A 56,748-nucleotide genomic window follows, 5' to 3' on the forward strand; every position below is an offset into this window, starting at 1 on the left:
GCATCTCGTCGGCGTACCGTTTCGGCGCCCGGCGCGTCGACGACACGTAACCGGTGGCGATGCCGTCGTACTCGAAGAAGGTGTTGCCGCCGACCACCTCGTCGCCCTCCAGCGCCACCGCCAGGTGCATCCGGTCGCCGACCGCGTCGTGCAGGGCCGCCAGGTGCTCCCGGGTGAAGAAGTAGTAGTCGCCCGCACCGACCCGGCGCATGTTGTCGTGGTAGACCTCGACCCATTCGCCGAGCCGGTCCCAGTCGTCGAAGATCACCCGGGTGCCGGCGCGGCGGGCCCGGTTGATGTGGTTGCGGTGGTCGCTGCGGGTCTGGCCCCACATCTCCTCCAGGCTCACCGTCAGGTCCATCGACACGGTCTCGCCGTGGTGGACCACCGTGCCGGCCTGCCGCATCGCCGGCACCGGCGCACCGAGCAGCGGGTGCATCCGGACGAAGGCCGAGACGATGCCCTCGGCGTGCAGCGTCGCCACGAAAGCGGCGCACGCCCGCTCCCAGAACGCGGTGTCCTCCGGCGCCGCGTCACTGACCGGCCCCGGGTAGCCGTACGGCGAGATCGCGTCGCGCAGCTCCGAACCCGGCACGGACCGCACGATCAACGGGATCAGCAGCCGGTGCCCGTCCTGCTCGAAGCAGAACGCGGCCGGCGCGCCACCGTAGAGCCGGGCGTCGAGGACGACGTACTCCGGCACGTGGTACATGTCGTGGCCGACGTGCTGCAACGTCTCCTTCCACTCGCGGGCCGATGGCTCCAGCAAGGATGCCGTCATGGGTGTCTCCTTCCGCGCTCACGCCCGCAGCACGCGGGCGTTGAGCGCCATGTTCGCGACGAACTGGTCGTTGACGACCCGGTGTTTCTCCAGTCGCAGCTGCACCGCCGGGTCGTAGCGGCCGAGTTTGACGAAGCCGTCGGCGAACCAGCCGTTGTCGGTGCCGGTGCCGTCCACATAGGCGCGGTAGGTGGTGCCGCCCGGCCAGGCGACCTTGGTGAGCAGGGCGGCGAACGCGGCCATGTCCGCGTCGGTCCAGGCGCTGCCGCGATCACGAGCCTCCACGACGTACGCGATGACGCCGTTGCCGTGCCCGACGTCCTGCCCCGGCCGTTTCGCCGAGTCCCACACGTCGCTCCAGAAGTAGGCCGTCGGCTCGGCCGGGTTGCGGCGGAGCTGGGCCCGCAGCCGGTTCGCGATGGTGTCGTGGACGGTCGAGTACCGCGACTTGCGCCCGGCGTCACCGGTGAGCCGGGACAGGTTGAGCGCGATCAGGGCCCAGTGCGCGGCCATGTGCGTGCGCTCCCGGTAGATGTTGTCGTCGGCGCCCCGGGTGAACCACTTCTCGAAGATGTCGGTCTCGGCGAAACCCAGCAGCCGGTCGTACCGGGCCCGGTAGCCGGCGTCACCCCAGACGCCCGGGCTGTCCCGGATCGCCGTCAGCAGCGTCGTGCCGTACCGCCAGAAGTAGCTCTCGTAGAGCGGGACCTCGTCGCCGCCCTCACCGGACTTGCTCGACGCCCAGCCCTGGTAGCGGTCCCCGAACCCGCTTCTCGGCAGCGACGCCGACGGTTTGGCGACGGCCACCACGTTCTCGGTGAACGTCAGTGCCCGGTCCAGGTAGCGGCGCTGGTCGGTGGCGCGGAACATCGCCACCAGGGAGTCGATGTCGTAGGCCAGGTCGTAGTGGTCGCGGCTGTCCGCCGAACGGCTCAGCGGCAGGCCCTCCCGGTACTGGAAGTCCCAGCTCTTCTGGTACAGAGCGGTCCAGTGCGACACCGGTTTCACCTTCAGCCGGTCCTGCCGGGAGGGTGCCGCCCCGGGCATCGGGTCCAGCACCTCCGGCACGTCGGAGTCGCGGACGGCGGTGTGCGCGGCCGCGGTGCCGGCCACGGCCAGCGCGCCCGCGCCGAGCAGCAGCAGCGAACGCCGGCTCAGGCGTTTCGGCGGGTTCATCGGGGCACCGGCTCTCGCCGGCCGGCGAGCGGTTCGACCTCGTGACCCGGTTGCGGGACGCGGGGCAGGGCGGCCGCCGCGGCGAGGGCCGCGAAGATCCAGGCGAGCCGGGAGTCGTAGTAGTCGCCGGAGAAGAGGCTGCTCAGCGCGACGAAGACGGCCGAGGCCACGGCCAGGCCGGTGAGCTGGGGGCGGGCGCCGCCGCCGTGGACCAGGCGGGTCCAGAGCACGATCGAGGTGGCGAGCAGGCCGAGACCGATCAGGCCCCCCTCGGCTGCCACCCCGAGGACGTAGTTGTGCGGGTACTCCACCATCTGGTTCACCCCGATCACGCCGTAGAAGCCGTCCAGCCCGGCGCCGGCGATCGGGCGCGCCAGGAAGAGGTTCCAGGCGGCCGCCCAGATCGAGGTGCGGTCGGACAGGTACTGCTCCTGGACGGTCTGCTCGACGAACCGTTCCTGGAAGAGACTGGTGAACTCGGGTGGCGCGAACGCCCACAGTCCGGCGATCACCCCGGCGAGCAGCACCACTGCCGCCACGACCGGACCGGCCCGCAGCCGGTGACGCAGCTTGAGCAGGGCGTACGCGCCGACCGCGGCACCGGCCAGCAGACCGGCCCGGGAACCGGAGAGCACCGCGGCGAGCAGGAACAACGGCGTCACCAGCAGCGGCAGCAACCGGCCGGTGATCAGGAAGAGCGCCACCGCGCTGATCACGCCGAGGATCTGGATCCGGACGAAGACGTTCGGGCCGCCGCCGAACGCGGAGTACCGGCCCTGCTCGCCCGGCCCGCTGATCAGCAGGGCCTGGAGGGCGAAGACGATCGCGGCCGCGAACATCAGCCCGAACGTGGCCTTGATGACGGGTTCCGGGTCGCCCACCGCGTACACGTAGAAGGCCAGCACCAGGACGCCCAGCAGGACCAGGTCGAGGGTCTGCGGCCCGACCCGGGAAGCGGGCGGCGCCCACAGCGCCGAGCCGATCTGGAAGAGGAAGAACAGGACCGCGGCCACCAGCCAACCCTCCCGCCTGCCCGGACCGGACGTGGCGGACAGGCGGTGCGGGCGGCGTGCCAGATCGACGGCGAGCAGCACCAGCGCGATGATCAGGCCGATCACCCGCAGGTCCACCCAGGCCAGTTCGAGCAGACCGGCACGGTCCAGCGTGTACCGGCCGCCGATCGTCACCAGGACCAGCACGAGTCCCGGGGCGAAGAAGGCATGCCTGGTCATGCCCGGTCCGTCGCCGGCGGGCGGTCCCGGACCACCCGGGAGGCGATCAGGGCGAAGAGCAGGCAGCAGCCGTAGCCGAGCAGCGAGCCGTAGGCCGCGCCGAGGATACCGATCTTCGGGATGAGCAGCAGGTACGTCGCGAAGCTGACCACGAAACCGGTGATCTCCGCGGCCGACACCAGACCGCCGTGCCCCTTGGCGATCAGCAGGCCCAGGCTGACCCGGGACACCGCGTAGAGGCCGGCGGCGACCACCAGCGGCAGCACGATCGACTTGGCCGGCGCGTAGTGGTGGCCGAACAGCGGCTCGATCAGCAGGTAGAGGCCACCGGCCACCAGCGGCACCACCACCAGCACATAGAGGGACACGGCCACCACGATCGGCTTCGACCGCAGATCACCCTTGAGGTCAGCGGCCCGCCAGCGCCCGAGGCGCGAGTCCGCGTACGCCCGCACCGGCCACGCCAGCAGCTCGGTCATCGTGGCGACCGAGGCGTAGAGACCCAGCGCTGCGGTCGACGCCAGCGCCGGGATGACCAGGCGGTCCACCCGCAGCATCGCCATGTTCGACAGGGCGGCCGGGAAGAGGGCCAGCCCCTCCCGCCGGACCAGGCGGTTCTGCCCCGGCGTGATCGGGGTGTCCGTCTCGGACACCGGCAGCCGCAGCCAGATCAGCACGTAGATCACGGTCGGCGCGGCACCGGCCAGCAGGTAGGCCAGGAACCAGGTGGCCGGGCTGGCCGCACCCACCAGGTAGAGGCCGACCAGCGCGCCGAGCAACAGCAACGCCTCGATCACCCGGCACAGCAGGAAGTCGCGGACCCGGCCCACCGCGATCGCGATCGAGCGGGTGGCCAGGCCGGCCGCCTCGATCAGCGCGTACCACGCGAGCATGCCGACGACCATCGGGCCGGGGCTGAGCCGGTGCGGCGCGACAAGCGCGTACAGCACCGCGCCGCCGAGGAACAGCAGTGCCGGCACCAGCAGCAGACGGCCGTAGGCCCGGACCGCGGGCGCCGGCGACACGTTGTGGTACCCCGCCACGAAGCTGCGCTCGGTGCCGAGCAGCAGCACCTGGGTGGCCAGGTAGACCACCTGGAGCATCAGCGCGACCTCGCCGCGGTGGGTGGGTGTCAGCGAGCGGACCATCAGGATGTTGGCGGCCATCGCGACGGCGCCGGTCAGCACCTGCGAGGCGAGCAACTGGACGTACGGCTCGCGCAGCATCCCGGCGAGCCAGACCAGCTGCCGGGCGCCCCGCGGCGGACCGGGCGACCCGGTCCGTGTCCGGTGGACCTGGACCTCACTCACCGGGACGTGGCTCCTCGTCCGGGTTGCGCTGGGCCGGCAGCTGCGGCTCGGTCGTGAAGACGGGCGCCCAGCCCCGAGGCGGGGCCGATTCGGCCGAATCGGCGGGTTTGGCCGGCTGGACCGGCTTGGCCGGTGCCGGCGGCTCCGCGGCCTCACCGATCGCGGGCTGCACCACCCGGGCCCGGCCGCGCGCCCGGCCGACCGGCGGCAGCGAGACGAACGTGTCGTCCATCCGGCTCGGCCGCGTCGTGGTCTCCGGCTCGGCGAGCAGGCCGATGCTGTCCAGGCCGGGCTGCACCTCGGCCACCACCTCGTGCCAGTCCTTGCCGGTGGGCAGCTTGCGCGGCAGCGCGTTGAGCACCGCGCCGGCCAGCCGGCCGCCGACCCGCTGCAGCAGATCCATCGACTTCTGCACGTCGGCGGCGCGGGTGCGGTTGGCCCGGACCACCAGCAGGGCGCTGTCGGTGACCTGGCTGAGCACCGCGGCGTCGGCCACACCGTGCAGGGCCGGCGAGTCGACGAGCACGATGTCGAAGCGTTCGGTGAGAGTGCGCACGGTGGCGCTCAGCCGCGGCGAGGCGAGGATCTCGCCGGGGTCGGGCGCGTGTTCCCCGGCCGGCAGCACGGTGACCCGGCCGCCGAGCGAGCTCTGCAGCACGTCGGGCATCCGGGCGTCGCCGGTGAGCACCTCGGCCAGCCCGCGGGAGGTCTCCAGGTCGAGGTAACGCCCCAGGCCGGGCGTGCGCAGGTTGGCGTCGACCACGGCGACCCGCGCCCCCGTCTCGGCCATCGCTATGGCCAGCCCGCAGGTCACCGCCGTGGTGCCCTCCTTCCGGCTGGAACCGGTGAGCAGCACCGACCGGCCGCGCCCGGCGCCGCGGTGCGGGTCGGTCAGGTCCGGCAGCAGGCTGCGCAGCCGGCGGAACGCCTCGGCCAGCGCCTGGTCCGGGTTGCCGGCCCGGCCCGGCCGGTTGCCGATCGAGATGGTGCCGACCGTGCCGAGGCCGAGCCGGCGCAGGTCGTCCTCCTCGGCGACCGTCTTCGCGGTCGCCTCCCGGACCGCCACCGCTGTCGCACCGATCAGCAGGCCCAGCACGGCGGCGAAGCCGATGTTGCGCAGCAGGTTGTCCGGGTCCTCGACGGTGACCGCGTCCTGCACGATCGAGATCGCCGGCGCCGGGCCGTCGTCGCTGCTCGTGCCGATCTCCCGGGCCAGGCTGACCAGCACCGCGGCGGCGGTGGTGACGACCTGCCGGCTGCGTTCGGCCTCCGGGCCGGTCGCCGAGATCTGGAGCAGGTCGGTGCCCTCCCGGACCTGCGCGGAAAGGCTCTTCTGCACCTCGTCGGCCGTCACCGCGGTGCCGAGCCGGTCGACCACGCCCTGCGCCACCCGGGGCCCGGTGAGCAGCGCGATGTAGGAGTTGAGGCGGCGGGCGTCGGCGTCCGGGTCGCCGTTGCCGCCGGTCACGAAGACGATCATCGAGGACCGGTACGCCGGCGGGCCGGCCAGTGTCGCACCGGCCGCGATGCCGGCGGCGGCCAGGACCGGCACCAGCAACCAGAGCCATCGACGCCGGCAGGCCCGCACATAGGCACGCAGTTCCACGTTTCCCCCGATCGTCAGGACTGCTGGGTGAGCGCCGGGCGTTTTCCGCCGGCCCGGTTCAGGACCGCCTCGAAGCGGTCGAAGAGCAGGTCCCGGGAGAACTGCTCCACCGCGAGCTGGTGCGCCGCCGCCCGGGCCTGCTCCAGCCACACCTCGTCACGCACGTGCTTGACCAGCAGCTCGGCCGCGGTGGCGATGTCCTCCGGGTCGAGCACCAGCCCGGCGCCGGTCGCGGTGAGCAGGTCGGCCTGCCACCCGCCGTAGTTGATCGCGATTGGCCGGGACGCGGCGAGCGCGTCGAAGAACTTGTTGGCCGAGTTGTCCCAGAGGCCGCGGATCGGCCGGACGAAGCTCGTCGACATGGTGGCCGCGCCGAGGATCACCGGCAGCTCGGATTTCGGCACCTTCTCCCACATGTGCACCACGCCGCCGAGCAGGCCGAGCTGTGCCGCGAGGGCCTTCGTCGGCTCCCACTCCTTGCCGTGCCCGACGATCAGCACCCGGACGTCGGGGTCGAGCTCGCGCATCCGGGCGGCGGCCCGCACGACGTATTCCACGCCGTTGACCGCGCCGAGCGCGCCGGTGTAGACGATCAGCGGCCGGTCGCCGAGCCAGTCGTGCCGGGCCCGGAACGCGGCCACCGCCGCCGGGTCGACGGCGAACAGGTCCAGGTCGGCGGCGTTCGGGATGACGGTGGTGCGGGTCGCCGGGCGCCGCGCGGTGACGCCGGCGGCCATCCCCGGTGAGAGCGCGACGACCTCGGCGGCGTTGCGGTAGGCGAAGCTCGCCAGCGCGCCGGCCAGCCGGCGGGCCACCGGGTTGCGCAGCGCGCCCATCTCGATCGGCACCTCGGGCCAGAGGTCACGGACCTCGAAGACGAACGGCACCCGGCGCAGCCGGGCCGCGATCACGCCGGGCACGGCGACGGTCAGCGGGGTGCTGGTGGCGAAGACCAGATCGGCCTTGAGCCGGGCCGCCCGGGCGGCGGCGAGGAGCATGAACTCGGCGAAGGCGCGCAGCCGCCGGGCATAGGACATGTTGTTCGAGTACGGCACGCGGAACCAGTGGACCCGGACACCCTCGTCCTCGGTGACCCGCCAGCCCAGGTCCCGGGAGCCGGGGGTGATGTCGGTGGTGATCACGTCCACGGTGTGGCCGCGCGCGACGAGCCTGCGGGCCTGCTCGTAGGAGCGGATGCCGCCGGCCATCCGTGGATTGCAGTAGTACTGGTGGATGTAGACGATGTGCATCGCGACCCTCAGCCCTTCGACAGTGCGGCTCGGACGGCGGTGACCACGCGTTCCCGGTCCCGCGCGGTCAGGGCGGAACCGCTGGGCAGGCAGAGCCCGCGGTGGAACAGGTCGCCGGCGACGTCGCCGCCACGCCTCTCGCAGTCCTGGTAGACCGGCTGCAGGTGCATCGGTTTCCAGGCGGGGCGGGCCTCGATGTCCTGCCCGGCGAGCCCGGCGATGATCCGGTCGCGGCCCTCGTCGACGAGCACGCAGGTGAGCCAGTGGTTGGGTGTGCCGTACCCGGCGATCGGCATGAAGGTCAGGCCGGGCAGGTCGCCGAGCGCGTCGCGGTAGTGGTGGAACGTCTCACGCCGGGCCGCGATCATCTGGCCGAGCCGTTGCAGCTGGCCACGGCCGACCGCGGCCAGCAGGTTGCTGAGCCGGTAGTTGTAGCCGACCGTGCGGTGCTCGTAGTGCGGCACCGGCTCGCGGGCCTGGGTGGCCAGGTGCCGGGCCTGCCGCGCGATCCGGTCGTCGTCGGTGACAAGCATCCCGCCGCCACCGGTAGTGATGATCTTGTTGCCGTTGAACGACAGCACGCCGGCCAGCCCGAACGAGCCCGCGGGCCGGCCCCGGTAGGTCGCGCCCAGGGCCTCCGCGGCATCCTCGATCAGCGGCACGCCATAGCGGTCGCAGGCGGTCAGCAGCGGGTCGTAGTCGGCACACTGCCCGTACATGTCCACGGCGATCACCGCGCGGGGCAGCCGGCCCTGCTCGGCCCGGACCCGCAGCTCCTCGGCCACCAGGGCGGGATCGACGTTCCAGCTGTCCGGCGTGGAGTCCACGAAGACCGGCCGGGCGCCCAGGTAGGTCACCGCGTTGGCGCTGGCGGCGAACGTGAACGAGGGCACCAGCACGGTGTCGCCGCGCCGCACCCCGGCGGCGATCAGGGCCAGGTGCAGGGCCGCGGTGCCGCTGCTCAGCGCCACCGCGTGCCGCACGCCGACCAACTCGGCGACCTGCTCCTCGAAGGCGTCCAGGTCGGGGCCGACCGGCGCCACCCAGTTCGAGTCGAACGCCTTGAGCAGCAGCTTGCGCTCCAGGTCGCTGACGTCCGGCGGGGAGAGGTAGATGCGCGTGTCAGTCATGGACCCGGGTCCTGACCGCCATGATCGGCCACGCCGGGTGCAGGCCCTGCCGCCGGATCCACATCGGCGACTCGCCCGGGTGCATCGCCGGGCGCAGCGTGGTGGCGAAGCTGCGGTAGCCCGCCCGCCGCGCCATGGCCACCTCGCGCTCGCCGCAGTCGACGGCCGAGCCGTAGGGCGCGGCGAAGTCGTGGACGGCCACCCCGAGCTCGTCCTCGATCTCCCGCTTGGAGTCGGTGAGCTCCCGCTCGGCGGTGTCGTCGTCCTGATCGGTGAGGCGCTGATGGGTGATCGTGTGCGAGCCGAACGCGAAGCCGGCCGCGGCCAGCTGCCGGCAGTCCGACCAGGTCAGGTTGCCGGGCCGGCCGACCAGGCCGGAGGTCACGAAGAACATCGCCGGCACCCGCATCTCCAGCAGGATCGGTGCGGCCACGTCGCGCCAGGTCAGGTGGGCGTCGTCGAAGGACAGGCAGAACATCGGGCCGGTCAGCTCGCGCTCGCCGGCCAGCACGGCCAGGGCCTCGTCCCAGGAGAGCATCGGGCCGATCCGCTGGAGGGTGCGCAGGTGGCGGCGCAGGTCGGCGCCGTACTCCGCAGCGACGTCGTGGTAGAAGGGGAAGTAGAGGCCCGGCGTGCTCGGGAGCCGGCGGAGCAGCCCCGCGGGTGCGAGGATCCGGCCCTGTGCCCGGGGACGCGCCCGGAGCCGGCTGCGCAGCCCCAGTTCGTTCAGGCGCTTCTTGATCGCCGTGGGCGGGTGCAATGGTCCCCCTTTGATCTCGACCACTCGTGGATCGCGATCAATCACCGACCTCGACCACGAAGGGCCACGGCGCCATGCGCCCCGCGGCTCTGCACCCACGATGGCAAATGCTCACCGGCCACGGCAGTAGCAATTGTCATAAGGAACGCGAGGATTATTCATGTGAAAGGGAATTGGTCCGAACGGGTCATTGTGGAATGCGCGCGCGGGTGGGCACCATCCGGGCGGGGAGCCTATTCGATCGGGGATACCGACCATGCTTCGACTGCGACGGGCCGAACCGGCCGCGGGGCTCTGGGCCGATCGTGCGACCTACCACGACCGGCTGATCTTCCACACTCCCGAGTGGCTCGCCTTCGTGGCCGAGAGCCAGCGCGCCGAGCCGGTGCTCGCCACCGTGCACGACGGCGACACCGTCGTCGGCCACTTCACCGGGCTGGTCACCCGGCGGTACGGGCTCCGCATCCTGGGCACGCCGATGGCCGGCTGGACCACGTCCTACATGGGCTTCAACCTGCGGCCGGAGGTGCCGCGGCGGGCTGCCCTCGAAGCGCTCGTGCCGTTCGCCTTCGACGAGCTCGGCTGCGCGCACCTGGAGGTCCGCGACCGCGGCCTGACCGAGACCGACCTGGCCGGCCTCGGCCTGCGCTGGGAGACCGCGCCCACCGCGGTGATCGATCTGAGCCCCGCCGAGGACGCGCTCCTCGGTGCGATGGCCAGTGCCTGCCGGCGCAACATCCGCAAGGCGGCGAAGAGTGGCGTCATCATCGAGGAGGTGCACGGCGATCCCGCATTCGCCGGTGAATTCCACGATCAATTGCGGGATGTTTTCGCCAAGCAAAATCTGGTGCCCACCTATTCGGTGGAAAGAGTCGAGTCGTTGATCCGTCACCTGGAGGGGCCGGGGCGGATCCTGTTGTTGCGCGCCCGTGACGCGGGTGGCCGGTGCATCGCGACGGCAGTGCTGCCGTGGTACCACCGGACGATGTACTTCTGGGGTGGCGCCAGCTATCGGGCCGATCAGCACCTGCGGCCCAACGAGAGCCTGATCTGGCACGCGATGCGGTGGGCGAAGGACCACGGGGTGACCGAGTTCGACTTCGTCGGGGGAAATGCGTACAAGGCGAAGTACGGCACCGTCGAGGTCCCGGTGCCGTGGGCGCGGCGGTCCCGGTCGCCGCTGGTGGCCCGGCTGCGTGACGCGGCCAAGCAGGGGTTCGCGCTGAAACAGCGGACGGCGGCGCGGCTGACGGGCGCCCGGCCCTCCTGACCGACACGGAACCGGACGCGGCGGAAATGCCGCCGCGCGCCCGGTCCGCCAACCGGGCGCGCGGCTCACTCGTGCCGAGCTGGTCGATCAGTTCGCCGCGCCCACCCAGGTGGCGGTCTCGTAGGGGGCGATCACCATGGCGCAGACCGGGTCGCTCTCGCAGACCACGCCGTGCACCACGAAGTCGGGGTCGGTGAAACCCTCCTCGTGGCCGCGGATCAGGTCACGCAGGCTGTTCTTGATCGCCTGGGTGACGTATCCCTCGCTGGTGCCCTCGTGCTCGACGAACAGGCCACCCTTGCCGTCGAGGCGCTGCACCCAGCCGATGCCGGCCCAGGCCTGCTCGCCGGGCAGGGTGGCGTACTGCTCGGCGTAGACGCAGTACAGCTTGTCGCCCCAGGCGCCCACCGGCACCGGCGCCTTACCGGTCGCGTCGACCGAGGTGCCGGGCGGGATGACGCTGGAGAGTCGTACCAGGTTGTAGACGGCGAGATCGGCGTTGACCAGCGCGTCGTGGAAGGCGGAGAGGGTCGTGGTGCCCTGGCCGGTCACCTTGACGACGGGGATCTGGTCGTACACCGCGGAGCTACGCACGTTTGGTTACCGGCCTCTCAGGTCGTTGCCACTGTCGTGCGTACTTGTCGGCCGCCGGTCCCGCGACTGAAGGATTCGGCCGAGGAGAGTTCGCTCAGCCCGGGGTGGCGATCACGACCGGTCCGGCGGGCAGGTCGAAGACGCGGCCCGCGGTGCCGGTCGCCGCGTCCACGCTGACCAGCGCCGACCGGTTCGCGTCGAGCCGGGTCAGGACGTACGCGGTGGAGCCGTCCGAGCGGTGCACGATCTCCCACGGCTGGGCACCGACCCGGATCGGCGGGCCGGCCCGGTCCGCGGCCGTGTCGATCCAGCCGATCACCGGGGTGTCGGCGCTGCCGTAGACGTACGCCCGCTGCCCGCCCGGCGCGGCGCTCAGCCGCCACGCGTTGCCCACGCCGGGCATCGGGATCTCGGCGCGGACCCGGCCGCCGGCCACGTCGACGGCGGCCACCACCATGCCGGTCGCCGTGGTGCAGAGCGCCAGGACCGAGCGCCCGTCCGGGGTGGCCGCCAGCGCGGTGATCTTTCCGGGCAGCTCCAGTGGTGGGAGCAACCGGCCGGTCCCGGTGTCGTAGGGGCCGAGCCAGCGGTCCGCCGCCACGTAGAGGCGTTTGCCGTCCGGGGTCAGCACGATCTCCCGGGAGCTGCGGTGCAGCGCGATGGTTCGGCTCGTCCCGGCGGCGGTGTCGACGATGCCGAGCCGGGCCGCGGGCTCCAGGACATAGAGCACGCCGCCGGGTCCGGCGACCATCTGCCCGGCCTGCCGGCCCGCGGTGACCGGCTTGCCGGCGGCACCGGAGGCGACGTCGACCGGCACCACCGAGGCCGGGGAACCGGCCAGCACGTAGACGGTCCGGCTGTCGGCGGAGACCGCGGTCGCCGTCGCACCCGGCACGGCGACCCGGTGCCGTACCCGGCGCGCCGCGGTGTCCACCAGCAGAATCCCCTCGGCGTTGCCGATCACCGCGGTCCGGCCGTCCGGGACGGTGTGGAACCAGTCGGCCTCGCCGGGCGCCAGGGTCGCGGCCGGGCTGGTCAGGCCGGTGCCGGTGTTCAGCGTGGACAGGCGCCCGGCGTCGGCGTCCAGCACGTGCACCAGCGGTGCCGGGGCGGCGGTGGCCGCCACGAACCGGGCGTCGGCCGGATCGGCGCCGCCACCCCAGCGCACGCCGCCCAGGTGCACGCCGGCCAGCTGGGTGCCGGCCAGCTGGGTGCCGCCGCTGGCGGCGAGGATCAGCGCGGTCGCCGCGGCTGCCGCGACCCGGGTGCGGCGGCGCAGGCCGTGCGTCTTGCGGGGGTACGCGGTGAGCGCCCCGTCGACCGCGGCGGTCTCCAGTTCGCGCCGGGCGGACGTCGGCACCCCGAGGGTCCGCTGGATCTCCGCGGCCAGCGGGGCGCCGGGCTCGGTGTCACCGACCACGTAGACGCCGGCGAGCCGTTCGGCGGTCAGACCGGCCGTGGCGATCGTGGTGAGCAGTTCCCCGACGACGCGGCGGCGGCCCTCCGGGGTGTGCGGCACCAGGACGCCGGAGGCCTCGCCGAGCTGGGTGAACCCGGTGCGCGTACGAATCAGGACCGCCACCTCCGCGAGCGGCCCGCCGAGCGTGACCACCGCCGCGGCCCGCCGCCGCCGCAGGCCGGTGGCGACCGCGTGCGCGACCGCGACCGGGCCGATCAGGAACGCCGGCCGGCCGACACCGGCGGCGGCCGCGGCCCGGCTCAGAGCGGTCCGGTGCTGCTCGTCCCACCCCACCGGGTGGACCACCGTGAGCGCGCGGGGCACCGGGCGCACCGCGTCCCGCAGCACCTCGCTCAGCAGGCCGGACAACTCGGCGGGCGCGGTGTCGCGGTCGGCCGTGGTGTCCCGGTGCGAGATCACCGGCAGCCCGCTCGCCGTGTCGTCGTCGAGCGCCAGCGTGATCCGTCCGGCACCGAACCGGATCACCAGGCTCGGTCCAGCCACGATGTGAGCACCTCCTGCGTTGAGTCCCCGGTGTAGAACTCAACGCGGCAGAGCCGGATAGATGACGACTGGCGTTCGTGGGTAAGCATGAACACATGTTTCTGTTGTTCGGGCTCAGCACGAAGGACCACCTGGCCGGCACCCACTTGATGACCTGCGAGATCTGTGGCTGGCAGGCGCCGCAGCAGCTCCTCAAGAGGTCCACCAGGTTCACCCTCTTCTTCATCCCCCTCTTCCCGGTGAAGGCCGCGAAGTACTACCTGATCTGCGGGCACTGCCAGGGCTTCCGCCCGGCCGATCCGAGCCGCCTCGGCATCGCCGCCCACTGAACGCGCATAACCGGGGCGCGTCCGGGTAGCCGGGGGAGCGTCCGCGCACGGTGCGCGGCGCGAACCTCCTGGAGGAACCGTGACGAGCCCTCAGCACTCCGGCGACGTGATCGACATCCTGATCGCTGACCACCGGGACGTCACCGCCCTGATCGGCAACATCCGGACGGTGACGGACCCGATGGTGCGCCGGGACCTGACCGACACCGCGATCAGCGAACTGGTCCGGCACGCGGTGGCCGAGGAGATGTACATCTACCCGGCGATGCGCGACCACCTGCCGGACGGCGACAAGGCCGTCGAGCACGACGTCGAGGAGCACAAGGAACTCGAGCAGACCATGAAGCGGCTCGAGGACGTGGACGTCTCCAGCCCCGAGTTCGACGAGGCGCTGCGCAAGCTGGAGGAGATCCTCGCCGACCACGTGCAGGACGAGGAGACCGAGCAGTTCCCGCAGCTGCGCCAGCACATCCCGGCGGAGAAGCTCGTCGAGCTGGCCGGCAAGGTGGAGACCGCGAAGAAGCTGGCGCCGACCCGCCCGCACCCGGGCGCGCCGAACGCCGAGCTGTTCCACAAGCTGGTCGGACCCGGTGTGGGCCTGGTCGACCGGCTGCGCGACAAGCTGACGGGGCGCGCCACGAAGTGAGCTATCCAGCCGGCTGGATCCAGTCGAAGGTGCGCTCCACCGCGCGACGCCAGTTCGCGTACTCGTGGTCGCGCACCGCGGCGTCCATGGCCGGCATCCACTGCCCCGCGATGTGCCAGTTCTGGCGCAACCCGTCCAGGTCGGGCCAGTACCCGACGGCGAGTCCGGCCGCGTACGCCGCTCCCAGCGACACCGTCTCCACGGCGAGCGGCCGGACCAGCGGGACGTCGAGCACGTTGGCGATCATCTGCATCAGCAGGTTGTCGGCGGTCATCCCGCCGTCCACCTTGAGCGTGCGCAGGGCCAGCCCCGAGTTCGTGTTCATCGCGTCCACCACCTCGCGGGTCTGCCAGGCGGTCGCCTCCAGCACCGCGCGGGCCAGATGACCCTTGGTGATGTAGGAGGTCAGGCCCACTATCACGCCGCGCGCCTCGCTGCGCCAGTGCGGCGCGTAGAGGCCGGAGAAGGCCGGCACGATGTAGCAGCCGCCGTTGTCGGCGACGGTCCGTGCCAAGGTCTCGATCTCCGGGGCGCTGGAGATCAGTTCGAGCTGGTCGCGGAACCACTGCACCAGGGAGCCGGTGATCGCGATCGAGCCTTCCAGGGCGTACGCCGCCGGCTCACCCGCGATCCGATAGGCGACAGTGGTGAGCAGCCCGTTGTCCGAGCGGATCAGCTCGGTACCGGTGTTGAGCAGCAGGAAGCTACCGGTGCCGTACGTGCACTTGGCCTCGCCCGGCGTGAAACAGGTCTGCCCGAACAGGGCCGCCTGCTGATCGCCGAGCGCGGCCCCGATGCGTACGCCCGGGAAAGCCGCCGTGGCGGTGCCGAAGACGCCGATCGACGGCCGCACCTCGGGCAGCATCGCGGCCGGGATGCCGAAGAAGTCCAGCGACTCCCGGGACCACTCCAGGGTGCGCACGTCGAGCAGCATGGTCCGGCTCGCGTTCGTCACGTCGGTGACGTGCAGGCCGCCGGTGAGGTTCCAGATCAGCCAGGTCTCCATGGTCCCGCAGAGCACCTCGCCCCGCTCGGCGCGCTCGCGCAGACCCGGCGTGTGGTCCAGGACCCACTTCAGGCGAGGCCCGGAGAAGTACGTCGCCAGCGGCAGTCCCGACCGTTCCTCCACCTCCTTCGCCCCGGGCCGGGCGGCGAGTTCGTGGACCAGGCCGTCGGTCCGGGTGTCCTGCCAGATGATCGCCCGCCCGACCGGGATGCCGGTGCCGCGGTCCCACAGCACGGTGGTCTCCCGCTGGTTCGCGATGCCGAGCGCGACCACCTGGTCCAGGGTGATCCCGGCCCGGCGCAGCACCCGGGGCGCCAGCCGTTCCACATTGCGCCAGATCTCCATGGCGTCGTGCTCGACCCAGCCGGGCCGCGGGAAGTGCTGTTTGTGCTCCTGCTGGGTGAGCGAGACCAACTGGCCCCGGCGGTCGAAGACGATGCAGCGGGTGGAGGTGGTGCCCTGATCGATCGCGACCACGTATCGCTCGGTCATCGTGCGGCTCCCAGGTCCCGGGAGACCGCGCGAGCGGCATCCCGGACGTAGGTGATCAGCTTCGGGTACGGGTGGTACCGGCTGTCGCAGAGCCGTTCGACCGGCCCCGAGATGCCGATCGCGCCGACCACGAGGCCCCCGTACCCCCGGATCGGTGCCGCGACCGCCGCCTGGCCGAGCGTCATCTCCTCGATCTCCGCCGCCCAGCCCGCCTCGCGCACCCCGTCCAGGGCGGCGGAGAGCGCCTTCGGCTCGGCAAGCGTCCGGCGCGTGAACCGTTCCAGGTCGCTGCCGGGTGCGACACCGCCCGCGCGGTACGCGAGCAGCACCTTCCCGAGGGCGGTGGCGTGCAGCGGCAGCAACGTGCCGACGTCGAGGGTCTGGAACGTGTCGTCGGGCCGGAACACGTGGTGCACGACCAGCACCCGGCCCTCCAGGACGGTGCCGATCCGCACCGACTCGCCGCTGCGGGCGGCCAGCGGATCGGCCCAGTTGATCGAACGGGACCGGAGGTCGTTGATGTCCAGGTAGCTGGTACCCAGGTGCAGCAGCGCGCCGCCGAGCTGGTACTGCCCGGAGTTGCGGTCCTGCTCGACGAAGCCGACCAGTTGCAGGGTGCGCAGGATGCCGTGGGTGGTGCCTTTCGCCAGGTCCAGGGTGCGGGCGATCTCGCTGAGCCCGAGCCGGCCCGGCCCGCCGGCGAGCGTCCGCAGGATCGCGGCCGCTCGTTCGATCGCCTGCACGGTACCGGGCATGTTTCGGACTCTATGCCACCGCGTGACGACTCGCCGTGATTGATGTTCGACAATGCCGACCGGTGTTCATTGCCCCGCCCCCGATGCGTTCCTAGCGTCCACTGCATCGGAAGCAGGGAGGGAGCATGGCAACACGACCCAAGATTCCCGGCCTCGTCGGTGAGTTCGCAGCCGAGTTCGCCGGCACGATGATCCTCATTCTGTTCGGTGTCGGCGTGGTCGCCCAGGTGGTGGCGGCCGGCATCGGAGACCACGACAGCATCGCCTGGGCCTGGGGGCTCGGCGTCACCTTCGGCGTCTACGTCGCCGGCCGGATCAGCGGCGCACACCTCAACCCCGCCGTCACCATCGCGCTCGCCGTCTTCAAAGGCTTCGAGTGGCGCAAGGTGGCGCCGTACATCGTCGCCCAGATGCTCGGCGCCTTCGTCGCGGCGCTGCTGGTGCGCTGGAACTACACCGAGGCCCTGCACGCGGCCGACCCCGGGCTGACCATCAAGACGCAGGGGGTCTTCTCCACCCTGCCCGGCAACGGGACCTTGCCGTTCGACGAATGGGGGGCGTTCCGCGACCAGGTCATCGGCACCGCGATCCTGCTGTTCCTGATCCTCGCGGTCACCGACCTGGCGAGCACACCGCCGCAGGCCAACCTGGCGCCGTTCATCATCGGCCTGATCGTCGTCGGGATCGGCATGGCGTGGGGGAGCGCCGCCGGCTACGCGATCAACCCGGCCCGTGACTTCGGTCCGCGACTCGCCAGCTTCCTCACCGGGTACGGCGGCGCGTTCCGCGACCAGACGGGGTATCTCTATTTCTGGGTGCCGATAGTCGCGCCGATCATCGGCGGTGTGGCGGGCGCCGGGCTGTACAAAGTTCTGGTCGGACGCTTCCTGCCGTCGGCGGAGCCGCCGGAACCGGGCAACATACCGACACCCCGTGGTGAGGACGACGAGAACGTGGAGGCGAACCGTGGCTGACTTCGTCGGCGCAGTGGACCAGGGCACCACCAGCACCCGATTCATGATCTTCGACCATGGCGGGAACGAGGTGGGCCGGCACCAGCTCGAACACGAACAGATCCTGCCGCAGGCCGGCTGGGTCGAGCACAACCCGATCGAGATCTGGGAACGGACCGTCGCCGTCGTGCGGACCGCCATGCAGAAGGCGAACCTGTCGGCGCGTGACCTGGCCGCCGTCGGGATCACGAACCAGCGGGAGACCACGGTGGTCTGGGACCGGCGGACCGGCCGGCCCTACTACAACGCGATCGTCTGGCAGGACACCCGCACCGACCGGATCGCGTCCGCGCTGGACCGCGACGGCCGCGGCGACGTCATCCGCCGCAAAGCGGGACTGCCCCCGGCCACGTACTTCTCCGGCGGCAAGATCCAATGGATCCTGGAGAACGTCGACGGCGTCCGGGAAGCCGCCGAACGCGGCGACGCGATCTTCGGCAACACCGACAGCTGGCTGCTGTGGAACATCACCGGCGGCGTCAGCGGCGGCAACCACGTCACCGACGTGACGAACGCCAGCCGGACCATGCTGATGAACCTGGAAACCCTCGACTGGGACGACGAACTGCTGTCGTTCTTCGGCATCCCCCGGCAGATGCTGCCCGAGATCCGGCCCTCGTCCGACCCCAACGGTTACGGCATCGCGCACGTCGACGGCCCGCTCGGCGGCGACGTGCCCCTCACCGGCGACCTCGGCGATCAACAGGCCGCAACCGTCGGCCAGGTCTGCTTCGCACCCGGCGAGGCCAAGAACACCTACGGTACGGGCAACTTCATGCTCCTGAACACCGGGACGAACCTGGTGCGCTCGGAGAACGGGCTGCTCACCACCGTCTGCTACAAGTTCGGTGACGCCGCGCCCGTCTACGCGCTCGAAGGCTCGATCGCGGTGACCGGGTCCGCCGTGCAATGGCTGCGCGACCAACTCCACATCATCAACTCGGCCGCGGAGAGCGAAGCCCTGGCCGCCTCCGTGCCGGACAACGGCGGCGTCTACTTCGTACCCGCCTTCTCCGGGCTGTTCGCGCCGTACTGGCGTTCCGACGCCCGCGGCGCCATCGTCGGCCTGTCCCGCTTCAACACCAGCGGGCACATCGCCCGCGCCACCCTGGAATCCATCTGCTACCAGACCCGTGACGTGGTCGACGCGATGGCGCAGGACTCCGGCGTCACCCTGGACGTCCTCAAGGTCGACGGCGGGATCACCGTGAACAACCTCTGCATGCAGATCCAGGCGGACGTGCTGGGCGTGCCGGTCAGCCGCCCCGTGGTGGCCGAGACGACCGCCCTCGGTGCCGCGTACGCGGCCGGCCTCGCGGTCGGCTTCTGGAAATCCACCGACGAGCTGCGGGAGAACTGGAACGAATCGCAGCGCTGGCAGCCGAGCTGGTCGCAGGAACAGCGCGAACAGGGCTTCGGGAAGTGGAAGAAGGCGGTGCAGCGAACCCTCGACTGGGTGGATGTGGACTGACATGACAAATCTTTCTCCTGCTCATCGGGACGCCGCCCTGAGCGCGCTCGCCGCGACCGAGGTCGACGTGCTGGTGATCGGCGGGGGAGTGGTCGGGGCGGGTTGCGCGCTCGACGCGGTCACACGGGGACTGACCGTGGGCCTCGTCGAGGCGCGTGACTTCGCCTCCGGCACCTCCAGCCGGTCCAGCAAACTGATCCACGGCGGGCTGCGGTACCTGGAGATGCTGGACTTCGGGCTGGTGCGGGAGGCGCTGCGCGAACGAGGACTCATCCTGCAGCGCCTCGCACCACACCTGGCCCGTCCCGTCCGGTTTCTCTACCCCCTCAAACACCGCGGCTGGGAACGCCTCTACGCCGGTGCGGGCGTCACCCTCTACGACGCGATGGCCGCCTCCCAGGCACTGCCCCGCCACCGGCACCTGAGCCGGCGCGGCGCGCTGCGGGCCTGCCCGGCACTGCGCAAGGACGCGCTGGTGGGCGCGTTGCAGTATTACGACGGGCAGCTCGACGACGCCCGGCACACCATGTTCCTGGCGCGGACCGCTGCCGCGTACGGCGCGCACGTGGCCTCGCGCACCGAAGTCGTCGGCATCCTGCGGGAAGGCGAACGGGTGACCGGCGTACGGGTGCACGACCTCGAACACGACCGGACCTTCGAGATCCGTGCCCAGCAGGTCATCAACGCGACGGGCGTCTGGACCGACGACACGCAGTCCCTGGTCGGCGAACGCGGCCAGTTCAACGTCCGGGCTTCCAAGGGCATTCACCTGGTCGTGCCGCGCGACCGGATCCAGTCGTCGACCGGTCTGATCCTGCGCACCACGAGCAGTGTGCTGTTCGTGATCCCCTGGGGCCGGCACTGGATCGTCGGCACCACCGACACCGACTGGAACCTGGACAAGGCGCACCCGGCCGCCTCCAGCAAGGACATCGACTACCTGCTGACCGAAGTCAACAAGGTGCTGTCCCGGCCCCTGGAACGGGCCGACGTGCAGGGCGTCTTCGCCGGGCTGCGCCCCCTGCTCTCCGGCGAGTCCGAATCCACCTCCCAGCTGTCCCGGGAACACTCGGTCGGCAGCCCCGTGCCGGGACTGGTCGTGGTCGGCGGCGGCAAGTACACGACGTACCGCGTGATGGCCCGCGACGCGGTCGACGCCGCCGTGCACGGCCTGGCCCGCACCGTGCCGCCCTGCGTCACCGACAGGGTGCCCTTGCTGGGCGCGGAGGGTTACCCGGCCCTCTGGAACCGGCGCGGCATCCTCGCCACGCAGTCCGGGCTGCACGTAGCCCGCATCGAGCACCTGCTGGGCCGTTACGGCACCCTCATCACCGAGGTCCTCGACCTCATCCGCGACGAACCGGACCTGGGCCGCCCCATCAAGGGCGCCGAGGACTACCTGCGAGCCGAGTTCGTCTACGCCGCCGCCGCCGAAGGCGCCCGCCACCTGGTGGACGTCCTCGCCCGTCGCACCCGGATCTCCATCGAGACCTTCGACCGGGGCGTGGTGGCGGCACCGGACGCCGCCGAACTGATGGGCCGGGTGCTGGGCTGGACACCCGAGCAACGCGACCGGGAGGTGGAGAACTACCGCCTGCGGGTGGAGGCCGAACGAGCCTCCCAGGAACAGCAGGACGACGAAACCGCGGACGCCGCCCGGCTGGGCGCCCCGGACGTCGTACCCCTGCGGTTGTAACCCACTCGAGAGCCGGCGGCAGCCTTCCCGGCTGCCGCCGCCTCGTGCCCGGCTGCCGTCGCGTCCCGGTCCCGCCCGGCTGCCGCCGCCTCGCGCCCGGCCGCCGCTGCCTCGCGCTCGGTTGCCGTCGCCTCCGGACCGGTTGTGGCTCGGCGGGCTTCCGCTGGTCAGACCAGGGCGGGCGCCTGCGCCACTTCCCCGGCGGCGCCCTTGCCCTCGAACGTCGCCAGCCGCCGGTTGAAGGTCTTCGTGGTGGTCCAGAGCTTGAAGACGAGCAGCGACTCGAAGGCGAGCAGCAGCACGCCGGAGATGAGTGTGGTCGCCACGATCTGGCCGATGAGCGGTCCCACGATGAAGACGAACATCATGAACTCGATACCGCTGAACAGGTGCGCGCGGATCCGCTGGCGCAGCAGCAGGTTCCGGATCCGCACGAACAGGCTGTACTTCGTCCGGAAATCGCCGTGCACGTCGACCGTGGCGCGGGCACTCTCGGCGTCGGCGAGCATCGCCTCGGTCGGCGCCTCCTCGTCGGTCTCCTCCACGTACTCCGGCGTCTTCGTCCCGGCCGCCAGCGCCGCCGTGATCAGCCGGTCCTTCATCGTCAGCTTGACCTTCGACATCTGCAGCGCGTTCAGATAACGGAACATGTCGAGGAAGATGACCAACGTCGCGAGCAGCGGATAGATCACCTCGTCGGTGCGCAGGTACTGCCCGCCGAATAGCCCGAACGCGCACGCCAGCACCCGGAGCCGGTCGAAGACGTAGTCCAGCCACGTCCCGAAGAGCGACCCCGACCCGGTCAGCCGCGCAATCTTCCCGTCCATGCAGTCCAGCACGAAGCTCAGGTGGTAGAGCACCGCACCGGCCAGCAGCCACATGTAGTCCTGCTGCCAGAAGCAGTACGCCGATCCGAGCCCGACCAGGAACGCCCCGAACGTCAGCCGGTTCGGAGTGACCCAGCGCCACGGCGCCACGAGCCAGACCAGCCGGGAAGCCAGCGGGTCGACCAGCCAGACGGTCCACCAGGCGTCCCGGCGTTTGTATGTGCGCTCGCGAATCGTCGCCAACGTCGGTCGTTGTGCCATGCCGTGTCTCCACCGATGGGCCGCAGGTATATGAACACGCGAAGGCGAACACCTTGCCTGCGCCCGACCGACACATGCACATAAGTGAGCCCCCGCGCTCGGCAGACATGATCTACGAAGTTGCTGAGAGTATCCAGAGTTGATCCTGAGAACGGCACGAGTTAGGTATCTAGGTAACGCAGCGTCATCGCGGCGCCGCCAAGGGCTACCAGAGCCCATGCCGCGGAGGCCGGATCGACATCCGCGATCCAGGCCGTCACTTCCCCACCAGCCGGCTGTCCGTTCTCACCGCCCGCACCGGTCACCGGGCCCGCGGGGAGCACTGCGGCGACATCCGGCAGGCGCGCCCGGACCAGCGGGACAACAATGAGGTACGCCGTGAGCACCACCCCCGCCGCGACCACCCCGTGCCGCAGGATCAGACCGGCACCGCACGCCGCCAGAGTGGCGAAGGTCAGATAGCCGGCCGCTCCGGGCGCCCCGGCCGTGGCCGCCGTGACAGCCGCGAACGGAACCGTCAGCGCCAGCAGCGCCAGAGCCTTCGCCATCGTCAGGGTCGCCCTCCGCGGCATGGCGAGCAGGGTGGCATGGATCTGCCGCCCGCGGTCGTGCTCCTGCGTCGCCGCGAGCACCCCGAGAACCAGGAAACCGGCCTGCGTGTGCACCAGCACCGACCCGGGCAGCTCGGCAAGGCGGAGCAGCAGGGTAACCGCCCAGGTCAGCGTCAGCGTGATCCAAACCGACGGCAGAGTGCCCAGCTTCGCCACCTCGGCCCTGATCGTGGCCACGACAGTGCCCACCGGAACCAGGCCCGCGCTCCACGTCGAGCCCGCCTTGACACTGCGAGGCGCATTCTCCGCCATGCCTCCCGTCCGTTGATTGCCGGAACTGCGCTCCACTGGGGGATGACCGCCGGTCAAGCGCCCCGCCGGATCATTTCCGGTCATGCGTCCCACCGGCGGATTCGCGGTCATGCGTCCCGCCGGTTGAAGAGTGCCGCAGCGACCGCCAGCAGGCCGGCCACCCAGGCGGACATCACCAGGCCCGCGGTCACGGGAGCTATCTCCACCGGGACCTCGATGCTCCGGAGGAACATGTGTGCCCCCACGACGTCCGGCAGGTAGGCCGCCCAGGGCGTCACCTTGGTCAGCAGATAGGGCAGGGAGACGACCGTGCTGTTGACGATCAACACGGTCAGCGTGACGATCCCGTTGCGTGCGAGAAGCGTGATCGCATAGGCGAGCAGGGCGATCAGAACCCAGTAGAGCACCGCGGCCGCCGCCCGGCCCGGCTGCGGCGCGGGTATCAGCGAACCGTGCACCCACCTGGTGATCACCAGTGTGGCGACGGTGGTGAGCAATCCCTGCACCGCGACCACGAGCGACAATGCCGTCCCCTTGGCGATGAGCAACCGCTCGCGTCGCGGCGTGGCCAGCAGTGTCGCGGTCAACTGCCGGGCACCTGGCACGTCGTCGCCGGTCGGCGTGAACTCACTGCTGACCACCACCACGCCGAGGATCATCGCGCCGAGCACCCCGATCCCCAGGTTCTGGAAGGCCAGGTCGGACGCGTCTCCGGTCAGACCCTCGGCGACCGCCCGGCGGGTGGCCGAGGCGTTGAGCCCCACCAGCACCGGCGCCGCGAGCAACCCCAGCACCAGGCCCACCCAGGCTGTCCGCAGGCCGAGAAGTTTGCGCAGCTCGGCATGGACAAGGCTCACCATCTGGACCCGGCCGCCGCTCACCACTTGCTCGTCCCTGCGGTGAGGGCGAAGAACGCGTCTTCCAGGGTCAGATGCCCGGCGGACACCTCATCGACCGTGCCGCTCGCCACCACCCGCCCTCGATCGATGATCACCACGTCGTCGGCTATCCCGGAGAGCTCGCCCATCAGATGGCTGGAGAGGAGCACGGTGCGTCCTTCGGCGGCGGCGTCGCGCAGGAATGCGCGCATCCACCTGATGCCCGCGGGATCGAGTCCGTTGACCGGCTCATCCAGCACCAGCACCGGCGGATCGCCGAGCAGGGCGGCCGCCAGCCCGAGCCGCCGGCTCATGCCCAGCGAGAACCCGCCGGCCCGCTTGCCCGCCTCGTCGGTGAGCCCGACCAGGTCGAGCACCTCCGCGACCCGGGATCGGGGCAGCCGGTTGCTCGTGGCCATCCAGCGCAGGTGGGCACGCGCGGAACGGGCCCGGTGCGCCCCACTGCCGTCGAGCAGGGCGCCCACCACGGTCAGTGGGCGGCTCCACTCGGCATAGCGGCGGCCGCTCACCAGGGCGGTGCCACCCCGGGCCCGGTCGAGGCCGAGCAGCACGCGCAGGGTGGAGGTCTTGCCGGCGCCGTTGGGGCCGAGAAAGCCGGTCACCCGGCCGGGCCGAGCCTCGAAGGAGACGTCGTGCAACCGGCCTGGGCGGCTCAGATGGTCGATGGCGATCATTGCTCCAGTCAACCGGGGCGAATGATCGTTCACATCGGACCGTGACCCCATCTTTGCGGCCGGGTCTAAGACCCTGGTCTGGGGTTTACAGTCGGCAGCGTGGTTCCTCGCACCCGGCCGACCTGGAGTAATCGGGCCGTGCCCATCCTCGCCGCCGTCGCCACCGTGCTGGTGCTCGGGCTCTGCACCGTGGGCGTCTCCGGTCCGCTCGCCCGGGTGATCCCGGCGCTGATCGGCGGTGCCGCGGTGGCCACCGTGGTCTGGGCGGTTCGCCGCTGGCGTGCCGACCGCGCCGACTACGAGCGGCGGCTCACCGAGTGGGCGGCCACCGAGGCGGTTCTGGCCGAGCGGCTGCACATCGCCCACGACCTGCACGATGTCGTGTCGCACGGGTTAGGCCTGATCACCGTGCGCGCGGCGGCAACGCAGCACCTTCCCGCTACCGAGGAGGTGCGCGAGGCACTCACCGACATCGAGGAGACGAGCCGCACCGCCACGGCCGAGCTGCGGCGCATGCTGATCGTCCTGCGCGAGCCGGATCAGGCCGGCCCGCGTGCCCCGCTGGAGAGCCTGGCCGACCTGCCCGGCATCGTCCGGTCCGCCGAGGCCGCCGGCCTGCGGCCCCGCCTCACCGCCGAACCACTGGGTGGCGTGACGGCCGGAGTGCAGGTGGCGGTCTGCCGCACGGTCCGTGAAGCACTGAGCAACGTCGCGCGCCACGCCGGCCCTACCGGGGTGGAGGTGCAGGTGCACCGAGACGGCTCGTTCGTGCAGGTCGTCGTCTCCGACGAAGGACCCGCCCACGGTTGGCATGCCGCGCCCGGTGCGGGGCACGGGCTGGCTGGCTTACGAGAACGCATCGGCAGTCTCGGCGGCACCCTCACCACCGCGCCTGCCGGAGGCGGCTTCCGGCTCGCCGCCAGGATCCCCGACGATCCGGCAGCCGACGATCCCCATCCCACCGCGCAGCATCCTGGAAACTCCGCAGACGGTGGGTTCGGAGGCGTCGCACGGGTGTCGGACGGGCGTGCGGGTGGTGGGCCTGGAGGCATCGCACGGGTGTCGGAGGGCCGTGCGGGTGGTGGGTTACCAGAGACCGCGCGGGTGCCTGACGGTTCTGCGTCGGGGTTTCGGGCATGACGCGGGTGCTGCTCGTTGATGACCAGAAGATGCTTCGGCGCAGCCTTGCGGCGATCATCGACAAGGAGCCGGACCTGACAGTGGTCGGTCAGGCCGGCGACGGTGTGGAGGCGCTGCTCCAGGCGCGGGCGACGCGGCCGGATGTGGTGCTGATGGACGTACGCATGCCGCACCTGGACGGTCTTGAGGCCACCCGGCGGATCTGCGCCGACCCGGTGCTGGCGGATTGCCGCGTGCTCGTGCTGAGCATGTTCGAGCTGGATGAGTACGTGTATGAGGCCCTGCACGCCGGTGCGTCCGGTTTCCTGCTCAAGGATGCTCGACCGGCGGAGCTGCTCGATGCGGTGCGGCGTACCCATCGAGGCGAATCCCTCTTCGCGCCTTCAATCCTGACTCGCCTGGTCGCTCACTATGTGGCGGCACCCCGACCGGACCGGCCCGCCGGTTCCCTGCCGCATCTCACCCGCCGCGAGGTCGACGTGCTGGCCCTCATCGGCGCCGGCCTCTCCAACGAGGAGACGGCCGCCGCCCTGGTGATAGCAGTCAAGACGGTGAAGTCGCACATCACGAACCTGATGGGCAAGCTGGCAGCACGTGACCGGGCGCAGTTGGTGATCGCCGCCTTCAACGCCGGGTTGGTCCGGCCCCGGCCTGCGGGCCGGCAGCCCGTCCTCGGTAAGGCCGATACGCCAGGTGAGAACGATGCCTCCGGTCCTGCCGCAGCGACCGGTGTGCTCGACGCGGGGGAGCTGTCCATGCCGCCGGTCATACCGATGCGCGCGGGTCCCTGAGCGAGGCGGGTCTCTCAGCCGCGCCGGGTTGCTGAGCGGGGCGATGCGGGGCCGGGTTGCTGAGCGGGGCGATGCGGGACCGGGTTGCTGAGCGGGGCGATGCGGGACCGGGTTGCTGAGCGGGGCGATGCGGGACCGGGTTACAGAGCGCGACGATGCGGGGCCGGGGTTGCTCAGCGTGGCGAAGCGGCGGGGACGGGCGGACGGGAAGGCCAGGACACTGCGGCGAGCCGGTACAGCGTCGGGAAGCTCGTTCGAAAGGGTTACGGGCGCGACTCCGGTCCCGGGGGCGGGCGGAAAGAATGGCGCCTCAAAACGTACGATCAGGGGGTCTTGAAGCGCCGCGAACAGCGGAACTGAAACGGTTGCCGGTATGTCCCGTGGCCGATGGGGCGCATCGCTCCCGGGCGTCCGGACAGATATTCCGGAAACGCCGGACATGGCCGGGCGATCGATGGCAGGCACATCGGGCCGTCGACAGGCCCGCTTGCCGATGTCAGGGTGGTGGCATGACTGACATCGATGTCGCGGAGATCAACAAGGCCCGGTTCCTGGACGCTTTCGGCCGGTTCGCGGCGGGGGACACCGCTGTGCTGTTCGAGATTCTGCGTGCGGATTTCTTCTCGCACACACCGGGCGCCCCGGCCGGGCGCGACGCCTGGATCGAGTTCATCAGGAACTCGCCGGTCGCCACCGCCGAGATCGAGATCCAGCACGTGGTGGCGGACGACCAGTTCGTGGTGGCGCACTACCGGCTGACGGCCGAGGACCTGCGGGAGGCGGTCGTCGACATCTGGCGATTCGAGAGCGGCCTGATCGTCGAACACTGGGACGTGACACAGACATTGCCGTGACCGGAAAGCGCCGGAATTGCCGAAAGCACCGGAAACCGGAAAGAACCGGAAAATGCCGGAACAGCGCCGGAACAGCGCCGGCCGAGGGAAGACGCCAGGTGAAAAGGAGCCGTCACACCTCGGAGGACAATCCCGACAGGTCAGGGCGGCCGCCGGGGTGACCGACCGTGGCGCCGGAGGCCCGTACCGCGAACCGGGCCGCCTCCTGCGGTGACCGCCCGCGCAGCAGGGCGACCGTCAGCGCCGCCGTCAAGGCGTCCCCGCCGCCGGTGGTGTCGACCACCTTGTCGTCGGTGAGTGGCACGAAGACCTCGCCGTCCGCCCAGGTGAGCACGTTGCCGTCGGATTTGGCGACCATCAGCATGACGCTGTCCGGCACGTCGCCGAGCATTTCCGCCTCCCGTTCGTCGGCGCGCACCACGTCGGCCAGCTGGAGGAGTTCGTCGCGTTCGGCGGAGTCCGGTGCGCCGTCGAGGACGACCATCGCGCCACCGGCCCGGCCGTGCCGGGCCGCGGCGAGGGCGGCGGGCCCGGGCTGCTGGAGCTGCACGAGGACGGCGTCGGCCGCGCGCAGGGCCTCCGCCGCCGCGTCCACGTCCGCCACCGTGAGCAGCACCTCGTCCGGCAGGTGCTGGAGGTAACGCCAGCCGCCGTCCGCGTCCAGGGCCTCGACGATCAGCCCGGTCGGCGTGCCGGGCCGGCAGACGACGTGGCTGACGTCGATCCCGTCGCGGCGGGCCTGTTCCAGCAGGTCCGCACCGACCTGGTCGTCGCCGCGCACCGCGAGCAGCGCCGGGCGGGCCCCGAGCTGGGCGAGGGCGACGGCCTGGTTGGCGCCTTTACCGCCGAGCATTTCGCGCCGCAGCCGGGCGTCGGCCGACGTGCCCTGCTCCGGCATCTCGTCCACCATCAGTACCAGGTCGCGGGCGAGTTGCCCGACCACCACCACGTCGAGGGAAGCCATGATCTACCGCTACCCCGAACACGCAGCGTGACACCTGAAATGTCCCGCTCGTCGGTGGGGAAGTGCCGCCGCTCACGAAAGGGGACCCCGCCGGAACCCGTACCCGATTAATCGTTGGCACTCGATTTCAGCGCGAGCTAATCTCCCAGCATGTTCCTCGCGCCCGGTCTGCAGCTGCCCCTCGTGGTGGCTCCCGTGTGCGCGAATGCCGGCGTCGATACGCGAAGCTGACCCTTCCCCACCAGCAGCAGAACCCAGGGGAAGGGTGTCCGCACGCTGCGCGGTTCTGGCGCGCCCCGGCTGGCATCGGGGCACGCAATACCGATATGCCTCGCATCCAGTGAGGAAAGAAGACAATGGCCAAGAGCCAGTTCGTACGTAACAAGCCGCACCTCAACATCGGCACGATTGGGCACGTCGACCACGGCAAGACGACGCTGACCGCCGCGATCACGAAGGTTCTCGCGGACCGCGACCCGGCATCCAACCGGTACGTCGCGTTCGAGGGGATCGACAAGGCGCCGGAGGAGGCCGCCCGGGGCATCACCATCACCATCGCGCACGTCGAGTACGAGACCGCCACCCGCCACTACGCCCACGTCGACATGCCGGGGCACGCCGACTACGTGAAGAACATGATCACGGGGGCGGCGCAGGTGGACGGCGCGATCCTGGTCGTGTCGGCGATGGACGGCGCGATGCCGCAGACCCGGGAGCACGTGCTGCTCGCCCAGCGGGTCGGCGTGCCCTACCTGGTGGTGGCGCTGAACAAGGCGGACGCCGTCGACGACCCGGAACTGCTCGACCTGGTCGAGCTGGAGGTGCGGGAACTGCTCGGGGAGTACGGGTTCCCCGGCGACGAGGTGCCCGTGGTGCGGGTCTCCGCGCTGAAGGCCCTCGAGGGCGACCCGCGCTGGGTGGCGTCGATCGACCGGCTGCTCGGCGCCGTCGACGAGTACGTGCCGATCCCGCCCCGCGAGCTCGGTGAGCCGTTCCTGATGCCGATCGAGAACGTGCTGTCGATCAGCGGTCGTGGGACGGTCGTGACCGGCAAGGTGGAGCGTGGCACGCTGACCGCCGGTTCGCCGGTCGAGGTCGTCGGCCTCGGACCCACGGTGAGCAGCGTCGCCATCGGGCTGGAGACGTTCGGCAAGGTGCTGGAGTCGGCGGAGGCCGGCGACAACGCCGCCGTCCTGCTGCGCGGGGTGAAGCGCGAGCAGGTGCAGCGGGGCCAGGTCGTGGTGGCGCCGGGTTCGGTGCGGCCGCACCGGGTCTTCCGGGCCCGGATGTACGCGCTGACCGCCGCCGAGGGTGGCCGGCACACGCCGTTCGAGGCGAACTACCGGCCGCAGTTCTACCTGCACACCACCGACGTGTCGGGCGGGCTGGACCTCGGCGACCGTGACCTGGTCATGCCGGGGGACACCCTGGACGACGTGACGGTGACGCTCGGCAAGGAGGTCGCGCTGGAGCCCGGCATGGGCTTCGCGGTCCGTGAGGGCAACCGCACGGTCGCCGCCGGCACGATCACCGCCGTGCTCGACTGAGAAGACCCGGTGGCCCGGCCTCGAGGCCGGGCCACCGGGGACGGCGGGTGGGGCGTGGCTGTCAGACGGTGGCGGAGAACCGGCGCAACCGCAGGCTGTTCGCCACCACGAAGACCGAGCTGAACGCCATCGCCCCGCCGGCGATCATCGGGCTGAGCATGCCGGCCGCCGCCAGCGGCAGAGCCGCCAGGTTGTAGGCGAACGCCCAGAACAGGTTGCCCTTGATGATCCGCAGGGTGCTTCGCGACAACCGGATGGCGTCGGCCGCGGCGGTCAGGTCCCCGCGTACCAGCGTCAGGTCGGACGCCTCGATCGCCACGTCCGTGCCGGTGCCCATCGCCAGACCGAGATCGGCCTGTGCCAGGGCGGCCGCGTCGTTGACGCCGTCACCGGCCATCGCGACGACCCGGCCCTCCGCCTGCAGCCGCTTGACGGTCGCCACCTTGTCGGCGGGCAGCACCCCGGCGATCACCTCGTCGATGCCGACCTCGGTGGCGACCGCCCGGGCGACGGTCTCGTTGTCGCCGGTCAGCAGGATCGGGCGCAATCCCAGCTCACGCAGCCGGGCGACGGCCGCCTTGCTGGTCGGCTTCACCGCGTCGGCGACCGCGAACACGCCGCGGGCCGCGCCGTCCCAGCCGGCGACGACCGCGGTGCGGCCGGCGGCCTCCTGGTCTGCCACGGCCTGCTCGACCTCGGCGGCAACGGTCCAGCCCTCCCGGCCGAACAGGGCGGGACGGCCGGCCAGCACGTCGTGGCCGGCGACGGTGGCCCGTACGCCCAGGCCTTCGAAGCTGGTGAAATCCTGCACCGGGAGCGGATCGCTCAGCTCGGCGGCGATCGCGGCGGCGATCGGATGTTCCGAGGCCGACTCGGCGGAGGCGGTGAGTCGCAGCAGCTCGGCGGCGTCCTGGCCGGGCGCCGGGACGGTGGCGGCCAGGGTCATCCGGCCGGTGGTCACGGTGCCGGTCTTGTCGAGCACGATGGTGTCGGCGCGACGGGTCGACTCGAGGACCTCGGGGCCCTTGATCAGGATGCCGAGCTGGGCGCCGCGACCGGTTCCGACCAGCAGGGCCGTCGGCGTGGCGAGCCCCAGCGCACACGGGCAGGCGATGATCAGGACGGCGACGGCGGCGGTGAACGCGGCCGTCCAGCCGCCGCCGGTGCCGAACCACCAGCCGAGGGTCGCGACCGCCAGGGCGATGACGACCGGCACGAAGACGCCGGAGATGCGATCGGCGAGCCGCTGCACGTCGGCCTTGCCGGCCTGGGCCTCCTCGACCAGGCGGGCCATCTGCGCGAGCTGCGTGTCGCCGCCGACCCGGGTGGCCCGCACGACCAGCCGCCCTCCGGCGTTGACCGTCGCACCCACCACGCTCGCGCCCGGACCCACCTCGACCGGGACGCTCTCCCCGGTCAGCATGCTCACGTCAACGGCCGAGGAACCCTCCTCCACCAGGCCGTCCGTGGCGATCTTCTCGCCGGGGCGGACGACGAAGCGGTCACCGGCGCGCAACTGGGCGACCGGCACGCGTACCTCTCGCCCGTTCTCCAGCACGGTGACGTCCTTGGCGCCCAGCTCCAGCAGCGCGCGCAGCGCGTCACCGGCACGGCGCTTGGACCGGGACTCGAAATAGCGGCCGGCCAGCAGGAACATGGTGACGCCGGCGGCGGCTTCGAGGTAGATGTTGCCGGCGCCGTCGCTGCGTTCCACGGCGATCCGGAACGGGTGCGTCATGCCGGGCTCGCCCGCGGTGCCGAAGAACAGCGCCCACAGCGACCAGCCGAACGCGGCAAGGGTGCCGAGCGAGACGAGGGTGTCCATCGTCGCGGCGCCGTGTCGCAGATTGATCAGGGCGGCGCGGTGGAAGGGGTAGCCGCCCCAGACGACGACCGGGGCGGCCAGGGTCAGGGAGGCCCATTGCCAGTACTCGAACTGCCACGCCGGGACCATGGCGAGGAGGATGACGGGGATGCTCAGGACGACCGAGACGATCAGCCGGGTGCGGAGCGGGTCCTTCTCCGCTGCCGCCGGCTTCTCGGCGATGGCCGGCTCGGCCGCGGTGTACCCGGTCTTCTCCACGGTGGCGATCAGATCGGCCGCGCTGACCTGGCCGTCGACGGTGACCGTGGCCTTCTCGGTGGCGTAGTTGACCGTGGCGGTCACCCCGTCCATCCGGTTCAGCTTCTTCTCGATGCGCGCCGCGCACGAGGCACAGGTCATCCCGCCGATGGCCAGCTCGATCCGCTGGGGCGCTGTCCGCAAGGTCATGACAGGTTCCTCAACTGTGGGTGTGGCCGGTGTCGGCGGTGAACTCGGCGGTGTGCACCTTGCCGTCGTGCTGGAAATCCAGGTAAAGACGGTAGACCCCGCCGGACGGGACCTCGGCCTTGAAGGCCAAGCTCTCCGGGTCGCTCGGGTGCACGTGCAGGTAGGCGAGGTCGCCCTCCCGCAGCACGACCAGGTGGCCGCGAGCGCCGAGGTAGGGCTCCGGTGTCACCTCCGCGTTCTGCCGGCGGACGGTGAACGCCGGGTTCGCCAGGTCGCCGTCGAGCGTCACCGTGTACCCGTCGACCTCCGCGGTACGCGCCGGATGGGGGAGCGGGACCGGCCGGTAGTCGCCCGGCGCCGGCACGTCGACACCCAGGGTCAGCTGGTGGCCGGCGGTCTCGAAGTCGGCGAAGACCCGGTACTGCCCGGGGGCGCCCGCCCGCAGCGGGACGGTCCAGGTGCCGTCGGCCTTCCGGGTCGGGTGCACGTGCTGGTAGTGGGCGAGGTCGCGGCGGACCACGATGAGGTGCAGTTCCTTCTCGTGGCTCACGGTGTAGTCGGTCACCGGCCGGCCCTGCTCGTCGAGGATCCGGAACTCGAACGGGCGTGCCGCCGTGGTGCTCAGCTCCGTGGAGACCGGGCTGAGGCGGTAGCCGTCCTGAACGCTCTGCAACCCGGCCGGCGTCGCGTCGTCATGCCCGCCCCCGCTGTCCGCGCCGTGCGCCTCCGTCGCGGGTTCACTGTGCGCCTCGGTCGCGGGTTCACTGTGCGCTCCGGGTGCCGGTTCACTGTGCGTCCCCGCTCCGGTGTGTGCGGGTGCCGGTGCCGCGGCGGGTGAGCTGTTGTCCGGCCCGATCGCCGCACCGGCCCCGGCGGCCGCCCCGAACACCGCGAGCAGCCCGGCCACGTACGCCGTCAGCCGCACCGCCGTCCTCATGAATCCGCCCCCAGCTCGTATCCGGCCTCGTCCACCGCCGCCGCGACCACCGCCCGGTCGAGCGGCTCCGCGCTGATCACTGTCACGTTCCCGGCGGCGAGGTCGACCCGCACGTCGCTGACACCGGGAATGCGGCTCACCTCCCCGCTCACCGCGTTGACGCAGTGCGAGCAGGTCATGCCGGAAACGGGGTACGTCGTCGTCTGCATGGACCCAGCGTACACATACCCGGTAGGGGTATCGCAAGTGCCGACCTTCAGCAGCTCGTCATACCCCTGGGGGGTTGTAACATGAGGGCATGACCAATCCCGCTCCGACGCGCGGCTACACGGCCACCAAGGACAACCTGCAATCCCGGCTGCGGCGCATCGAAGGGCAGGTGCGCGGCATCGAGCGCATGGTCGACGACGACCGCTACTGCATCGACATCCTCACCCAGATCTCCGCGATCCAGGCCGCACTCGACAAGGTCGCCCTCGGCCTCCTCGACGGCCACGCCCGCCACTGCATGCACGAGGGCGCCCAGGAAGGCCGGGCCGACGAGATGGCCTCGGAATTGATGGCCGCGGTAGGCCGCCTGATGAAACGCGGATAAAGGCCGATAAAGGAGTACGGGCTACCCCGTCCCACCACCGGACCAGCCCTCCCGCAGGCCCAGCACCCTGACGTCCATGCCCCGGCGCATTTCGCCGCCGGCCCCGGCGCGACTCACCGCCGGCCCCGCTCGACTCGCCGCCGGCCCCGGCGCGACTCACCGCCGGCCGCGCTCGACTCGCCGCCGGCCCCGGCGTGACTCGCCGCTGGCTGCGCTCGACTCGCCGTCTGCTCTGCTCGACTCGCCGCCGGCCCGGCCTGTGACCGGCGGTGTCCCTGTGCCGCGGCCGGCGGCGTCGGGTCCGCGCATCGTTGTTGATCTGCTAGCGATGCGAAATCGCGGTTTAAGCCCCATGATCACAGCGATTTCGTAGCGCTAGCAGATCAACATCTCGACAGGGACGGCGGCCGGCGCCACCGGGGGTGGGAACCGGGGGACGCGGCGTTGACGCGCCGGCGGGGTCGGCTGGAGGGCGATCGGGATGTGGCGCGGGTGGCGGCCGGCTGGGCGGTGATCAGGTGCGGCGTGGGTGGGGCCGGCTGGAGGGCGATCGGGGTGTGCTGTGGGCGGCCGCCGGCTGGGCGGTGATCGGGGTGTGGCGCGGGCGGGGGTCGGCTGGAGGGTGATTTGGGGTGTGGCGCGGGCGGGTGGCTGTCAGGTGCCGTGGATGGGGGCTGTCAGGTCGGTCAGCGGGGCGCCGGAGCCGCCCCAGGTGAGGGCTACGATCTCGGCGGCCACGGCGACGGCTGTCTCCTCCGGGGTGCGGGCGCCCAGGTCCAGGCCGATCGGGGCGCGCAGGCGGGAGAGGGCCGCTTCGGAGACTCCGGCCTCGCGGAGCCGGGTGAGCCGATCCTCGCAGGTGCGCCGACTGCCCATCGCGCCGATGTACCGGGCGGGGGTATGCAGGGCGACCTGGAGCAGGGGGATGTCGAATTTCGGGTCGTGGGTGAGCACGCACAGTACGGTGCGTTCGTCGACCTCGGTGGCCTCCAGGTAGCGGTGCGGCCACTCGACGACCACCTCGTCCGCGTCGGGGAAGCGGGCCGGTGTGGCGAAGACGCCGCGCGCGTCGCAGACGGTCACCCGGTAGCCGAGGAACTTGCCGATCCGGGCCACCGCGGCCGCGAAGTCGATCGCACCGAAGACGATCATCCGGGCCGGTGACGCGTAGGACTGGACGAAGACCTCGCGCTCGCACGCCTGCACGATCGCGGACCGCCCGTGCGTGAGCAGCCCGGCCGCCTGCCGCGCCGCCTGCCGATCCAGCTCAGGGTCGCCGAGAGTGCCGGCAACACCGGCAACACCGGGATCGCCGTCGGGACCGCCCGGAAGGACCACCAGCTGCGCGCCCGGCACCGAAGCCGTCGCGACCGGCCGGCCCTCGCTGATCGCGGCGAGCACGTCGTCGAGGCCGGTCAGCGCGGACGACGGCTGGATCATGATCTCGATCGTGCCGCCACAGGTCAGGCCGGCTTCGAGGGCGTCGCCGTCGCTCACCCCGTACGTCTGCGTTTGTGCCTTGCCGGTCTCGATGACCTCCTGGGCCGCGGCGTGGACGGCGCCTTCGACGCAGCCGCCGGAGACGCTGCCGATGACCTCGCCGGCCGCGTTGACGGCCATCGAGGCGCCCGGTTGCCGGGGCGCCGACCGCCAGGTGGCGACCACCGTGGCCAGGGCGAACGCGGTGCCCTCGGCACGCCAGGCGAGCAGGCCGTCAACGATGTCGCGCATTCCAGGAACGATCCGTGATCTCCGAGCCGGAAGTCAAACGCTACTTAAGTGAACGCTTAGGTCACTGTTGACATTGGACGATGGTCGCGGAAAGGTCTGCGCGAATTCGCGGGAGGTGCAGGGTGCAGGTGCCGGCTCCGTTCGAGTACGAACGTGCCACGAGCGTAGATCAAGCCATTGGACTGCTGGAGCGACTCGGAAATTCGGCGAGGCTGGTGGCCGGCGGTCACAGTCTGCTGCCGATGATGAAGCTGCGGCTGGCGAACTTCGAGTATTTGATCGACATCAACGATCTGCACGGCGAGCTGGGCTACATCCGGCTCGGTGCCGGCGAGGTACGGATCGGCGCCATGACCCGGCATCGGGAGCTGCTGGAGTCCGACGCCCTGGCCGAGGTGTTCCCGATCTTCCGGGACGCGGAGCGGGTGATCGCCGACCCGATCGTGCGCAACCGGGGCACGCTCGGCGGTTCGCTCTGCCAGGCGGACCCGTCGGAGGATCTTTCCGCGGTGTGCACGACCCTGGACGCGAGCTGCGTGATCCGGGGGCCGCGGAACACCGAGCGGGTGGTCAGCATGGAGGAGTTCCATGTCGGGCCGTACGAGACGGCGGTCGCCGACAACGAGATCCTCACCGAGATCCGGATTCCGGTGAAGCCGTACGCCTCGGGCAGCGCCTACGCCAAGGTCGAGCGGCGAGCCGGCGACTGGGCCGTGGTGAGTGCCGGCGCGGCCATCTGGCTCGACGCGGCCGGCCGGATCGCGGATGCCCGGGTCGGCCTGGCCGCGGTCGGCCCGAACACCACCGGCATCCCGGAGATCTCCGCCGCGCTGCGTGGCCAGGAGCCGGCCGAGGCGCTGTACGAGCTGGCCGGCGCGATCGCGGCCCGCACCTGCGACCCGGTCACCGACACGCGTGGCTCGGCCGACTACAAGCGCCACCTGGCGGACGAACTGACCCGGCGCACCCTGCGCACCGCCGTGTCCCGGGCGAGGAGCTGAACATGCAGGTCACCGTGACGGTGAACGGTGTCGAGTACACCAAGGAGATCGAGGGCCGGCTGCTGCTCGTGCACTTCCTGCGCGACGTGCTCGGCCTGACCGGCACCCACTGGGGTTGCGACACCAGCAACTGCGGCACGTGCGTGGTCTGGATGGACGGGGAGCCGGTCAAGTCGTGCACCGTGCTCGCCGCGATGGCCGGTGGGCGCGAGGTCCGTACCGTCGAAGGCCTTGCCAACGGCGCCGAGCTGGACCCGATCCAGGAGGGCTTCCGCCAGTGTCACGGCCTGCAATGCGGTTTCTGCACGCCGGGCATGCTGATGACCTGCCGCCACCTGCTCGACAAGAACCCCGATCCGACGGAGGGCGAGATCCGCGAGGCCATCTCCGGCCAGATCTGCCGGTGTACGGGCTACTCCTCCATTGTCCGTTCTGTCCGCTGGGCAGCAGTGCATGAGGCGGCGAGCAAATGACGACGGTCAGCGAGCGACGCGAAACCGAGTTCGAGGACAACGACCAGAAGCCGGTCGGTTTCGGCCGGATGCTGCGCAAGGAGGACGCGCGCCTGCTCCGGGGCCGCGGCCGGTTCGTTGACGACGTGCAGCTGCCGGGCATGCTGCACCTGGCGATCCTGCGGTCGCCGTTCGCCCACGCGAGCATCGTCAGCATCGACACCAGCGCGGCCGAGGCGTCGCCCGGCGTGAAGGCCGTGGTGACCGGCGAGACACTCAAGGGGCTGGGCCTGGCCTGGATGCCGACGCTCTCCAACGACGTGCAGGCGGTGCTGGCCACCGACAAGGTGCGGTTCCAGGGTCAGGAGGTGGCGTTCGTCGTCGCCGAGGACCGGTACCAGGCCCGCGACGCCCTCGAGCTGATCGACGTCGAGTACGACGTGCTGGAACCGGTGATCGACGTCCGCAAGGCGCTGGAGCCGGACGCCCCGGTGATCCGCACCGACCTCGACGGCAAGACGAACAACCACGTCTTCGACTGGGAGACCGGTGACGAGGAGGAGACGAACCGGGTCTTCGCCGAGGCCGACGTGATCGTCAAGGAGGACATCGTCTACCCGCGGGTCCACCCGGCCCCGATGGAGACGTGCGGCTCGGTCGCCGACTTCGACCCGGTCGAGGGCAAGCTGCGGCTCTGGTCGACCACTCAGGCGCCGCACGCGCACCGCACCCTCTACGCGATCGTCGCCGGCCTGCCCGAGCACAAGATCCAGGTGATCGCGCCGGACATCGGCGGCGGCTTCGGCAACAAGGTGCCGATCTACCCCGGCTACGTGCACTCCATCGTCGGTTCCATCGTCACCGGCAAACCGGTGAAGTGGATGGAGGACCGCTCGGAGAACCTGATCAGCACCGGCTTCGCGCGGGACTACATCATGCGCGCGGAGATCGCCGCGACCCGCGCGGGCAAGATCCTGGCGATCCGGACGAACGTGCTGGCAGACCACGGTGCCTTCAACGGCACGGCGGCCCCGGTGAAGTACCCGGCCGGTTTCTTCGGCGTCTTCACCGGCAGTTACGACCTGAAGGCCGCGCACTGCAAGATGACGGCGGTCTACACGAACAAGGCGCCGGGCGGTGTCGCGTACGCCTGCTCGTTCCGCATCACCGAGGCCGTCTACCTGGTCGAGCGGATCGTGGACGCGCTCTCCTACGAACTGCGGATGGATCCGGCCGAACTGCGGCTGAAGAACTTCATCCAGCCGGAGCAGTTCCCGTACACCACGAAGACCGGCTGGGTGTACGACTCCGGTGACTACGAGCCCACCATGCGGCTGGCCATGGAGATGGCCGGTTACGAGGACCTGCGCAAGGAGCAGGCGCTCAAGCGGGCCAAGGGCGAGCTGATGGGCATCGGCATCGCGTTCTTCACCGAGGCGGTCGGCGCCGGCCCGCGCAAGAACATGGACATCCTCGGCCTGGGCATGGCCGACGGCTGCGAGCTGCGGGTGCACCCGACCGGCAAGGCCGTGGTCCGGCTGTCGGTGAAGACGCAGGGTCAGGGGCACGAGACCACGTTCGCGCAGATCATCGCGGAGGAGCTCGGCATCCCGCCGGCGGACATCGACGTGGTGCACGGCGACACCGACAACACGCCGTTCGGGCTGGGCACCTACGGCAGCCGCTCCACCCCGGTCTCGGGTGCGGCGGCCGCGCTGGTGGCCCGCAAGGTCCGCGACAAGGCGAAGCTGATCGCGTCCGCGATGCTCGAGGTGTCCGTCGCCGACCTGGACTGGGTCAAGGGTGTCTTCCAGGTCAAGGGGGACCCCGGCAAGTCGGTGACCATCCAGGACATCGCGATGCGGGCGCACGGCGCGGGTGACCTGCCGGACGGGATGGAGGGCGGGCTGGAGGCGCAGATCTGCTACAACCCGTCGAACCTGACCTACCCGCACGGCGCGTACATCTGCGTCGTCGACATCGACCCGGGCACCGCCGAGGTGAAGGTCCGCCGCTTCATCGCGGTCGACGACTGCGGCACCCGGATCAATCCGATGATCATCGAGGGCCAGGTGCACGGCGGCCTCACCGACGGCGTCGGCATGGCGCTGATGGAGATGATCTCCTTCGACGAGGACGGCAACTGCCTCGGCGCGTCACTGATGGACTACCTGATCCCGACCGCCCTGGAGGTGCCCGACTGGGAGACCGGCTTCACGGTCACCCCGTCGCCGCACCACCCGATCGGCGCCAAGGGCATCGGCGAGTCGGCCACGGTCGGCTCCCCGCCGGCCATCGTCAACGCGGTCGTCGACGCCCTCAAGCCGTTCGGTGTCCGCCACGCGGACATGCCGCTCACCCCGTCCCGGGTCTGGGACGCGATGCGCGGCCAGGCGACCCCGCCGATCTGAGAACACGGTGACGGGTCGCGCTCCGGCGCGACCCGTCCGCCATCGTCCGGCCTGCGCAGGGCCGGTCCACCCCTCGAGGAGTACGCGATGACGACGAGCACCGCCGAGCGGGCGCGCCAGCTGACCGACGCACGCCGGCCGTTCGTGCACGCCACCGTGGTCCGGGCACAGGAGCCGACCTCGGCACGGGCCGGCGACGACGCGGTGATCCTGGCCGACGGGTCCATCGAGGGCTTCGTCGGCGGGGTCTGCGCGGAGACGTCGGTGCGGGCCGCCGCCATGGACACCCTGCGCGACGGCAACTCGGTGCTGCTGCGGGTGCTGCCCGAGGACGCGGCCACGTTCCCGGAGACGCCCGGCGCGCTCGTCGTCGTCAACCCCTGCCACTCGGGCGGGGCCATCGAGATCTTTCTGCGTCCGGTGCTGCCGAAGCCCCTGATCGCCGTCGCCGGGCACACGCCGATCGCCACGGCCGTCACCGACCTGGCCGGATTCCTGGACTTCGAGGTCACCGGGGCAGCAGACTGTGCGGGTGCCACCGCGGCTGTCGTCGCCGGCCTGGGCCGCGACGAGGAAGAGGCCATCCGCGGGGCGCTGGACGCCGGTGTCGGCCTGATCGCGCTGGTCGCCAGCCACAAGCGGGCGGCCGTGGTGCTCGACGCCATGGAGCTGAGCGAGGACGAGCGGGAGCGGATCCGCCCGCACGCCGGGCTCGACATCGGTGCCCGTACCCCGCAGGAGATCGCCCTGGCCGTCTGCGCCGAAATCGTCCGGGAGATGCGTCTCGGTGGCCTCGCCGCCGAGGTCCCGCCGGCGCGCACCGCCGCTCCGCATGCCGAGGCCGCTGCCCTGGCCCAGGCAGAGCCGGAGTCCGTCGCCGACACGCCCGCCGGGACCGCGATCGATCCGGTGTGCGGGATGACCGTGGTGATCGGGCCGTCCACCCCGCACGGTGTGGTCGACGGCCGGGACCACTGGTTCTGCTGCCCCGGCTGCCTGAAGAAGTACACGGCGGCGTAGCCGGATGACGGTGACGGGCCTGGTGACGACCTCGCCGGGCGGCACGGCGACAAGGCGGTCCGGAAACCGCTGCACTCCGGCCGCCACCCGGTGAGCGAGGTGGCCGCCGGCGGCACGGTGCCGATCGATGTGGACACCCGGGACGACTACGAGCGGCTGCTGAGGACCTGTGAACAATCCTGAAGAGGTGGCCGGGCGGCTCGACCGGGCCGGGTACCTGGTCGACGACGGCCTCGCCATGGCGATTTTCCTGGCGCTGCGGCTCGGCAAGCCGCTGCTGCTGGAGGGCGAACCCGGCGTCGGCAAGACCGCCGCCGCGAAAGCCCTGGCCCAGGCCCTGGACACGCCTTTCCTGCGGTTGCAGTGCTACGAGGGCCTCACCGCGGGCGAAGCACTGTACGAGTGGAACTACCAGCGGCAGCTGCTGCACATCCGGCTCGCCGAGGCGCAGGGGCAGGCACTGCACGACGCCGACCTGTTCACCGCCGAGTTCCTGCAGGAACGGCCGATCCTCAAAGCGGTGCGGCACGCCGGCCCGACCCCGCCGGTGCTGCTCATCGACGAGATCGACCGGGCCGACGACGAGTTCGAGGCACTGCTCTTCGAATTCCTCGGCGAGGCCGCCATCACTATCCCCGAACTGGGCACCTTCGCCGCCACCCGGCCGCCGATCGTGGTGCTCACCTCGAACCGCAGCCGCGACCTGCACGACGCGCTGCGCCGCCGCTGCCTCTACCACTGGATCGAGTTCCCGGCCGCCGGCCGTGCCGCCGCGATCGTCCGCCGCGCCGTCCCCGGTGCCGCCGTGCCGCTGATCCGCAGCGCGACCGAGTTCATCGGCCGGGTCCGCCGGCTCGACCTGGACAAGGCGCCCGGCCTCGCCGAGACCATCGACTGGGTGGCCGCCCTGGCCGCCCTCGGGGTGTCCGAGCTCGCCGACGCGGACGTCCTGCGCACCATCGGCACCATCGCCAAGACCCCCGACGACCGTGACCTGGTCGCCGGCGCCGTCCATCAGGAGACCCGCTCATGAAGATCACGAACGAGTTCGTCGTGCACACCCCGATCGATCGCGCCTGGCGGGTACTCACCGACCTGGAAGGCATCGCGCCGTGCATGCCGGGGGCCCAGCTCACCGGCGTCGACGGCGACGTCTACCGGGGCCGCGTCAAGGTCAAGGTCGGCCCGGTCGTCTCGGACTTCACCGGCACCGCCCAGTTCACCGAGAAGGACGACGCCGCCTACCGCGCGGTGATCGACGCGAAGGGCCGGGACTCCCGCTCGGCGGGGAACGCGTCGGCTGCAGTGACGGCCTGGCTGACCCCGGCCGGCGACGACAGCACCAAGGTCAACGTCGAGACGGACCTGAAGATCAGCGGGAAGCTGGCCCAGTTCGGCAGCGGCATGATCAAAGAGGTGTCGGGCAAGCTGCTGGCCCAGTTCGTGGCCAACCTGGAGACCAAGCTGGCCGCCGAGGAGCCCGCTTCCCCTGCCGGCGCTCCGGCCGCCTCTGTGGCCGAGCCGGCCGCCGAAGGTGGCGCTTCCGCCGTCGCCGTCGAGACCGCACCGGCCACCGCTGTGGCGCTGGGCGCGGTAGCACCCGGAAACCCCGACGTCGAGACCTCCGCGACCGCCCCGGCCGTCCCGAACCCGGCCGCGGGCACCGTCGAGCCGGCCGCCGGCCGGACCGCCACCGCGGCGGGCACACCCGACCCGGTCGCCCCGCTCAACGTCCCCGACGCCGAACTGATCAAGGCAGCGGAAAGCCCGGCCGCCGAGGACGCCCGGACCACCGCCACGGCCGCCGCGTCGACGACCACCCCGGCCGCCGCTTCACCCGCCGCTTCGCCTGCTTCGTCCACTTCGTCTGCCGTCGCACCCGCCGGCGAGCGCAAGATCGAATCCGCGGAGCCGGAGGCCTTGGACCTGCTCGAAGTGGCCGGCACCTCCATCTACAAGCGAGCCGTCCCGGTGGTCGTCGGCGTGGCGGTCGTCGCCGCCGTCGTCGTCTGGTTCGCCGTCCGGCCCTGACCGGGCGGCGCCGGTGATGCTGCGGGGAGTCGACCGCGCCGCGTTCGCCGTCGCGTTCGTCGCCCGGCTGCGCCGTGCCGGGCTGCGCGCCGGTCTCACCGAGACCGACGACCTGGTCCGGGCGCTCGCGGCGAGTCCGCCCACGGCGCGGGACAGGCTCTACTGGACCGCGCGGATCACGCTGGTCCGGCGGCAACCGGACCTGGCGGCGTTCGACGAGGTCTTCGCCGCTGTCTTCGACGAAGCGGCCCCGCTGCCGCTGACCAGGGCGGCCGCACCGCCCGGCCGGCGGGACGACGGGGTGCACGTGAAGGTTCCGGCGGGCGGTGACGGTACGGCCGCCGGTGACGGCCTGCCCTGGGCGACACTGCCGCCCGCCGTGGCCGCCGAGGAGGAGACCGGCGAGGAGTCCGGGCTGCACCTGCCCGAACTGCGCCCGAGCGCCCTCGCCGCCCTGGCCGGCGTGCCCTTCGAGGAGCTGGACGAGGCACAGACGCGGGCGCTCGGCGAGGACCTGCGGGTGGCGTTGTCGCACTGGCCGCGGCGGCGCACCCGGCGGCACGCGGTCGACCCGGGCGGGCGGCGGGTGGCGTTGCGGCCCACCATCGCCCGGGCCCGGCGGACCGGCTGGGAGGCGATCGCGGTGATCCGGCAGCGGCCGGTCCGCGTACCGCGGCGGGTGGTCCTGCTCTGCGACGTCAGCGAGTCGATGCGGGCCCAGGCGGCCGCCTACCTGCAGCTGATGCGGGCGTTCAGCCTGGTCGCGGACGCGGAGTCGTTCGCGTTCGCCACCACCCTGACCCGGCTGACGCCGGTGCTGCGGCATGTCTCGGCGGCCGAGGCGGTGGAGCAGGCGAGCGCGGCGGTGACGGACCGGTTCGGCGGGACACGGATCGCCTCGAACGTACGGGCGGTGCTGGACTCGTACCACGGGAATGCTCTGCGCGGCGCCGTGGTGATCATCGCGTCGGACGGGTGGGACAGTGATCCGCCCGAGCTGATGGCGTCCGTGATGGCGCGGTTGCGCCGCCGGGCGTACCGCATCGTCTGGCTCAATCCCCGCGCCGGCGCGCCCGCCTTCCGCCCACGGGTCGCGGCCATGGCCGCGGCGCTGCCGTTCTGTGACCGGCTGCTGCCGGGCGCCACGTTCGGTGACCTCGCGGCGGCGGCGCAGGTGATGCGGGAGATCAGCTCCAGAGGGTGACGTGCACGGACGGCCGGAACCGGGTCTTGTTGATGCCGGCGCCGCGCATCATGGCCTGGATCGCCCGCGGCGTGGAGGCGAACCGGGCCAGCTCACCGGCGGCGGACGGGGTGCCCGGGTCGGCCAGGGTGATCGAGTGCCAGACGTCTTCCAGGGTCGCGTGCGGGCCGCCGACGCCGACCAGATGTCCCTTGCGGACCTCGGGCGCGACGGCGAACGCGAGCGCCGCCGCGACACCCCGCCCGCGCTTCGCCTCCTCGAGGGCCGCCGCGTGGCTCTGGAAGATCTGCTGCCGTTCGTCGGGCACGCCCAGCCGGCGCACCAGGGTACGGATCGCGCCGCTGTCGGCGACCGCGGACGGGCCCAGCAGCCAGGTCTGTTCGCGCAGCTGACGCGGGGCGGGCTGGGTGCCGGTGAGCGGATGGTCGGGCGAGACGACCACGACGACCCGGTAGTACATGACGGGGCGGCACACCACCGCCAGGTCCGGCGCGGTCGGCGGCGGGCCGATCGCGATGTCGATGGAACGTTCGAGCAGGGACTCCACGAACGAGCCCGGGTTGCGGACGCTGAGTTCCAGGTCGAGGTCGGCGGCCCGGTTCGCGAACAACTCGATCAGACCTGGCGCGGCGTGCTCGGCGAAGAGGCTCGACGCACCCACCCGCAGCAGACGGCGCCCCTGACCGGCGGCACTGACCTCGAGGACGGTGATGTCCTGCAGGCCGAGCATCTCGGTGGCCCGGCTGGCCAGGCGCAGCCCGCCCGGTGTGAACGTCAGCCCGTGAGCGGTCCGTGAGAAGAGCTGGTCACCGAGCTCCTTGCGCAGCTGCCCGATGTGCAGGGACACCGCGGACTCGGAGACCTCCAGCTGCGCGGCGGCCAGCTTCACGGAGCCGCAGCGGACCACGGCGGAGTAGGCGCGTAACTGTGTGGGGGTCACAGTCCGTACATCCCCCTATGGAGTGATGGGTTGCTCACTCTCAATCTATCGCGATCACGGCGCCCCGGCTGCCCACGCCGCCCGTCCCCGGCGATCTCACCGATGCTTGATCATGGATGGTCGTCCTAATCTGTGGCTGCGTCCGCGAGAAGGGAACGAGCACACATGCCCAGCTTCCAGGCCACCGACGGGGTCGAGATCTGCTACGAGACCTGGGAGGGCGATCCGGCGCGGCCACCGGTCGTGCTGCACCACGGTTTCATCGCGAGCGGGTTCACCAACTGGGTGCAGCCCGGCGTGGTGGACGCGCTGACCGCCACCGGCCGCCGGGTGGTGGCCATCGACGCGCGGGGGCACGGCCGGTCCGGCAAGCCGCACGACCCGTCGTTCTACGGCGAGACCCGGATGTCCGAGGACGTCTCGACGCTGCTGGACCTGATCGGTGCGCCCGTCGTGGACCTGGTCGGCTACTCGATGGGGGCGATCGTCTCCCTGATCACCGCCACCCGCGACCCGCGGATCCACCGCCTGGTGATCGGCGGGGTGGGCGCGGCGGTCGTCGAGCTCGGCGGCGTCGACACCCGGGTGATCGGCCCGGAACCGCTGCGCGAGGCACTCGGGGCTGCCGACCCGGCCACGATCACGAACGGGGCGGCGGCCGGGTTCCGCGCGTTCATCGACGCGGTCGGCGGCGACCGGGCCGCCCTCGCCGCGCAGGCCGCCCGGATGCACGCGGCGCCGATCCCGCTGGACACGATCGCGGTGCCGGCGCTGGTGCTGGCCGGTCGCGAGGACGCGCTGGCGGCCCGGCCCGAGGTGCTGGCCAAGGCGATCCCGGGCGCTCAGCTGACCGTCATCGACGGCGATCACCTGGGCGCGGTGCGGGAGCCCGCCTTCATCGCCACGCTGCTGGACTTCCTGAACGCCTAGGCGGGGGGTTGTGCTGCCGGCTCCCTGACGGCCGTCACGGACGGCTTTTGCGGGCGGCCTTCACGGGCGCGGCCTTCACGGGCGGCCTTCACGGGCGGCCGGCCAGCGCCTCGGCGGCCAGGTCCAGCAGGTCCGCGCCCGCCGGGATCGGCTCCGGATCGAGGCACCGCTCCAGCAGCAGCTCGATGAGTGCGGCTCGGTCGACGATCTCGCCCTCGTCGAGCATGCCGGGCAGGATGCGGACCTCGACGGTGTCCCGCACCGGGGTGTCGGTGAGCAGCTGGGTGAGGTTGACGTCGTAGAACTTGGTGAGCCCGCCGTCCGCGGCGGCGCTGCGCAGGTCGTCGACGGCCGGGGTGCCGGCTACCGCCGCGACGAGCTGTTCGGGCAGCGGCGCGAGGCGGCGGCAGGCCGGGTTCGTCGCCAGCAGCGCCCGCAGCGGCTCGCGGTGGTGGGCGAACAGCCGCACCACGTTGGCCAGGGCGTGCGGTGCGCGGAACGGCCCGCCGTCCAGGTGCAGGTGCACGGCTGCCTCGGTCGGCACCGAGAAGCCCAGCTCCCGCGCGGGCCCGAGCAGCTCGGCCAGCGCCGCCCGGTGCCCACCGGCGAGCGGGGGAGTGATCACCTCGCAGGGGCGTTCCCGTTCGCCGGAGAGCGGCGCGGCCAGGGCGATCGTGGCGCCGGCCGGGTCGTCCAGGCGCAAGAACCGGCCGTGTTCCCGGGTCTCGGCGCCCCACAGTTCCGCCACCGGGTCCAGCACGACCGGCAGGTGCGAGCCCGGGTCGCACTGCGCGGCGATCAGGCGCAGCAGGCGGCCGTCGTCGGTGAGTATCCGGAACCAGCCGGGCACGGCCGGCGCACGAGGGTCCAGGCCGTCCAGCAGCGTGACGTCGTCGACGAGCGTGCAGAGCAGGGAGCCGTCGGCGCGGCGTACCTCGAAGCCCTGCGTCAGGTGCAGGAACCGCCCGAGGCCGGGGGCCAGCGACGGCTCACTGTCGTGGTGCCAGACCGGCCGGACACTGCCCCCGCAGCGCCCGGCCAGGTCGAACGCGAGGGTGCGTCGGCTGACGCCGGGCGGCGCCATCAGCTCGATCTCGAACCCGATGCGCCGGCGTAGCCGCTCCGGCCCGGCCTGATCGGCCGGCCCTCGCGCGGCTTGATCGGCGGGCCGCCGCGCGGCTTGATCGGGCCGCCGCGCGGCCTGGTCGGCGGACTTCGGCGGGCGCGGGGTCACGGCTTGAACGGCAGCGGATCGCCGGCCAGCACCTTCTTGCCGCCGGCGATCTTGGCGGCCCAGGCGTCCTCCAGCTTCCACAGCTCAGCGAGCTTCACCGCGTCGTCGATGTCGTAGCCGGCGTCGAAGAACGCGGCCACCTGCTTGCTCTCCTTCGCCTCCTTGATCCGCTGCGGGTCGGCCTCGACGCCCGGCAGCTTCTTGCCGGCGAGCAGCCGCTTGCCGCCCTCCACCTTCGCCTCGAACGGGTCGTCGAGCTTCCACAGTTTCGCCAGCTCGACGGCGTCGTCCCAGTCGTACCCGGCGGAGAAGTAGGCATCCAGCCGCTTCTGCATGGCCGCGTCGACGGAGGGCCGCTCGACCGGCTCCTCGGCCTCCTCGGCGGGGCCCGGCGCGACCGGCAGCTCCTCGCCGAGCATCAGCCGGCGTCCGGCCTCGGCCTTGACGGCGCCGATGTTCTCCGGGCTCATTCGCCACAGCTCGGCCAGCTCGACCGCCTCGTTGTAGCTGTAGCCGGCCCCGAAGAACGCGTCATAACGCGCCAGCAACTCCCGCTCGGCCGCCGACGGGTCAGGTGACGGCTGCGGGGGAGCGGCCGCCGGGAGCCCGGCAACCGGGACGGGCTGCGGCCCGGCGGGCAGCACGGCGGGCAGGTTCGCGATCCCGGCGATCAGCCCGGCGCTCAGCACCGCGCCACCGGCGGCCTGTGCGCCGCGCCGGCGCCAGCGGTGCTTGCGGGCCAGCTCCTCGACCCGCGCATACACCACCGCCGGGTCCGGTGTCTGGTTCTCGTGTGTCTGAAAGGCTTCACGAAGCCGGTCGGCGTGCTGGGTCACGACTTCTCCTCGGCGTGGATCCGGTGTTCCTGATGGTCCTGCTCGTCGAGCCGGAGGGTGCGCAGAGCCTTCGAGGCCTGACTGCGCACCGTCGCGGGTGAGCAGTTCAGCAGATCGGCGATCGCATTGTCATCGAGCTGTTCGTAGTAGCGCAGCACCAGCACGGCCCGCTGCTTGCGCCCCAGCAGGGCCAGCCGGTTCCAGAGCGCGTCCGCCTCGACCACGTTCTGTGCATGGTCGACGACGCCGCCCCGGGCATCGTCGAGCTCGGTCAGGCGTTCGCCGGCCGCGTGCACATGCCGGGCCGCCCAGCTGCGCCGCCAGGACAGGTACTCGTTGAGCACCATCCGGCGGACATAGGCGTCCGGTGAATCCGCGCCGGAGATCCGCCGCCACCGGACATGCGCCCGGGCCAGCACCTCCTGCACGACGTCCTGCGCCAGCTCACGGTCGCCGGTCAGCACGACCGCGTACCGCAGCAGGCTGGGCAGGCGAGCCGCCGCGAATTGCTCGAAGGTCACACCTTTCAGACGCTCCCAGATGCCCCCTCGTGTACTCGGATCCCGAACTTTTTTCTCCGAGTACGCGTCCCGGCCGCCCCCACCGCAACCACCGCCGTCCCGTCAGCCCTCGCCACCTGCGGTCCATGCCCCGGCGCGACCCGCCGCCGGCCCCGGCGCACAGCAGGCATCCGGCCGCACCGAGGCAGCGCCCGGGGCGCAGTGGTGCCGGTCGCGCCGGGTGCAGCAGCGGCCGGTGGCGCCGGGGTGCAGCGGCGCCAATCGTCGAGGTCGCGCCGGCTCCAGCAGCGGCCGACCGCGCCGGGGTCGCGCCGGACCAGCGCGGCAAACGGTGTCAGCGGCGGCGGCGCAGAACCGAGCGAACCACCAGCAGCGCGGCCAGAAGCACCAGCTGCCCGCCGGCGACGATCGCGTTGACGTTCACCGCCGGCCGCCAGCTGACGTCGCCGTCCTTGATGACGTAGACCCCGGCGGGCCGCGCCGAGAAACCGAACCCGCCCCCGGAGCCCTCACCCTGCCCCGGCTCCTTCGCCGGCCCGCTCCGGCCACCGGCAGCCAGGCCGCCGTCGCCGCCGTCGCCGGGCGCGGAGCCGGAGCCGGAGCCGCCGGTCGCCACGCTGCCACTGCCGGAGCCGCCTCCGCCGCCGCCGGAGACGACGGCGACCGGGACGACCGTCACGCCGTCTCTCTCGATCGGTGTGCCGAAGACCCGCGACGCGGATGCGCCGTCGAGGCCCTCGCGAGCCCTGCTGAGGATGTCGTTGGCGCTGAGACTGGGAGCCATGGGGTGATCCCTTCGCTGCGAGGCGTGCCATGACCCTCCACAGTGCCCCGCCCCGGCATCCGGCGACAGCCCAGCGGCAGGAGTCAGACAGCCGGCGGTGGAAGGACAGCCGGCGGTGGCGCCGTGCTGGAGCGCAGGATCAGCCGGGTGGGTACCAGGTCGGTGCCGGGTGTGCTCGGCTCGTCGTGGATCTGGTCCAGCAGCAGCCGGACGCAGCGCCGGCCCACCTCGGCGAAGTCCTGGTGGACGGTGGTCAGCGGCGGCAGGTAGGCCGACGCGTCCGCGATGTCGTCGAACCCGACCACGCTCACGTCGGCCGGCACCGCGCGGCCCGATTCGTGCAGGGCGCGCAGCACGCCCAGGGCCATCTGGTCGTTCGCCGTGAAGATCGCCGTGCAGGCCGGGTCGGCGGCCAGCCGCAGCCCGGCCCGGTATCCGGAGTCGGCCGACCAGTCGCCGCGTTCGACGGCGGGGACGACGCGGCCGGCCTCTTCCAGGGCGGAGCGCCAGGCGCCGGCGCGGCGTTCGGCGGCGAACGACTCGGCCGGGCCGGCGAGGTGGTGGACGGTGCGGTGGCCGAGGCCGAGCAGGTGCCGGACGGCTTGCCGGGCGCCGTCGGCCTGGTCGGTGTCGACCACCGGGTAGCGGTCGCCGGCGTCGGAGTCGACGACCACCACGTGCACGCCGGGCGGGAGGAAGACGGCGGTGGAGTCGAGCAGGTGCACCTCGATGATCAGGATGACGCCGTCGACGGCGAGCTCGCCCATCCTGGTGAAGGCGCCGAGCACGTTGTCCTGGGTGGGCATGCCGACCGGGATGAGGGTGATCGCGTACCCCTCGGCGGCGGCGTGGGTGGCGATGGCCTCCACGGTCCGGCTGTTGCCGGTGGACGCCAGTCCGAAAAGGATCACGCCGATGGTGTTGAACCGGCCGTATCGCAGGGAGCGCGCCGCGCTGTTGGGCCGGTAACCGAGTTCGCGCATCGCGGCGAGGACCTGTTCCCGGGTGGACTCGACGACGCCGGACTGGCCGTTGGCGACGCGGGAGACGGTCTGCGAGGAGACGCCGGCGAGCCGGGCCACGTCGGCCATGGAGACGCGTTGTTTGCGCCGCCCGCCGGGGACGTCGGAGCCGGCGCGGAGCCGCTGAGCTTCGATGGTGACTCCTTGACGGTGCTGGTGACCCGTGCCACTATACGGCACACACGTTTACGTAAACATCCTGTCACGTACGCGAAATTGTTAACGTAAACATCGGTAGAAGGAGGGCAGTGTTGACCCGGCGTTCGTGGATCGGCTGGCAGTTCACCGGTCCGTTCCTGGCAGTCTTCGCGCTGGTCTTCCTGGCCCCGATCGGCTATTCGGCGTACCTCAGCCTGTTTCGCACCCGGCTGGTCGGCGGCACTGCCTTCGTGGGTCTGGAGAACTACACCAAAGCGCTGAGTGACCCGCAGTTCTGGGACGCGCTGAGCCGCGTCGTGATCTTCCTGGCCGTGCAGGTGCCGATCATGCTGTTCCTGGCGCTGCTGATCGCGCTCGCCATCGACAGCGGCCGGCTCTACGGCGCGGCGTTCTTCCGCATCTCGGTGTTCCTGCCCTACGCGGTGCCGGCCGTGGTGGCCGCGCTGATGTGGGGCTTCATGTACGGCACCCGGATCGGCCTGGTCGGCAACCTCAACGAGGCGTTCGGCGTCACCCTGCCCGACCCGCTCTCGCCCGACCTGATCCTCACCTCGATCGGCAACATCGTGACCTGGGAGTTCGTCGGTTACAACATGATCATCCTGTACTCCGGGCTGCGCGTGGTGGACACCGCGCTCTACGAGGCGGCCGCCATCGACGGCGCCGGCCAGTTCCGCATCATCCGGGCGATCAAGCTGCCGGCGCTGCGCGGGCCGCTCGTCGTCGCGACCATCTTCTCGATCGTCGGCAGCTTCCAGCTCTTCAACGAGCCGCAGATCCTGGACACCCTGGCGCCGAACTCGATCACCACCTACTTCACCCCCAACGTGTACGCCTACCAGCTCTCCTTCGCCGGCCAGCAGATCAACTACTCGGCGACGATCGCCCTGGTGATGGGCGTGCTCACGATGGTCGTGGCGTACCTCTTCCAGCGCCGCAGCCTGAAGGGTGTGGCCTGATGAGTGTCGCCACCCCGATCCGGCCGGCCGCGCGCCGCCCCGCCGCCGCGGGCAGCCGCAAACCGCGCCGTCGCAGCCTCACCCTGACGATCGTCACCGCGTTCGTCCTGATCTACAGCCTGCTCCCGCTGGCCTGGCTGCTGATCAGCGCGACCAAGACCCAGGACGGCCTGTTCAGCTCGTTCGGCCTCTGGTTCGCCGGTGACTTCGCGCTGTTCGACAACATCGCCGACACGTTCGCCTACCAGGACGGCATCTTCGCCCGCTGGCTGCTCAACACCCTGCTCTACGTGGTCGTCGGTGCCGGCGGGGCCACCCTGCTGGCCGCGCTCGCGGGGTACGGCCTGGCCAAGTTCGACTTCGCCGGTCGCCGGGTGGTCTTCGCCCTGGTCCTGTCCGGCATCGCGGTGCCGCCCACGGCGCTCGCCGTGCCGACGTTCCTGATGTTCGCCAAGCTCGGGCTCACCGACACCGCGTGGGCCGTGATCATCCCGACCCTCGTCTCGCCGTTCGGCCTCTACCTGATGTGGACCTACGCCACCGAGGCGGTGCCGAACGAGATCCTCGAGTCGGCCCGGGTGGACGGCGCCGGCGAGTTCAAGACCTTCTTCTCCCTGGCGCTGCCGCTGCTCGCGCCGGGCATCGTCACGGTGCTGCTGTTCAACACCGTGATGACCTGGAACAACTTCTTCCTCCCGCTGATCATGCTGAAGGACTCCGACCTGTTCCCGCTCACGGTGGGCCTCTACTCCTGGAGCGAGCAGGCCACCACGGTCGGCGGCGAGGTCGTGTTCAACCTGGTGATCACCGGATCGCTGCTCACCATCGTCCCGCTCATCGTGGCCTTCCTGCTGCTCCAGCGTTACTGGCAGTCGGGTCTCGCCGCGGGAAGCGTCAAGCAGTAGCACCCCCACCCCCGAAGGGAACCGCCATGATGATCACCCGTCGGCGTGCGCTCCTCGGCGCCGCCCTGTCGATAACCCTGCTGGCCGCCGGTTGTGGCGGCGGTTCCGACGAGCCCGGCACCGAGCAGGCCGCCGCCACCACCGTCTCCGACGCGGACGTGCAGGCCGCGCTCGAGGCCGGTGGCAATATCACCGTGTGGGCCTGGGAGCCGACCCTCACCAAGGTCGTCGCCGACTTCCAGACCAAGTACCCGAAGGTCAAGGTCAACCTGGTCAACTCGGGTCAGGGCAACGACGCGTACATCGCGCTGCAGAACGCCATCCAGGCCGGCTCCGGCGTGCCGGACGTGGCGCAGATCGAGTTCTACGCGCTGCCGCAGTTCGCCCTCGCCAAGACGGTCACCGACCTGAACACGTTCGGCGCGGCGTCGCTGGACGGCTCGTTCACGCCCGGCACCTGGGGCGCGGTCCGGTCCGGCGAGGCGATCCACGGCCTGCCGATGGACTCCGGCCCGATGGCGCTCTTCTACAACAAAGAGGTCTTCGACAGGCACCAGCTCGGCGTGCCGGCGACCTGGGCGGAGTACGCGGCGGCCGCCGAGAAGCTGCACAAGGCGGACCCGAAGGCGTACATCACCAACGACGTCGGCGACGCCGGCTTCACCACCAGCCTGATCTGGCAGGCGGGCGGCAAGCCGTACACCGTGGACGGCACGGACGTCGGTGTGAACTTCGGCGACGCCGGCACCCAGAAGTTCACCGCGCAGTGGCAGCAGATGATCGACGGCAAGCTGCTCAACCCGGTGCCCAGCTGGACCGACGGCTGGTACCAGGGCCTCGCCGACGGCACCATCGCCTCCCTCGTGCTCGGCGCCTGGATGCCCGCGAACCTGGAGTCCGGCGTGAAGGCCGGCAACGGCAAGTGGCGGGTCGCGCCGATGCCGCAGTGGGACAGCGGCGGCAAGGCCACCTCCGAGAACGGCGGCAGCTCGATCGCGATCCCGGAGAAGGCCACGAACAAGACCCTGGCGTACGCGTTCCTCAAGTACGCCACGATCGAGGAGGGCGCGCAGACCCGGGTCGACAACGGTGCCTTCCCGGCCAGCACCAAGCAGCTGAACGACCCCGAGTTCCTGAACAAGGAGTTCCCGTACTTCGGTGGTCAGAAGGTCAACGAGGTTCTCGCCGCGTCCGCCGGGCAGGTCGTCCCCGGCTGGTCGTACCTGCCGTTCCAGGTCTACGCCAACAGTGTCTTCAACGACACCGCCGGTAAGGCGTACCTCGGGCAGGGAACCCTCCAGGACGGGCTGAAGTCCTGGCAGGACGCATCGGTCAAGTACGGCCAGGAACAGGGTTTCACGGTTAAATGACGCACAATCACCACTCTCCCCGGCGCTGGCTGCGCCGCGCCGGGGAGGCGCGCCTGGAGTTCGGCGCCGACTACAACCCCGAGCAGTGGCCGCGCGAGGTCTGGGACGACGACGTCCGGGCGATGCGCGAGGCAGGCGTCACCATCGTCTCCCTCGCGATCTTCTCCTGGGCGCGGATTCAGCCGCGCGAGGGGGAGTACGACTTCGCCTGGCTGGACGACGCGATGGACCTGCTCCACGCCAACGGCATCGCCGTCGACCTGGCCACCGCGACCGCCTCCCCGCCGCCGTGGCTGACCACGAAGCACCCGGAGATCCTGCCGGTCAACCTGCAGGGCGAGACCCTGTGGCCGGGTGCCCGCCAGCACTGGCGGCCCACCTCACCGGTGTTCCGGGAGCACGCGCTGCGGCTGGTCCGGGCGATCGCCGGCCGGTACGCCGAGCATCCGGCCCTGGTCGCCTGGCACGTGAACAACGAGTTGGGCTGCCACAACGTCTACGACTACTCGGACGACGCGGCGCGCGCCTTCCGCGGCTGGCTGACGGACCGGTACGGCACGATCGACGCGCTCAACGACGCCTGGGGCACCGCGTTCTGGTCGCAGCGCTACGGCGCGTTCGACGAGATCCTGCCGCCCCGGCTCGCCGCCTCGCACCCGAACCCCACCCAGCAACTGGACTTCAAGCGGTTCTCCTCGGACGCGCTCAAGGAGCACTTGCGCGCCGAGCGGGCGGTGCTCGCCGAGATCACTCCGGACGTCCCGGTCACCACGAACTTCATGGTGATGGGCGAGATGAAGCCGATGAACTACGCCGACTGGGCGGCCGAGGTCGACTTCGTCTCCAACGACCACTACGTGCTGCCCGGCCCGCAGGCGCGCGACGAGCTGTCGTTCTCGGCGAACCTGGTCGGCAACATCGCCGGCGGCGCACCGTGGTTCCTGATGGAGCACTCCACCAGCGCGGTCAACTGGCAGCCGATAAACGTGGCGAAACGGCCCGGCGAGCTGGCCCGGGACTCGCTCACGCACGTCGCGCACGGTGCCGACGCGGTCTGCTTCTTCCAGTGGCGGCAGTCGAAGGCGGGCGCGGAGAAGTACCACTCGGCGATGCTGCCGCACGCGGGCACCGACAGCGAGCTCTTCCGCTCCGTCGCCGCCCTCGGCGAGCGGTTGCGGGAGCTGGCGCCGGTGGCCGGTGCGCCGCGCACCCGGGCCCAGGTCGGCATCGTCTTCGACTGGGAGTCGTGGTGGGTGGCGGAGCAGGACTCGCACCCCACCGACCGGCTGCGCTACCGCCGGGAAGCCCTGGACTGGTACACCGCGCTGCTCAACAACGGCATCCGCGCCGACGTGGTGCCGGCCGGCGGCGACCTGACGGGTTACCTGGTGCTCGTCGCGCCGGTGCTGCACGTGGTCCCGGCCTCGCTGGCGGCCCGGCTCGAGGCCTTCACCGGCGGTGGCGGGCACCTGATCACCACGTACTTCTCCGGTGTGGTCGACGAGAACGACCACATCTGGCTCGGCGGTTACCCCGGTCCGCTGCGTGACCTGCTCGGCATCCGGATCGAGGAGTTCGCGCCGCTGCTCGACGACGAGACGGCCGAGCTGGACAACGGCGTCACCGGGACCCTCTGGACGGACCGGGTCGACGTGGTGGCGGCCGACGTGGAGGTGCTGGCCCGCTACAAGACCGGCGAACAGGCGACCCGCGCGGCGATCACCCGGCGGCCGGTGGGTGCGGGCTCGGCCGCGTACGTCTCCACCCGGCTCGGCGCCGACGGCCTCACCGCGATCCTGCCGTCGCTGCTCGAGCCTGCCGGAGTGACAAGTGAGCTGCCGGCCGACCTGCGCGGACGGGTGGAACTCGCGATCCGCGGCGAGCACCACTTCCTGATCAACCGCACCGACGAGCCCGTCGACCTGCCGGGCGGGCACGGCATCCTCGACCCGCGCGGCGTGCGGGTGATCCAGAACCTGTGAGAGGGGTACGGACCGTGCGGCTGCCCGTCGGTGGGCACCGCGCGGTCCGCTCGCTCACAGCGGCGGCTCGGGGCGGAACGCCGTGGCGCCGGACTCACGAAGCACCAGACGGTCGTTCTCGGCCGTCACCCGGTGGCCCGGATAATTGTGCGCCCGGAGCGTGAGGGAACCGCCGGAAATCGGCTCGGGGCAGAAAGTGCTGTCCTCGTCGAACAGTTTCGTCCGGTCGGCGCGATCGAGGTGTATTTGGAAATGTCGATGGCGCAGATAATATCCCGGAAAGTTGACTGATTCGAGGGAGACGCAGCCCGGATCGGCCCGGCCGGCGCGCACGGCGAACCGCGCGTCGGCCCGGTCTGTCGCACCGCTGTCCGCCGAGACCGGATCGACCCGGCCGGCGAAGTCGCGGTGCCGCACCCGGAACCCCGGCCGCCCGGCCGGTGCCAGCCCCACGGCCGTCCCGGCGGTCAGCGCGGCCGCCGGGGGCGGTGGGGCCACCGCCGGGGGCGGTGGGGCCGGCGGGACGGGCGTCGGTGCCGACGCCGGCGGCGACGGTGGTGCCGATGTGGCCGGGGGCCTGCTGGTGCTCTGTGCGGCGGCCCGCCGCACCGGGATCCGGCTGGCGCTCGGGCTGGGCTTCGGCCGCACCGAGACGGTCTCCTCCGGTACCAGCGGGAACGCCGGCAGGTCCGCCCGCGGCAGGGACGGTGGCGCGGCGACCGGCGTGGGCTCCGGCCCGCCGGCGGTGGTCAGCGCCACCACCGTGGTGAGCACGCAGCCGAGTGCCAGGGTGGCGGCCAGGATCAGGCCGCGGCGCGGCACGGCAGTGGGGGAGGAACGGCGGCCCGGGGGGAGGGCACGCCGTTCCGGTATGCGCGGAAGCGCGGTCCGGCCGCCCGGTTTTCCCGGCGTTGCGGACGTCGAATAGGGCGGAACCCATCCGCCCACCCGGAGCCTGTTTCGGCTCTCGTCTTCCGGCATCAATTCGCTACCCCACTTAATTGTTCGATAATGATCTACAGGTATCCGAAGGGCGAAAGCAAGAGCTTCGATGGGGTGAATTCGACTGGGAACGCTCCCAGTCGAACTGATCGGGGCCGATCCCCGTATCTCCGGCCGGAGCCACCCGCGCGCCGACCGAGGAGACCTCGCGTGGACAGTCCTGCCGTACCAGCCCAGCCCGCCGACCTGCCCGACATCTCGGAGTACTGGCCCGACGCCCCGCACCGGCTCGGACCGCCCGCCGACACCTACGAGCTGCCCGGCACCGAGCCGACCAGGACCGGTCCGGGACTGGCCGCCGACGCGTACCCCGGCAGCAGCCGGCCCACCCTGGACCTGCGCCTCAACCCCCGGCCGCGCCGGTCCGGGCGTCGCCCGGCGGTGGTCCTGGCCGCCCTGCTCGTGCTCGGCGGCCTCGCCGGCTGGGCCATGCTGCGGACCGGCGGCAGTACGGAGACCCGGCTGCCGTCCTTCGAACAGCCGGCCGCCCTCGCGCCCAGCAACCCGCCGGTGTCGATCGGCGCACCCGAGCCGAGTGCCACGCCCCCCGCCGTGCCGGACGCCGCCACCTTCGAACTCGTCGACGGCACCACCGAGGTGAACCTGTCGATCGGGCCGGTGCCGAGCGGCTCGTTCCGGGTCACCAGCCCGGACGGCAGCGGCGTGCGGCCCCGGACCCAGCTCGACGGCGACACCGTGAGGATGTTCGTCGAGCCCACCGGGCCGGAAGGCTCCGCGCGGGTGGACGTGCTGCTCAGCGAGGACGTCACCTGGACGCTGCGGATGGTCGGCGGCGCCCGGGTGGCGGCCTTCGACCTGACCCGCGGCCGGGTGGAGCGGGTCGACCTGCTCGGCGGCACGGCCCGGCTGAGCCTGGCCCTGCCCGAGCAGGAGGACGCCGTACCGGTGCTGATGGGCGGCGGTGTCAACAGCTGGCGGGTGAGCACCGGCGGCAAGGTGCCGGTGCGGGCCGAGTTCCGCCGCGGCGCGGGCAGCGTCACGCTCTTCGGCGACCGGGACCGAGGCGTGCCGGCGGGTGCCCGGCTGACCACGGGCAGCGGCGCCGGCGGCGTCGACCTGCGTGCCGAGGCGGGCGTCGGGACGCTGACCGTGACCGCGCGCTGACCCTGGTTGACGGCGTCGCCGGCGA

General features: G+C 71.5%; 51 protein-coding genes and 1 pseudogene (1 of these 52 only partly in view). 24 read left to right on the plus strand and 28 right to left on the minus strand.

What is annotated here, in order from left to right:
- The 8 genes in view from LPA41_RS15800 to LPA41_RS15835 are tightly spaced (at most 18 nt apart) and all read right to left on the minus strand, a layout consistent with a single transcriptional unit that may run on beyond the window.
- Positions 1-781 carry the 5' portion of a GNAT family N-acetyltransferase gene (locus LPA41_RS15800; protein WP_229071129.1) on the minus strand. The gene continues 242 nt to the left of window position 1, outside the view, so only the first 781 of its 1,023 coding nucleotides appear in the window; the start codon lies at positions 779-781; the stop codon falls past the left edge of the window.
- Between the two features lie 18 nt (positions 782-799).
- Positions 800-1,957: a hypothetical protein gene (locus LPA41_RS15805; RefSeq protein ID WP_229071130.1), complete on the minus strand. Its 1,158-nt coding sequence runs from the start codon at positions 1,955-1,957 to the stop codon at positions 800-802.
- A complete protein-coding gene (locus tag LPA41_RS15810) occupies positions 1,954-3,189 on the minus strand; it encodes an O-antigen ligase (RefSeq protein WP_229071131.1) in 1,236 nt (411 codons plus the stop codon). The genes LPA41_RS15805 and LPA41_RS15810 overlap by 4 nt, the downstream gene beginning before the upstream one ends.
- Positions 3,186-4,499, minus strand: coding sequence for a lipopolysaccharide biosynthesis protein (locus tag LPA41_RS15815; RefSeq protein ID WP_229071132.1), 1,314 nt, complete (start codon positions 4,497-4,499; stop codon positions 3,186-3,188). Before LPA41_RS15815 ends, LPA41_RS15810 begins: the two co-directional genes overlap by 4 nt.
- A complete protein-coding gene (locus LPA41_RS15820; protein ID WP_229071133.1) occupies positions 4,492-6,105 on the minus strand; it encodes a polysaccharide biosynthesis tyrosine autokinase in 1,614 nt (537 codons plus the stop codon). Before LPA41_RS15820 ends, LPA41_RS15815 begins: the two co-directional genes overlap by 8 nt.
- Positions 6,106-6,119: 14 nt before the next feature.
- The gene (locus LPA41_RS15825; protein ID WP_229071134.1) at positions 6,120-7,355 is read right to left on the minus strand and encodes a glycosyltransferase family 4 protein; all 1,236 of its coding nucleotides are present in this window, start codon (positions 7,353-7,355) and stop codon (positions 6,120-6,122) included.
- A gap of 8 nt (positions 7,356-7,363) precedes the next feature.
- Positions 7,364-8,485, minus strand: a complete 1,122-nt coding sequence (locus LPA41_RS15830; RefSeq protein WP_229071135.1) for an aminotransferase class I/II-fold pyridoxal phosphate-dependent enzyme — start codon at positions 8,483-8,485, stop codon at positions 7,364-7,366.
- Positions 8,478-9,245, minus strand: a complete 768-nt coding sequence (locus tag LPA41_RS15835; RefSeq protein ID WP_229071136.1) for a polysaccharide deacetylase family protein — start codon at positions 9,243-9,245, stop codon at positions 8,478-8,480. The genes LPA41_RS15830 and LPA41_RS15835 overlap by 8 nt, the downstream gene beginning before the upstream one ends.
- 256 nt (positions 9,246-9,501) lie before the next feature.
- Here LPA41_RS15835 and LPA41_RS15840 point away from each other — a divergent pair, with 256 nt between their 5' ends.
- Positions 9,502-10,515 carry a GNAT family N-acetyltransferase gene (locus LPA41_RS15840; protein WP_229071137.1) on the plus strand — a complete coding sequence of 338 codons (1,014 nt, stop codon included), beginning with the start codon at positions 9,502-9,504 and terminating at the stop codon, positions 10,513-10,515.
- Between the two features lie 87 nt (positions 10,516-10,602).
- Here the strand turns inward: LPA41_RS15840 and LPA41_RS15845 are convergent, their stop codons facing one another.
- Positions 10,603-11,109, minus strand: a complete 507-nt coding sequence (locus LPA41_RS15845; protein ID WP_229071138.1) for a pyruvoyl-dependent arginine decarboxylase — start codon at positions 11,107-11,109, stop codon at positions 10,603-10,605.
- Positions 11,110-11,203: 94 nt separating this feature from the next.
- Positions 11,204-13,072, minus strand: a complete 1,869-nt coding sequence (locus tag LPA41_RS15850) for a YncE family protein (RefSeq protein WP_229071139.1) — start codon at positions 13,070-13,072, stop codon at positions 11,204-11,206.
- Between the two features lie 95 nt (positions 13,073-13,167).
- Here LPA41_RS15850 and LPA41_RS15855 point away from each other — a divergent pair, with 95 nt between their 5' ends.
- Entirely contained in the window at positions 13,168-13,401 is a 234-nt protein-coding gene (locus LPA41_RS15855; protein ID WP_229071140.1) for a zinc ribbon domain-containing protein, read from the plus strand.
- Between the two features lie 79 nt (positions 13,402-13,480).
- On the plus strand, positions 13,481-14,047 hold the full coding sequence (locus LPA41_RS15860) for a hemerythrin domain-containing protein (protein ID WP_229071141.1): 567 nt from the start codon (positions 13,481-13,483) through the stop codon (positions 14,045-14,047).
- A 1-nt stretch (position 14,048) separates the two neighbouring features.
- Here the strand turns inward: LPA41_RS15860 and glpK (LPA41_RS15865) are convergent, their stop codons facing one another.
- Positions 14,049-15,545 (minus strand): glycerol kinase GlpK, encoded by a 1,497-nt coding sequence (glpK, locus tag LPA41_RS15865; RefSeq protein WP_229071142.1) that lies wholly within the window; start codon positions 15,543-15,545, stop codon positions 14,049-14,051.
- Positions 15,542-16,300 (minus strand): IclR family transcriptional regulator, encoded by a 759-nt coding sequence (locus tag LPA41_RS15870; protein WP_229071143.1) that lies wholly within the window; start codon positions 16,298-16,300, stop codon positions 15,542-15,544. The genes glpK (LPA41_RS15865) and LPA41_RS15870 overlap by 4 nt, the downstream gene beginning before the upstream one ends.
- A gap of 125 nt (positions 16,301-16,425) precedes the next feature.
- Here LPA41_RS15870 and LPA41_RS15875 point away from each other — a divergent pair, with 125 nt between their 5' ends.
- Genes LPA41_RS15875 through LPA41_RS15885 form a run of 3 tightly spaced genes read left to right on the plus strand, consistent with a single transcriptional unit; the run spans position 16,426 to position 20,480 of the window.
- Positions 16,426-17,274, plus strand: a complete 849-nt coding sequence (locus tag LPA41_RS15875; RefSeq protein WP_229071144.1) for an MIP/aquaporin family protein — start codon at positions 16,426-16,428, stop codon at positions 17,272-17,274.
- Positions 17,267-18,784 (plus strand): glycerol kinase GlpK, encoded by a 1,518-nt coding sequence (gene glpK / locus LPA41_RS15880; protein ID WP_229071145.1) that lies wholly within the window; start codon positions 17,267-17,269, stop codon positions 18,782-18,784. The genes LPA41_RS15875 and glpK (LPA41_RS15880) overlap by 8 nt, the downstream gene beginning before the upstream one ends.
- 1 nt (position 18,785) lies before the next feature.
- Positions 18,786-20,480: a glycerol-3-phosphate dehydrogenase/oxidase gene (locus LPA41_RS15885; protein ID WP_229071146.1), complete on the plus strand. Its 1,695-nt coding sequence runs from the start codon at positions 18,786-18,788 to the stop codon at positions 20,478-20,480.
- A 167-nt stretch (positions 20,481-20,647) separates the two neighbouring features.
- Here the strand turns inward: LPA41_RS15885 and LPA41_RS15890 are convergent, their stop codons facing one another.
- From LPA41_RS15890 to LPA41_RS15905, 4 genes are all read right to left on the minus strand, one after another.
- On the minus strand, positions 20,648-21,568 hold the full coding sequence (locus LPA41_RS15890; protein ID WP_229071147.1) for a CDP-alcohol phosphatidyltransferase family protein: 921 nt from the start codon (positions 21,566-21,568) through the stop codon (positions 20,648-20,650).
- Positions 21,569-21,729: 161 nt separating this feature from the next.
- Complete coding sequence (locus LPA41_RS15895; RefSeq protein ID WP_229071148.1) at positions 21,730-22,431, minus strand: hypothetical protein; 702 nt, start codon at positions 22,429-22,431, stop codon at positions 21,730-21,732.
- A 107-nt stretch (positions 22,432-22,538) separates the two neighbouring features.
- On the minus strand, positions 22,539-23,288 hold the full coding sequence (locus LPA41_RS15900; protein ID WP_229071149.1) for a hypothetical protein: 750 nt from the start codon (positions 23,286-23,288) through the stop codon (positions 22,539-22,541).
- A gap of 20 nt (positions 23,289-23,308) precedes the next feature.
- Positions 23,309-24,004 carry an ABC transporter ATP-binding protein gene (locus LPA41_RS15905; protein ID WP_229071150.1) on the minus strand — a complete coding sequence of 232 codons (696 nt, stop codon included), beginning with the start codon at positions 24,002-24,004 and terminating at the stop codon, positions 23,309-23,311.
- A gap of 99 nt (positions 24,005-24,103) precedes the next feature.
- Between LPA41_RS15905 and LPA41_RS15910 the strand changes: the two genes are divergently transcribed.
- The 3 genes and pseudogenes from LPA41_RS15910 to LPA41_RS15920 all read left to right on the plus strand — a co-directional run bounded on the left by LPA41_RS15910 (position 24,104) and on the right by LPA41_RS15920 (position 26,789).
- Positions 24,104-25,144 carry a histidine kinase gene (locus LPA41_RS15910; RefSeq protein ID WP_229071151.1) on the plus strand — a complete coding sequence of 347 codons (1,041 nt, stop codon included), beginning with the start codon at positions 24,104-24,106 and terminating at the stop codon, positions 25,142-25,144.
- Positions 25,141-25,791: pseudogene (locus LPA41_RS15915) on the plus strand (response regulator); the annotation flags it as partial. The gene LPA41_RS15910 and the pseudogene LPA41_RS15915, both read left to right, overlap by 4 nt.
- Before the next feature lie 653 nt (positions 25,792-26,444).
- Positions 26,445-26,789, plus strand: coding sequence for a nuclear transport factor 2 family protein (locus LPA41_RS15920; RefSeq protein WP_229071152.1), 345 nt, complete (start codon positions 26,445-26,447; stop codon positions 26,787-26,789).
- Between the two features lie 112 nt (positions 26,790-26,901).
- Here LPA41_RS15920 and LPA41_RS15925 read toward each other — a convergent pair whose 3' ends face one another.
- On the minus strand, positions 26,902-27,753 hold the full coding sequence (locus LPA41_RS15925) for a PfkB family carbohydrate kinase (protein ID WP_229071153.1): 852 nt from the start codon (positions 27,751-27,753) through the stop codon (positions 26,902-26,904).
- A gap of 356 nt (positions 27,754-28,109) precedes the next feature.
- On the opposite strand from LPA41_RS15925, the gene tuf reads away from it, so the two are divergent.
- Positions 28,110-29,300, plus strand: coding sequence for an elongation factor Tu (tuf, locus tag LPA41_RS15930; protein WP_229071154.1), 1,191 nt, complete (start codon positions 28,110-28,112; stop codon positions 29,298-29,300).
- A gap of 61 nt (positions 29,301-29,361) precedes the next feature.
- Here tuf and LPA41_RS15935 read toward each other — a convergent pair whose 3' ends face one another.
- The 3 genes from LPA41_RS15935 to LPA41_RS15945 are packed head-to-tail and all read right to left on the minus strand — an operon-like array spanning position 29,362 to position 32,718.
- A complete protein-coding gene (locus tag LPA41_RS15935; protein ID WP_229071155.1) occupies positions 29,362-31,572 on the minus strand; it encodes a cation-translocating P-type ATPase in 2,211 nt (736 codons plus the stop codon).
- A gap of 10 nt (positions 31,573-31,582) precedes the next feature.
- The gene (locus LPA41_RS15940; protein ID WP_229071156.1) at positions 31,583-32,509 is read right to left on the minus strand and encodes a hypothetical protein; all 927 of its coding nucleotides are present in this window, start codon (positions 32,507-32,509) and stop codon (positions 31,583-31,585) included.
- A complete protein-coding gene (locus tag LPA41_RS15945; RefSeq protein WP_229071157.1) occupies positions 32,506-32,718 on the minus strand; it encodes a heavy-metal-associated domain-containing protein in 213 nt (70 codons plus the stop codon). Before LPA41_RS15945 ends, LPA41_RS15940 begins: the two co-directional genes overlap by 4 nt.
- A gap of 89 nt (positions 32,719-32,807) precedes the next feature.
- Here LPA41_RS15945 and LPA41_RS15950 point away from each other — a divergent pair, with 89 nt between their 5' ends.
- The gene (locus tag LPA41_RS15950) at positions 32,808-33,104 is read left to right on the plus strand and encodes a metal-sensitive transcriptional regulator (protein WP_229071158.1); all 297 of its coding nucleotides are present in this window, start codon (positions 32,808-32,810) and stop codon (positions 33,102-33,104) included.
- Positions 33,105-33,758: 654 nt separating this feature from the next.
- On the opposite strand, the gene LPA41_RS15955 is transcribed toward LPA41_RS15950, so the two are convergent.
- Positions 33,759-34,835, minus strand: a complete 1,077-nt coding sequence (locus LPA41_RS15955) for an XdhC family protein (RefSeq protein WP_229071159.1) — start codon at positions 34,833-34,835, stop codon at positions 33,759-33,761.
- An 80-nt stretch (positions 34,836-34,915) separates the two neighbouring features.
- Here LPA41_RS15955 and LPA41_RS15960 point away from each other — a divergent pair, with 80 nt between their 5' ends.
- From LPA41_RS15960 to LPA41_RS15990, 7 genes are all read left to right on the plus strand, one after another.
- Positions 34,916-35,836, plus strand: a complete 921-nt coding sequence (locus LPA41_RS15960) for a xanthine dehydrogenase family protein subunit M (RefSeq protein ID WP_229071160.1) — start codon at positions 34,916-34,918, stop codon at positions 35,834-35,836.
- Between the two features lie 2 nt (positions 35,837-35,838).
- Positions 35,839-36,309 carry a (2Fe-2S)-binding protein gene (locus LPA41_RS15965; protein WP_229071161.1) on the plus strand — a complete coding sequence of 157 codons (471 nt, stop codon included), beginning with the start codon at positions 35,839-35,841 and terminating at the stop codon, positions 36,307-36,309.
- Positions 36,306-38,699 carry an aerobic carbon-monoxide dehydrogenase large subunit gene (locus tag LPA41_RS15970; RefSeq protein ID WP_229071162.1) on the plus strand — a complete coding sequence of 798 codons (2,394 nt, stop codon included), beginning with the start codon at positions 36,306-36,308 and terminating at the stop codon, positions 38,697-38,699. Before LPA41_RS15965 ends, LPA41_RS15970 begins: the two co-directional genes overlap by 4 nt.
- 87 nt (positions 38,700-38,786) lie before the next feature.
- Positions 38,787-39,719: an XdhC family protein gene (locus tag LPA41_RS15975; protein ID WP_229071163.1), complete on the plus strand. Its 933-nt coding sequence runs from the start codon at positions 38,787-38,789 to the stop codon at positions 39,717-39,719.
- 169 nt (positions 39,720-39,888) lie between these two features.
- Entirely contained in the window at positions 39,889-40,752 is an 864-nt protein-coding gene (locus tag LPA41_RS15980; RefSeq protein WP_229071164.1) for a MoxR family ATPase, read from the plus strand.
- Positions 40,749-41,750, plus strand: coding sequence for an SRPBCC family protein (locus LPA41_RS15985; RefSeq protein ID WP_229071165.1), 1,002 nt, complete (start codon positions 40,749-40,751; stop codon positions 41,748-41,750). Before LPA41_RS15980 ends, LPA41_RS15985 begins: the two co-directional genes overlap by 4 nt.
- 16 nt (positions 41,751-41,766) lie before the next feature.
- Complete coding sequence (locus LPA41_RS15990; RefSeq protein WP_229071166.1) at positions 41,767-42,954, plus strand: VWA domain-containing protein; 1,188 nt, start codon at positions 41,767-41,769, stop codon at positions 42,952-42,954.
- On the opposite strand, the gene LPA41_RS15995 is transcribed toward LPA41_RS15990, so the two are convergent.
- Entirely contained in the window at positions 42,938-43,894 is a 957-nt protein-coding gene (locus tag LPA41_RS15995) for a LysR family transcriptional regulator (RefSeq protein ID WP_229071167.1), read from the minus strand. The two genes, LPA41_RS15990 and LPA41_RS15995, sit on opposite strands and share 17 nt — an antisense overlap.
- A gap of 165 nt (positions 43,895-44,059) precedes the next feature.
- Between LPA41_RS15995 and LPA41_RS16000 the strand changes: the two genes are divergently transcribed.
- A complete protein-coding gene (locus LPA41_RS16000) occupies positions 44,060-44,824 on the plus strand; it encodes an alpha/beta fold hydrolase (RefSeq protein ID WP_229071168.1) in 765 nt (254 codons plus the stop codon).
- Positions 44,825-44,912: 88 nt separating this feature from the next.
- On the opposite strand, the gene LPA41_RS16005 is transcribed toward LPA41_RS16000, so the two are convergent.
- From LPA41_RS16005 to LPA41_RS16025, 5 genes are all read right to left on the minus strand, one after another.
- Positions 44,913-46,058 (minus strand): amidoligase family protein, encoded by a 1,146-nt coding sequence (locus LPA41_RS16005; protein ID WP_229071169.1) that lies wholly within the window; start codon positions 46,056-46,058, stop codon positions 44,913-44,915.
- Positions 46,055-46,894: a hypothetical protein gene (locus LPA41_RS16010; RefSeq protein ID WP_229071170.1), complete on the minus strand. Its 840-nt coding sequence runs from the start codon at positions 46,892-46,894 to the stop codon at positions 46,055-46,057. Before LPA41_RS16010 ends, LPA41_RS16005 begins: the two co-directional genes overlap by 4 nt.
- On the minus strand, positions 46,891-47,415 hold the full coding sequence (locus LPA41_RS16015; protein WP_229071171.1) for a SigE family RNA polymerase sigma factor: 525 nt from the start codon (positions 47,413-47,415) through the stop codon (positions 46,891-46,893). Before LPA41_RS16015 ends, LPA41_RS16010 begins: the two co-directional genes overlap by 4 nt.
- A gap of 334 nt (positions 47,416-47,749) precedes the next feature.
- Complete coding sequence (locus LPA41_RS16020; protein WP_229071172.1) at positions 47,750-48,199, minus strand: sporulation protein; 450 nt, start codon at positions 48,197-48,199, stop codon at positions 47,750-47,752.
- 83 nt (positions 48,200-48,282) lie between these two features.
- Positions 48,283-49,290, minus strand: coding sequence for a LacI family DNA-binding transcriptional regulator (locus LPA41_RS16025; protein ID WP_229071173.1), 1,008 nt, complete (start codon positions 49,288-49,290; stop codon positions 48,283-48,285).
- A 179-nt stretch (positions 49,291-49,469) separates the two neighbouring features.
- On the opposite strand from LPA41_RS16025, the gene LPA41_RS16030 reads away from it, so the two are divergent.
- The 4 genes from LPA41_RS16030 to LPA41_RS16045 are packed head-to-tail and all read left to right on the plus strand — an operon-like array spanning position 49,470 to position 54,596.
- Positions 49,470-50,339: a carbohydrate ABC transporter permease gene (locus tag LPA41_RS16030; RefSeq protein ID WP_229071174.1), complete on the plus strand. Its 870-nt coding sequence runs from the start codon at positions 49,470-49,472 to the stop codon at positions 50,337-50,339.
- On the plus strand, positions 50,339-51,244 hold the full coding sequence (locus tag LPA41_RS16035) for a carbohydrate ABC transporter permease (RefSeq protein WP_229071175.1): 906 nt from the start codon (positions 50,339-50,341) through the stop codon (positions 51,242-51,244). Before LPA41_RS16030 ends, LPA41_RS16035 begins: the two co-directional genes overlap by 1 nt.
- A gap of 26 nt (positions 51,245-51,270) precedes the next feature.
- A complete protein-coding gene (locus tag LPA41_RS16040) occupies positions 51,271-52,614 on the plus strand; it encodes an ABC transporter substrate-binding protein (protein WP_229071176.1) in 1,344 nt (447 codons plus the stop codon).
- Complete coding sequence (locus LPA41_RS16045; RefSeq protein ID WP_229071177.1) at positions 52,611-54,596, plus strand: beta-galactosidase; 1,986 nt, start codon at positions 52,611-52,613, stop codon at positions 54,594-54,596. Before LPA41_RS16040 ends, LPA41_RS16045 begins: the two co-directional genes overlap by 4 nt.
- A gap of 54 nt (positions 54,597-54,650) precedes the next feature.
- Here the strand turns inward: LPA41_RS16045 and LPA41_RS16050 are convergent, their stop codons facing one another.
- Complete coding sequence (locus tag LPA41_RS16050; protein WP_229071178.1) at positions 54,651-55,418, minus strand: AbfB domain-containing protein; 768 nt, start codon at positions 55,416-55,418, stop codon at positions 54,651-54,653.
- A 330-nt stretch (positions 55,419-55,748) separates the two neighbouring features.
- Between LPA41_RS16050 and LPA41_RS16055 the strand changes: the two genes are divergently transcribed.
- Positions 55,749-56,723: a hypothetical protein gene (locus tag LPA41_RS16055; RefSeq protein WP_229071179.1), complete on the plus strand. Its 975-nt coding sequence runs from the start codon at positions 55,749-55,751 to the stop codon at positions 56,721-56,723.
- Positions 56,724-56,748 lie beyond the last annotated feature (25 nt).

Source organism: Actinoplanes sp. DH11 (assembly GCF_020873875.1).
GTDB lineage: Bacteria > Actinomycetota > Actinomycetes > Mycobacteriales > Micromonosporaceae > Actinoplanes.

Coding starts and splice junctions, on each gene's coding strand:
- LPA41_RS16020 (WP_229071172.1), bottom strand. CDS start 48,199: ATGGCTCCCAGTCTCAGCGCCAACGACATCCTCAGCAGGGCTCGCGAG.
- LPA41_RS15895 (WP_229071148.1), bottom strand. CDS start 22,431: ATGGCGGAGAATGCGCCTCGCAGTGTCAAGGCGGGCTCGACGTGGAGC.
- LPA41_RS15950 (WP_229071158.1), top strand. CDS start 32,808: ATGACCAATCCCGCTCCGACGCGCGGCTACACGGCCACCAAGGACAAC.
- LPA41_RS15925 (WP_229071153.1), bottom strand. CDS start 27,753: ATGGCTTCCCTCGACGTGGTGGTGGTCGGGCAACTCGCCCGCGACCTG.
- LPA41_RS15855 (WP_229071140.1), top strand. CDS start 13,168: ATGTTTCTGTTGTTCGGGCTCAGCACGAAGGACCACCTGGCCGGCACC.
- LPA41_RS16025 (WP_229071173.1), bottom strand. CDS start 49,290: ATGGCCGACGTGGCCCGGCTCGCCGGCGTCTCCTCGCAGACCGTCTCC.
- LPA41_RS15810 (WP_229071131.1), bottom strand. CDS start 3,189: ATGACCAGGCATGCCTTCTTCGCCCCGGGACTCGTGCTGGTCCTGGTG.
- LPA41_RS16000 (WP_229071168.1), top strand. CDS start 44,060: ATGCCCAGCTTCCAGGCCACCGACGGGGTCGAGATCTGCTACGAGACC.
- LPA41_RS15905 (WP_229071150.1), bottom strand. CDS start 24,004: ATGATCGCCATCGACCATCTGAGCCGCCCAGGCCGGTTGCACGACGTC.
- LPA41_RS15955 (WP_229071159.1), bottom strand. CDS start 34,835: ATGCGCGACATCGTTGACGGCCTGCTCGCCTGGCGTGCCGAGGGCACC.
- LPA41_RS15885 (WP_229071146.1), top strand. CDS start 18,786: ATGACAAATCTTTCTCCTGCTCATCGGGACGCCGCCCTGAGCGCGCTC.
- LPA41_RS15830 (WP_229071135.1), bottom strand. CDS start 8,485: ATGACTGACACGCGCATCTACCTCTCCCCGCCGGACGTCAGCGACCTG.
- LPA41_RS15890 (WP_229071147.1), bottom strand. CDS start 21,568: ATGGCACAACGACCGACGTTGGCGACGATTCGCGAGCGCACATACAAA.
- LPA41_RS15965 (WP_229071161.1), top strand. CDS start 35,839: ATGCAGGTCACCGTGACGGTGAACGGTGTCGAGTACACCAAGGAGATC.
- LPA41_RS16040 (WP_229071176.1), top strand. CDS start 51,271: ATGATGATCACCCGTCGGCGTGCGCTCCTCGGCGCCGCCCTGTCGATA.
- tuf (WP_229071154.1), top strand. CDS start 28,110: ATGGCCAAGAGCCAGTTCGTACGTAACAAGCCGCACCTCAACATCGGC.
- LPA41_RS16035 (WP_229071175.1), top strand. CDS start 50,339: ATGAGTGTCGCCACCCCGATCCGGCCGGCCGCGCGCCGCCCCGCCGCC.
- LPA41_RS15975 (WP_229071163.1), top strand. CDS start 38,787: ATGACGACGAGCACCGCCGAGCGGGCGCGCCAGCTGACCGACGCACGC.
- LPA41_RS15870 (WP_229071143.1), bottom strand. CDS start 16,300: ATGCCCGGTACCGTGCAGGCGATCGAACGAGCGGCCGCGATCCTGCGG.
- LPA41_RS15940 (WP_229071156.1), bottom strand. CDS start 32,509: ATGAGGACGGCGGTGCGGCTGACGGCGTACGTGGCCGGGCTGCTCGCG.
- LPA41_RS15805 (WP_229071130.1), bottom strand. CDS start 1,957: ATGAACCCGCCGAAACGCCTGAGCCGGCGTTCGCTGCTGCTGCTCGGC.
- LPA41_RS15875 (WP_229071144.1), top strand. CDS start 16,426: ATGGCAACACGACCCAAGATTCCCGGCCTCGTCGGTGAGTTCGCAGCC.
- LPA41_RS15985 (WP_229071165.1), top strand. CDS start 40,749: ATGAAGATCACGAACGAGTTCGTCGTGCACACCCCGATCGATCGCGCC.
- LPA41_RS15825 (WP_229071134.1), bottom strand. CDS start 7,355: ATGCACATCGTCTACATCCACCAGTACTACTGCAATCCACGGATGGCC.
- LPA41_RS15840 (WP_229071137.1), top strand. CDS start 9,502: ATGCTTCGACTGCGACGGGCCGAACCGGCCGCGGGGCTCTGGGCCGAT.
- LPA41_RS16045 (WP_229071177.1), top strand. CDS start 52,611: ATGACGCACAATCACCACTCTCCCCGGCGCTGGCTGCGCCGCGCCGGG.
- LPA41_RS15945 (WP_229071157.1), bottom strand. CDS start 32,718: ATGCAGACGACGACGTACCCCGTTTCCGGCATGACCTGCTCGCACTGC.
- LPA41_RS15970 (WP_229071162.1), top strand. CDS start 36,306: ATGACGACGGTCAGCGAGCGACGCGAAACCGAGTTCGAGGACAACGAC.
- glpK (WP_229071142.1), bottom strand. CDS start 15,545: ATGACCGAGCGATACGTGGTCGCGATCGATCAGGGCACCACCTCCACC.
- LPA41_RS15935 (WP_229071155.1), bottom strand. CDS start 31,572: ATGACCTTGCGGACAGCGCCCCAGCGGATCGAGCTGGCCATCGGCGGG.
- LPA41_RS15990 (WP_229071166.1), top strand. CDS start 41,767: ATGCTGCGGGGAGTCGACCGCGCCGCGTTCGCCGTCGCGTTCGTCGCC.
- LPA41_RS15960 (WP_229071160.1), top strand. CDS start 34,916: ATGGTCGCGGAAAGGTCTGCGCGAATTCGCGGGAGGTGCAGGGTGCAG.
- LPA41_RS15920 (WP_229071152.1), top strand. CDS start 26,445: ATGACTGACATCGATGTCGCGGAGATCAACAAGGCCCGGTTCCTGGAC.